This is a genomic window from Nitrospirillum guanabarense, assembly GCF_034653355.1.
GTDB lineage: Bacteria > Pseudomonadota > Alphaproteobacteria > Azospirillales > Azospirillaceae > Nitrospirillum.
In genome coordinates this window covers 228,898-285,742 of the sequence record NZ_JAYEER010000003.1, presented here as the reverse complement: position 1 = coordinate 285,742, position 56,845 = coordinate 228,898, and the positions used below count along the sequence as shown (strand labels likewise).

Annotated in this window: 50 protein-coding genes and 1 riboswitch (2 of these 51 running past the window's edge); of the genes, 23 read left to right on the top strand and 27 right to left on the bottom strand. The window is 68.5% G+C overall.

The window, feature by feature from the left end:
- Positions 1–428: the 5' end (the start) of a tetratricopeptide repeat protein gene (locus UAA55_RS10640; protein WP_322952666.1), read on the bottom strand. The gene continues 1,483 nt to the left of window position 1, outside the view; the window shows 428 of its 1,911 coding nt (coding positions 1–428); the start codon lies at positions 426–428; its stop codon lies off the left edge, out of view.
- Between the two features lie 191 nt (positions 429–619).
- Between UAA55_RS10640 and UAA55_RS10635 the strand changes: the two genes are divergently transcribed.
- The 3 genes from UAA55_RS10635 to UAA55_RS10625 are packed head-to-tail and all read left to right on the top strand — an operon-like array spanning position 620 to position 4,774.
- The gene (locus tag UAA55_RS10635; RefSeq protein ID WP_322952665.1) at positions 620–2,134 is read left to right on the top strand and encodes a glycosyltransferase family 9 protein; all 1,515 of its coding nucleotides are present in this window, start codon (positions 620–622) and stop codon (positions 2,132–2,134) included.
- Positions 2,135–2,144: 10 nt separating this feature from the next.
- Positions 2,145–3,626, top strand: coding sequence for a glycosyltransferase family 9 protein (locus UAA55_RS10630; RefSeq protein WP_322952664.1), 1,482 nt, complete (start codon positions 2,145–2,147; stop codon positions 3,624–3,626).
- Entirely contained in the window at positions 3,623–4,774 is a 1,152-nt protein-coding gene (locus tag UAA55_RS10625; RefSeq protein WP_322952663.1) for a glycoside hydrolase family 99-like domain-containing protein, read from the top strand. Before UAA55_RS10630 ends, UAA55_RS10625 begins: the two co-directional genes overlap by 4 nt.
- Here the strand turns inward: UAA55_RS10625 and UAA55_RS10620 are convergent.
- The gene (locus UAA55_RS10620) at positions 4,760–5,914 is read right to left on the bottom strand and encodes an FAD-dependent oxidoreductase (protein WP_322952662.1); all 1,155 of its coding nucleotides are present in this window, start codon (positions 5,912–5,914) and stop codon (positions 4,760–4,762) included. The genes UAA55_RS10625 and UAA55_RS10620 overlap by 15 nt on opposite strands.
- Before the next feature lie 78 nt (positions 5,915–5,992).
- Between UAA55_RS10620 and UAA55_RS10615 the strand changes: the two genes are divergently transcribed.
- Both UAA55_RS10615 and UAA55_RS10610 read left to right on the top strand, forming a co-directional pair.
- Positions 5,993–6,670, top strand: coding sequence for a TetR/AcrR family transcriptional regulator (locus tag UAA55_RS10615; protein WP_322952661.1), 678 nt, complete (start codon positions 5,993–5,995; stop codon positions 6,668–6,670).
- Between the two features lie 138 nt (positions 6,671–6,808).
- The gene (locus tag UAA55_RS10610; RefSeq protein ID WP_322952660.1) at positions 6,809–7,156 is read left to right on the top strand and encodes a hypothetical protein; all 348 of its coding nucleotides are present in this window, start codon (positions 6,809–6,811) and stop codon (positions 7,154–7,156) included.
- 61 nt (positions 7,157–7,217) lie between these two features.
- Here the strand turns inward: UAA55_RS10610 and thiC are convergent, their stop codons facing one another.
- From thiC to UAA55_RS10515, 19 genes are all read right to left on the bottom strand, one after another.
- Positions 7,218–9,071 (bottom strand): phosphomethylpyrimidine synthase ThiC, encoded by a 1,854-nt coding sequence (gene thiC / locus UAA55_RS10605; RefSeq protein WP_322952659.1) that lies wholly within the window; start codon positions 9,069–9,071, stop codon positions 7,218–7,220.
- A 170-nt stretch (positions 9,072–9,241) separates the two neighbouring features.
- A riboswitch (TPP riboswitch) is annotated at positions 9,242–9,352 on the bottom strand.
- Positions 9,353–9,451: 99 nt separating this feature from the next.
- Positions 9,452–10,813: a lysozyme inhibitor LprI family protein gene (locus UAA55_RS10600; protein WP_322952657.1), complete on the bottom strand. Its 1,362-nt coding sequence runs from the start codon at positions 10,811–10,813 to the stop codon at positions 9,452–9,454.
- A gap of 81 nt (positions 10,814–10,894) precedes the next feature.
- On the bottom strand, positions 10,895–12,223 hold the full coding sequence (locus UAA55_RS10595; protein ID WP_322952656.1) for a lysozyme inhibitor LprI family protein: 1,329 nt from the start codon (positions 12,221–12,223) through the stop codon (positions 10,895–10,897).
- Between the two features lie 116 nt (positions 12,224–12,339).
- Positions 12,340–12,675 carry a hypothetical protein gene (locus UAA55_RS10590; protein ID WP_322952654.1) on the bottom strand — a complete coding sequence of 112 codons (336 nt, stop codon included), beginning with the start codon at positions 12,673–12,675 and terminating at the stop codon, positions 12,340–12,342.
- 16 nt (positions 12,676–12,691) lie between these two features.
- Positions 12,692–13,906 carry a molybdopterin-dependent oxidoreductase gene (locus tag UAA55_RS10585; RefSeq protein ID WP_322952653.1) on the bottom strand — a complete coding sequence of 405 codons (1,215 nt, stop codon included), beginning with the start codon at positions 13,904–13,906 and terminating at the stop codon, positions 12,692–12,694.
- A gap of 167 nt (positions 13,907–14,073) precedes the next feature.
- Complete coding sequence (locus UAA55_RS10580) at positions 14,074–14,382, bottom strand: hypothetical protein (RefSeq protein ID WP_322952652.1); 309 nt, start codon at positions 14,380–14,382, stop codon at positions 14,074–14,076.
- Between the two features lie 49 nt (positions 14,383–14,431).
- Complete coding sequence (locus tag UAA55_RS10575; RefSeq protein WP_322952651.1) at positions 14,432–14,863, bottom strand: protein tyrosine phosphatase family protein; 432 nt, start codon at positions 14,861–14,863, stop codon at positions 14,432–14,434.
- Positions 14,864–15,049: 186 nt separating this feature from the next.
- On the bottom strand, positions 15,050–16,339 hold the full coding sequence (locus UAA55_RS10570; RefSeq protein ID WP_322952650.1) for a Xaa-Pro dipeptidase: 1,290 nt from the start codon (positions 16,337–16,339) through the stop codon (positions 15,050–15,052).
- Between the two features lie 415 nt (positions 16,340–16,754).
- Positions 16,755–17,177, bottom strand: a complete 423-nt coding sequence (locus UAA55_RS10565) for a hypothetical protein (RefSeq protein ID WP_322952649.1) — start codon at positions 17,175–17,177, stop codon at positions 16,755–16,757.
- On the bottom strand, positions 17,167–17,826 hold the full coding sequence (locus UAA55_RS10560) for a sigma-70 family RNA polymerase sigma factor (RefSeq protein ID WP_322952648.1): 660 nt from the start codon (positions 17,824–17,826) through the stop codon (positions 17,167–17,169). Before UAA55_RS10560 ends, UAA55_RS10565 begins: the two co-directional genes overlap by 11 nt.
- Before the next feature lie 294 nt (positions 17,827–18,120).
- The gene (locus UAA55_RS10555) at positions 18,121–18,501 is read right to left on the bottom strand and encodes a flagellar export chaperone FliS (protein WP_004273370.1); all 381 of its coding nucleotides are present in this window, start codon (positions 18,499–18,501) and stop codon (positions 18,121–18,123) included.
- Between the two features lie 78 nt (positions 18,502–18,579).
- On the bottom strand, positions 18,580–20,175 hold the full coding sequence (gene fliD, locus UAA55_RS10550; protein WP_322952647.1) for a flagellar filament capping protein FliD: 1,596 nt from the start codon (positions 20,173–20,175) through the stop codon (positions 18,580–18,582).
- Positions 20,176–20,362: 187 nt separating this feature from the next.
- Positions 20,363–21,190, bottom strand: coding sequence for a flagellin (locus UAA55_RS10545; RefSeq protein WP_322952646.1), 828 nt, complete (start codon positions 21,188–21,190; stop codon positions 20,363–20,365).
- 140 nt (positions 21,191–21,330) lie between these two features.
- Entirely contained in the window at positions 21,331–22,245 is a 915-nt protein-coding gene (locus UAA55_RS10540) for a flagellin (RefSeq protein WP_322952645.1), read from the bottom strand.
- A gap of 11 nt (positions 22,246–22,256) precedes the next feature.
- Complete coding sequence (gene flgK, locus UAA55_RS10535) at positions 22,257–23,993, bottom strand: flagellar hook-associated protein FlgK (protein ID WP_322952644.1); 1,737 nt, start codon at positions 23,991–23,993, stop codon at positions 22,257–22,259.
- Between the two features lie 14 nt (positions 23,994–24,007).
- Complete coding sequence (locus UAA55_RS10530) at positions 24,008–24,532, bottom strand: hypothetical protein (protein WP_322952643.1); 525 nt, start codon at positions 24,530–24,532, stop codon at positions 24,008–24,010.
- Complete coding sequence (locus UAA55_RS10525) at positions 24,529–24,891, bottom strand: hypothetical protein (RefSeq protein WP_322952642.1); 363 nt, start codon at positions 24,889–24,891, stop codon at positions 24,529–24,531. The genes UAA55_RS10530 and UAA55_RS10525 overlap by 4 nt, the downstream gene beginning before the upstream one ends.
- 13 nt (positions 24,892–24,904) lie before the next feature.
- A complete protein-coding gene (flgE, locus tag UAA55_RS10520; RefSeq protein WP_322952641.1) occupies positions 24,905–26,176 on the bottom strand; it encodes a flagellar hook protein FlgE in 1,272 nt (423 codons plus the stop codon).
- Positions 26,177–26,240: 64 nt separating this feature from the next.
- The gene (locus tag UAA55_RS10515) at positions 26,241–26,903 is read right to left on the bottom strand and encodes a flagellar hook assembly protein FlgD (protein ID WP_322952640.1); all 663 of its coding nucleotides are present in this window, start codon (positions 26,901–26,903) and stop codon (positions 26,241–26,243) included.
- 451 nt (positions 26,904–27,354) lie between these two features.
- Here UAA55_RS10515 and UAA55_RS10510 point away from each other — a divergent pair, with 451 nt between their 5' ends.
- Positions 27,355–29,019 carry a tetratricopeptide repeat protein gene (locus UAA55_RS10510; RefSeq protein ID WP_322952639.1) on the top strand — a complete coding sequence of 555 codons (1,665 nt, stop codon included), beginning with the start codon at positions 27,355–27,357 and terminating at the stop codon, positions 29,017–29,019.
- Positions 29,020–29,048: 29 nt separating this feature from the next.
- On the opposite strand, the gene UAA55_RS10505 is transcribed toward UAA55_RS10510, so the two are convergent.
- From UAA55_RS10505 to UAA55_RS10495, 3 genes are all read right to left on the bottom strand, one after another.
- Positions 29,049–29,627 carry a MarR family winged helix-turn-helix transcriptional regulator gene (locus tag UAA55_RS10505; protein WP_322952638.1) on the bottom strand — a complete coding sequence of 193 codons (579 nt, stop codon included), beginning with the start codon at positions 29,625–29,627 and terminating at the stop codon, positions 29,049–29,051.
- Between the two features lie 189 nt (positions 29,628–29,816).
- Complete coding sequence (locus tag UAA55_RS10500) at positions 29,817–30,026, bottom strand: cold-shock protein (RefSeq protein ID WP_040849967.1); 210 nt, start codon at positions 30,024–30,026, stop codon at positions 29,817–29,819.
- 285 nt (positions 30,027–30,311) lie between these two features.
- Positions 30,312–31,328 carry a patatin-like phospholipase family protein gene (locus UAA55_RS10495; protein ID WP_322952637.1) on the bottom strand — a complete coding sequence of 339 codons (1,017 nt, stop codon included), beginning with the start codon at positions 31,326–31,328 and terminating at the stop codon, positions 30,312–30,314.
- Between the two features lie 193 nt (positions 31,329–31,521).
- On the opposite strand from UAA55_RS10495, the gene UAA55_RS10490 reads away from it, so the two are divergent.
- The 4 genes from UAA55_RS10490 to UAA55_RS10475 all read left to right on the top strand — a co-directional run bounded on the left by UAA55_RS10490 (position 31,522) and on the right by UAA55_RS10475 (position 35,848).
- Positions 31,522–32,238, top strand: a complete 717-nt coding sequence (locus UAA55_RS10490; RefSeq protein ID WP_322952636.1) for a fumarylacetoacetate hydrolase family protein — start codon at positions 31,522–31,524, stop codon at positions 32,236–32,238.
- An 89-nt stretch (positions 32,239–32,327) separates the two neighbouring features.
- The gene (locus tag UAA55_RS10485) at positions 32,328–32,945 is read left to right on the top strand and encodes a hypothetical protein (protein ID WP_322952635.1); all 618 of its coding nucleotides are present in this window, start codon (positions 32,328–32,330) and stop codon (positions 32,943–32,945) included.
- Positions 32,946–33,100: 155 nt separating this feature from the next.
- Positions 33,101–34,936 (top strand): ABC transporter ATP-binding protein, encoded by a 1,836-nt coding sequence (locus tag UAA55_RS10480; RefSeq protein ID WP_322952634.1) that lies wholly within the window; start codon positions 33,101–33,103, stop codon positions 34,934–34,936.
- 27 nt (positions 34,937–34,963) lie between these two features.
- A complete protein-coding gene (locus UAA55_RS10475; protein WP_322952633.1) occupies positions 34,964–35,848 on the top strand; it encodes an alpha/beta hydrolase in 885 nt (294 codons plus the stop codon).
- On the opposite strand, the gene UAA55_RS10470 is transcribed toward UAA55_RS10475, so the two are convergent.
- The gene (locus UAA55_RS10470; RefSeq protein WP_322952632.1) at positions 35,800–36,312 is read right to left on the bottom strand and encodes a GNAT family N-acetyltransferase; all 513 of its coding nucleotides are present in this window, start codon (positions 36,310–36,312) and stop codon (positions 35,800–35,802) included. The genes UAA55_RS10475 and UAA55_RS10470 overlap by 49 nt on opposite strands.
- Before the next feature lie 160 nt (positions 36,313–36,472).
- Between UAA55_RS10470 and UAA55_RS10465 the strand changes: the two genes are divergently transcribed.
- From UAA55_RS10465 to UAA55_RS10450, 5 genes are all read left to right on the top strand, one after another.
- On the top strand, positions 36,473–36,694 hold the full coding sequence (locus UAA55_RS10465) for a hypothetical protein (protein WP_322952631.1): 222 nt from the start codon (positions 36,473–36,475) through the stop codon (positions 36,692–36,694).
- A gap of 10 nt (positions 36,695–36,704) precedes the next feature.
- Positions 36,705–38,330: a RimK family protein gene (locus UAA55_RS10460; RefSeq protein ID WP_322952630.1), complete on the top strand. Its 1,626-nt coding sequence runs from the start codon at positions 36,705–36,707 to the stop codon at positions 38,328–38,330.
- 212 nt (positions 38,331–38,542) lie between these two features.
- Positions 38,543–39,304 carry a protein translocase subunit SecD/SecF gene (locus UAA55_RS31285; RefSeq protein WP_416235179.1) on the top strand — a complete coding sequence of 254 codons (762 nt, stop codon included), beginning with the start codon at positions 38,543–38,545 and terminating at the stop codon, positions 39,302–39,304.
- Positions 39,235–41,067, top strand: a complete 1,833-nt coding sequence (gene secD / locus UAA55_RS10455; protein WP_416235178.1) for a protein translocase subunit SecD — start codon at positions 39,235–39,237, stop codon at positions 41,065–41,067. Before UAA55_RS31285 ends, secD begins: the two co-directional genes overlap by 70 nt.
- Positions 41,068–41,433: 366 nt before the next feature.
- The gene (locus tag UAA55_RS10450; protein ID WP_322952629.1) at positions 41,434–42,165 is read left to right on the top strand and encodes a hypothetical protein; all 732 of its coding nucleotides are present in this window, start codon (positions 41,434–41,436) and stop codon (positions 42,163–42,165) included.
- A 150-nt stretch (positions 42,166–42,315) separates the two neighbouring features.
- Here UAA55_RS10450 and rnd read toward each other — a convergent pair whose 3' ends face one another.
- Positions 42,316–43,467 (bottom strand): ribonuclease D, encoded by a 1,152-nt coding sequence (gene rnd, locus UAA55_RS10445; protein ID WP_322952628.1) that lies wholly within the window; start codon positions 43,465–43,467, stop codon positions 42,316–42,318.
- A 322-nt stretch (positions 43,468–43,789) separates the two neighbouring features.
- Here rnd and UAA55_RS10440 point away from each other — a divergent pair, with 322 nt between their 5' ends.
- The 7 genes from UAA55_RS10440 (at position 43,790) to UAA55_RS10410 (ending at position 51,838) form a co-directional block, all read left to right on the top strand.
- The gene (locus tag UAA55_RS10440) at positions 43,790–45,940 is read left to right on the top strand and encodes a TonB-dependent receptor (RefSeq protein WP_322952627.1); all 2,151 of its coding nucleotides are present in this window, start codon (positions 43,790–43,792) and stop codon (positions 45,938–45,940) included.
- A 152-nt stretch (positions 45,941–46,092) separates the two neighbouring features.
- Positions 46,093–47,913 (top strand): aspartate--tRNA ligase, encoded by a 1,821-nt coding sequence (gene aspS, locus UAA55_RS10435; RefSeq protein ID WP_322952626.1) that lies wholly within the window; start codon positions 46,093–46,095, stop codon positions 47,911–47,913.
- A 194-nt stretch (positions 47,914–48,107) separates the two neighbouring features.
- On the top strand, positions 48,108–48,704 hold the full coding sequence (locus UAA55_RS10430) for a peptidoglycan recognition protein family protein (RefSeq protein ID WP_322952625.1): 597 nt from the start codon (positions 48,108–48,110) through the stop codon (positions 48,702–48,704).
- A complete protein-coding gene (locus tag UAA55_RS10425; RefSeq protein WP_322952624.1) occupies positions 48,695–49,117 on the top strand; it encodes a hypothetical protein in 423 nt (140 codons plus the stop codon). Before UAA55_RS10430 ends, UAA55_RS10425 begins: the two co-directional genes overlap by 10 nt.
- A gap of 326 nt (positions 49,118–49,443) precedes the next feature.
- Positions 49,444–50,019 carry a cytochrome b gene (locus tag UAA55_RS10420; protein ID WP_322952623.1) on the top strand — a complete coding sequence of 192 codons (576 nt, stop codon included), beginning with the start codon at positions 49,444–49,446 and terminating at the stop codon, positions 50,017–50,019.
- 68 nt (positions 50,020–50,087) lie between these two features.
- Positions 50,088–51,437 (top strand): hypothetical protein, encoded by a 1,350-nt coding sequence (locus UAA55_RS10415; protein ID WP_322952622.1) that lies wholly within the window; start codon positions 50,088–50,090, stop codon positions 51,435–51,437.
- Positions 51,437–51,838, top strand: a complete 402-nt coding sequence (locus tag UAA55_RS10410; RefSeq protein WP_322952621.1) for a c-type cytochrome — start codon at positions 51,437–51,439, stop codon at positions 51,836–51,838. Before UAA55_RS10415 ends, UAA55_RS10410 begins: the two co-directional genes overlap by 1 nt.
- A gap of 106 nt (positions 51,839–51,944) precedes the next feature.
- Here UAA55_RS10410 and UAA55_RS10405 read toward each other — a convergent pair whose 3' ends face one another.
- Positions 51,945–54,101 (bottom strand): TonB-dependent siderophore receptor, encoded by a 2,157-nt coding sequence (locus UAA55_RS10405; protein WP_322952620.1) that lies wholly within the window; start codon positions 54,099–54,101, stop codon positions 51,945–51,947.
- 317 nt (positions 54,102–54,418) lie between these two features.
- Here UAA55_RS10405 and UAA55_RS10400 point away from each other — a divergent pair, with 317 nt between their 5' ends.
- Positions 54,419–56,845, top strand: partial view of a M16 family metallopeptidase gene (locus UAA55_RS10400; RefSeq protein ID WP_322952619.1) — the 5' portion only. It continues 504 nt past the right edge of the window; 2,427 of the gene's 2,931 nt are visible here — the first part of the coding sequence; it begins with the start codon at positions 54,419–54,421; its stop codon lies off the right edge, out of view.

Below are 56,845 nucleotides of genomic sequence, written 5' to 3'. Positions count from 1 at the left end.
GCCATGCGGAAGGCGGCGATGGCCCCTGGCAGTTGGCCCATGGCCTGGCGCGACAAGCCCAGGCGCAGATGCGCGTCGGCGTCGCCCGGCCGCAGGAACAGGATGCGCTGGTAGGCGATGACGCTGTCGGCCAGGTGGCCTAGGGCATGGAAGGCGTCGCCCAGGGCGCGCAGGGCCGGGATGTTGCCGGGCTGGGCCGCCACCACGCCGGCCAGCATCTCCGCCCCCTCCACCAGGCGCCGGGTGCGGCAGAGGATGACGCCCAGCAGGTGCAGCACGGCGGTCTCGTTGGGCAGGCGGCGCAGGATGACGCGGCACAGCCTTTCCGCCTCATCCAGGCGGCCGGCGCGGTCATGGTGCTGCGCCTGCCCGAACAGGGCCGCCAGCTCCGGCGACACCATCAACCGTTCCTTGGATACCGCCGTCATGTCGCCGCCCCCGCTTCCCCATCCTCCCACTGTGGCGGCAAGCCGGGCGGCCCACCACCGGCGGGGCGGCGGCCACGCTTTGCGCAAATAGCGCGCCTGCTTTGGCGGCGCCGTCCGTGTAGCTAAAATTGAATCTATTTTTGCCGGCGCCACCGGGGGGCGGGGGTGCTAGCTCATCCGTGGGGGCGGCGATGCTGAGCAGTCTGGCGATAACGGCCGGCGGGGTGGAGTCCTTCGACTTCCGCTTTTCCACCGGCGCGCTCACGCCCAATGACATCCTGGACTGCGCCACCACGCCCCCCGGCCGCTATGTGTGGGAGGTGGCGCGCCGCACCCTGGCCGCCTGTCCGGCCGCCGACGCCGTGGTGGTCAGCAACCCAATCCTGCCCATCCGCGCCAGCCGCTTGGCCAAGCTGGTGCTGGCCGGCGGGCCGTTGCCCAGCCCGGCGGTGGTGACGGACGAGGGCACCTTCCCCATCGCCTACATCCTGCCGCGCCGACTGCTGGACGAGGGACTGGGCCGCTTCCTCTGCCTGCTGTCGGTCAGCCGCTCCGCCGCCGACGCGCAGCTACTGTCACGCCTGGCGGGCGGCGGTTTCGTGCCTCGGCGGCCCACCACCCTGCGCGCCATCGGCGCCCTGCCGGAAAGCACGCCCCAGGGCTACGTCCTGGGCGACAACCTGGAGGCCTGGCTGGTCCAGTGCGTCAACGCCGTCAAGCTGATGCGGGCGCGGGACGACTGGCGCGACCTGCCCTTCGCCGCTCACCACCCCGGCCATGCCGGCGACGTGCTGTTCTTCAGCCTGGCCTCGCGCCTGGTGCCGGACGAACACCTGGTTTTCAGCGCCCAAGTCGTGTGCCGCGCCTACCTCGACATCTTCCGGGACTGCGGCAACCGGCTGGCGCCCATCGTGCTGGACATCCCGCCGGCGCCGCGCAACACCGACGTGGGCGACGGCCGCTATTTCATCGACAGCCTGGCCCATCTGCCGCCGGGCGTGGTGGAGGAGACCTTCATCGTCTTCTCCCGCTATTCCAAAGCCTACGCCAAGTCGCCCTTCAATCTGATCGACCATGCGCGCTTCAGCCTGGGCGATCCGGTGGCCACCTTCGCCGATACGATCTATGGCAGCCCGCCCCCCGTTCCGCATCACACCGCCGCAAGTCGGGCGGCCCCTTTGGCGTCAGGCACACCGCTGAAGGTGCTGATGCAGCTGACGGGCGGTTGGGATCTCAAGGCCTATCCGGCCAGGGAGCGCCGCGTGCTGATCCGCGCCCTGACCGATCTGGGGTGCGCCGTGACGGTCATCGACCTGCCCGACGCCGCCGCTGATGGCGCAACGGTCGTCACGGCCGGCAGCACGGCCGCGCTGAAGGCCTTGCTGGCCGAGCATCACGTCTTCCTCAGCGTCGACAGTTTCCCCCTGCATTTCGCCAGCCAGGTCCTGGGCCATCCCACCGTGGCCATCTTCGGCTGTACCGCCCCCGGCAATTCCGACGCACCCCGGCGCCCCGGCTATCGGCTTCCGGCGCCCGCCCTGCCCTGCGGCCCCTGCGGCTGCTTGGACTACTGTCCCCTGCTGATGACCCGGGAATGCACCAACCAGCCGCGCCCGGCGCAGCTGGTAGCCGCCATCCTTGAGGTGGCGGCGGAAGTCTACGGCGCCAGTCCGGCATCCGTGCTGGGCCTGGGCGACGCCGCGTAGGAGATTGACGATGCTGGGCGGGGTCGCGATCAGCCAGGGACGGATGGAAGCCTTCGATTTCCGCTTTTCCATGGGCAGCCTGTCCCCGGGGGAACTGCTGGACAGCGCCACCTCGCCCCCCGGGCGATATGTGTGGGAGGTGGCGCGCCGCACCCTGGCGCGGGTGCCCCAGGCCGACGCCGTGGTGGTCAGCAATCCGCTGCTGGCCTCTCGCGGCGCCCGCCTGGCGGATCTGCTGCGCGGCGGCGATACCCTGCGCTGTCCCGCCGTGTTGACGGACGCGGAGACCTTTCCCGTCGCCTACGTCCTGCCGCGCGCCCTGTTCGACCAGGGCCTGGGCCGCTTCCTGTGCCTGCTGTCCGCCAACCGCGCGGCGACGGACGCGCAGCTGCTGTCGCAACTGACCGGCCAGATCGTGCCCCGGCGCCAGACGCCGCTGAAGCCGCTGGCGCCCCTGCCCAAGATCACCGCCCAGGGCTATATCCTGGGCGACAATCTGGCCGCCTGGCAGGCGCAATGCGCCGACGCCGTGCGGCTGATGCGCGCGCGGGCGGACTGGCGCCGGCTGCCCTTCGCCGCCCACCACCCAGGCCATGCCGGCGACGTGCTGTTCTTCAGCCTGGCCTCCCGCCTGGTGCCAGCGGGGCGGCTGGCCTTCCAGCGCCAGGTGGTCTGCCGCGACTATCTCGACATCTTCCGGGATTGCGGCAACCGGCTGGAGCCTATCGTGCTGGACATGCCGCCCGTCAGCCGCACGGGCGAGGTTTCGGACGGCCGCTATTACCTGGACAGCCTGGCGCACATCAATCCTGAAGTGCGGGCCGGGACCTTCATGGTCTATTGCCGCTTTTCCAAATCCTATTCGCGCGCGCCCTTCAACCTGGTGGACCAGGCGCGCTTCGCGCTCGGCGATCCCGTGGCCACGATGGCCGATACGCTTTATCGCCGCGCTCCCATGGCCCACAGCCGCTGCGCCCGGCCGCTGGAACCCCTGCGCGTGCTGATGCAACTGTCGGGCGGCTGGCCCTTGAAGGCCTATCCCGGCTCCCAAGCCCAGGTGCTGGTCCGTGCCCTTGTGCGCCTGGGCTGCGCCGTCACGGTGCTGGACGCGCCGGGGCTGGCCGCCGACGGCGCCACCCCGGCCAGCGCTGGCAGCACCGGCCGGCTGGCGGCCCTGATCCTCGACCATCACGTCATGGTCAGCGTCGACAGCTTTCCCCTGCATTTCGCCAGCCAGATCCTGGGCCATCCCACCGTGGCGGTGTTCGGTCCCACCTTTCCCGGCAATTCCGATGCCCCCCGGCGCACCGGCTATCGCCTGCCCACGCCGGCGCTGCCCTGCGCCCCCTGCGGCGGCTACAGGGCCTGCCCGTTGGATAAGGGGCCCGACTGCCGCAACCACCCGGCGCCCGCCGACCTGGTGGCCGCCATCCTGGCCGTGGCGGCGGAGGCCTATGGCACCCCCGTCCGTGAAAGAGGAGACGCGGCATGATCCCGCCCCTGAACCTGCGCGTCCTGGCTTTCTTCGACGCGCGCTTCCAGTCATCCGGCCCGCTGTGGCAGGCGCTGGGCGGCGGCGATCCCTGGGCGCGGGCGCTGGACGCCTACCCCGCCCGGCGTCATCACAGCCCGCTGCTGCAGCCGGGCAAGGCGCTGGGGCGCTACGATCTGGCGGACGCGGCCGGCGCCGGTCGGGTGGTGGCGGTGGCGCGCGCCACCGGCATCGGCGGCTTCGTCCTGGATTGTCACCGGTTTGAGGGCGGCTACCTCACGGGGGCGGAGTGCCTGGACGCCTGGTGCGATGACGGTTTCGGCCTGGCCTTCCGCTGGACGCCGGCGCCGGTGGACGATCCGGCGGCGGATGCCGCGACCCTGATGGCCGCCATCGCCGGCTTCAGCCCACTGCTGGCCGACGGCCGCCAGGTGCTGGTGGTGAACGAGCCCTATACGCTGCCGGACCCGGCGGCCACCGTGGCCCTGCTGCGAAAGGCGGCCGACGCCACCGGCCTGGGCGGCCTCTACCTCGTCGCCACGGCGGCGGAGACGCGGGGCGGCCTGTTGGAGGCCGGCTTCGACGCCCTGCTGGACCCTGGCCCGGCGCAGTGGCGCTCCTGCAAACCGGCGGAGCTGCTGAACGGCTATACGTTTTTGCAGGCGGAGGCGGGGCAGGCTGACGGCGGCATGTTCGACGACACCATAATGAGTTATGCGCAGTTCGTGAACAGCCGCATGGTGGACCGCGCCAGCCGGGGCAAGGTCTTCCCCCGCGTGGTGCTGGACTACGCCGACTGGCCCGACCATCCGCAGGGCGGGGCGACGCTGCTGGCCAGCACCAGCTCCGTGCTCTACCGCCGCTTCCTGGCCGGGGCCATGGTCCATGTCGCCCAGCATTTCCCGGAAGCGGAGCGGCTGGTTTTCATCGACAGCTGGAACCATTGGCGCCAGCGCAGCCAGATCGAACCCACCACCCAATTCGGCAGCACCGTGCTGGACGAGACCGCCAACGGCATCCGCCAGGGCGGCTACGTCGCCCTGACCCGGGTGGGCGAACCCACCCCCGGCCGCACGTCCGGCGTGGATTACGACGCCATCGCCGCCCTGTGCCGCCAGATCGAGGACGAGCTGTCAGCCTTCCCCTGAGGCATCCCGGCGTGAGAAGGCGCCGGCGAAGAAGTCGAGCAAGCCGAAGGGCGCGCTGTCGCCCAGGCATAGGTTCAGGATGCGGTGTGCGCCGGCCGCCGCCGCCGCGCTGCGTGGGAACATCACGGATTCATAAGCGGCCAGCGCCGCCTCGATATCGCCGGGATGGGACGCGATAGCCTGCGCCAGCTCAGCACCATCCAGCATGGCCAGGTTGGCGCCTTCGCCGGCCGGTGGGGCCAAGTGGGCGGCGTCGCCCAGCAGCGTCACGCCGGGCACGCGGTCCCAGCGGTGGCCGGTGGGCAGGGTGTGCAGCAGGCGCGGCACTGGTGGCGTGTCGCTGTGCGTGATCAGTGCGGTCAGGGCCGGGGCCCAGCCGTCGAACTCCGCAGCGAGCCGGGCCTTGGCGGCGGCCACGTCGCCGAAGTCGATGGCGGCGATCCACTCGGCCGGCCGCCTCAGGCCGATATAGGCGTGCAGGGTGCCGCCGGGCTCACGGTGGGCGAAGATGCCCTGGCCGGGAGTCATGGCGAACATCCCACCGCCACCTACCGCCGCCTGGGCCGTCGCCGGATATCGCGCGTCGGCGTCGAACAGGTAGGTATCGATGAAGGTGGCGCCGGCATAGGCGGGCGTGGCGTCCGACAGCAGCGGCCGCACCTTGGACCAGGCGCCATCGGCCCCCACCAGCAGGCCGGTGGTCACGCTGGCCCCGTCCGTGAAGGTCAGTTCATGCCGCCCGTCGCCCAGCGCCGCCACGTGCGCTAGCTTCCGGCCCCACTGGACGGTTCCCGCCGGCAGGCTGTCCAGCAGCAGGCGCCGCAGCTCCCCCCGCAGCACCTCGGGCCGGCCGCCCCTGCCGTCGTCCGGCTGGTCCAGCAGCACGGCGCCCTGGGGGTCCAGCACCCGCGACGCCTCCCCACCGGGATGGATCAGAGCGCGGAACTGGTCGACCAGGCCGGCGGCCTTCAGCGCCACCTGCCCGTCCCGCTCATGGATGTCCAGCATGCCGCCCTGCGCGCGGGCGCCGGCCGAGGCCTCCGCCTCATAAATCGTCGTGGGGATGCCGTGGAGGTGCAGCACGCGGGCGAGGACCAGGCCGCCCAGGCCCGCGCCGATGATGGTGACGGGTGTCGTCATCTTGCTTCCTTTGGATGTTGGAACGGCGTTCCATAGATATTAATTGGAACGACGTTCCATGAATGTCAAGATGATCCCATGACGAAACGGACCGACCGGCGCGCGGACGCGCTTTCCAAAGAAAGGATCGTGGCGGCCGCGATCACCATCCTCGACGCGGGTGGCGAGGATGCGCTGACCTTCCGCGCGCTGGCCGCTCGCCTGGCGACGGGCAGCGGGGCGATCTACTGGCATGTCGCCGACAAGGGGGAACTGCTGGCGGCGGCCACCGACCATGTCGTCACGCGGGCCATGTCCGGGGCCATATCCGGGATGGGGGCCGGCGGGGTGGAACCGCGCGCGGCGATCCGGACCATCGCCCTGGGCATGTTCGGCGCCATCGACGCGCACCCCTGGGTCGGCGCCCAGTTCTCCCGCGCGCCGTGGCAGCCGGCGATGCTGCGTGTTTTCGAGGCCATCGGCGGCCGGCTGTGGGAACTGGGCGTGCCAGAGGGGGCCTGGTTCAACGCCTGGTCGGCGCTGGTGACCTACATTTTCGGCGCCGCCGGACAGAACGCGGCCAACGCCCGTCTGCAGGCGCCGGGAACGGATCGCTCGGCCGCGCTGGCGGACATCGCGGGGGGATGGGCGCGGCTGGATCCGGCCGAATATCCCTTCCTGCGTCAGGTGGCGCCGCAGCTGGCGGCGCACGATGACCGTGACCAGTTCCTGGCCGGCATCGACCTCATCCTGGCCGGCATCGGGACGGTGCGATAAAGGTCTACGCCGGCTTGACGTTGGCGAAGAAACAGGGCCGCTACCGTGCCGTCCAGTTGGGGGACGCCCTCCCACTCTCCTGCTTGAGATTGAGCCGACGCTATCAGAGACTGCTGGCGCTACTATTGGGAGATGGGAATGAAATCGACACGTGTAGCGCTTCTATGTTTCCTCGTAGCGCTCGTGCCCTTGAATGCCGCCGTGGCGGGCGGGCTCGCCCAGGGGTACATCACGCAAATCATACCGCTCAGCAACGGGCTTTTCACGTTTGTTTTCAGTGGGACCCCAGCCGGAGCACCAGCCTGCGCCACCTTCGCCAACCATTGGGCCGTCGATGTCTCGACGCCCTCCGGCCAGGCGATAGCCTCCAGTGCGATCACCGCCTTTTCCGCAGGCTATCCGATGTACGTCAGCGGGACCGGTACCTGCGCCGCAAACCAGTCCAACACCGAACTGGTGAATTATTTGGCTATCTCCAAGAACTGAGCGGCCATGGTTCGATAGAGATCATCCCCGCCGGCTCGGACCGGCGGGGACCGTAGTCACTTCAGGGCGTGTGATAAATTTCAGCACCCTGCGCCAGGAAGGCCTCCGACATCTCGGCCATGCCCTTCTCGGCTTCGACGAAGCTTCCCTCCACGCCGGCCAGGTCGCGCACCTCCTGGCTGATCTTCATGGAACAGAACTTCGGCCCGCACATGCTGCAGAAGTGCGCCAGCTTGGCGCCGTCGGCGGGCAGGGTCTGGTCGTGGAACTTCTCCGCCGTTTCCGGGTCCAGCGACAGGTTGAACTGGTCGCGCCAGCGAAACTCGAACCGGGCGCGGCTGAGGGCGTCGTCGCGCAGCCGTGCGGCGGGGTGGCCCTTGGCCAGGTCGGCCGCGTGCGCCGCGATCTTGTAGGTGACGACACCCACCTTCACGTCGTCGCGGTCGGGCAGGCCCAGATGCTCCTTGGGCGTGACGTAGCAGAGCATGGCGGTGCCGAACCAGCCGATCTGGGCGGCGCCGATGGCGCTGGTGATGTGGTCATAGCCCGGCGCGATGTCGGTGGTGAGCGGCCCCAGCGTGTAGAACGGCGCCTCGCCGCACCACTTCAGCTGCAGGTCCATGTTCTCCTTGATCTTGTGCATGGGCACATGGCCCGGGCCCTCGATCATCACCTGCACGTCGTGCTTCCAGGCGATCTGCGTCAGCTCGCCCAGGGTCTTCAGCTCGGCGAACTGGGCGGCGTCGTTGGCGTCGGCGATGCTGCCGGGGCGCAGGCCGTCACCCAGCGAGAAGGCCACGTCATAGGCCTTCATGATCTGGCAGATTTCCTCAAAGCGGGTGTAGAGGAAATTCTCCTTGTGATGCGCCAGGCACCACTTGGCCATGATGGACCCGCCGCGCGAGACGATGCCGGTGACGCGCTTGGCCGTCAGGGGGATGTGGGCCAGGCGCACGCCGGCGTGGATGGTGAAATAGTCCACGCCCTGCTCGCACTGCTCGATCAGGGTGTCGCGGAACACCTCCCACGTCAGGTCCTCGGCCTTGCCGTTCACCTTCTCCAGCGCCTGGTAGATGGGCACGGTGCCGATGGGCACGGGGCTGTTGCGGATGATCCATTCGCGGATGGTGTGGATGTTGCGGCCGGTGGACAGGTCCATGACCGTGTCCGCACCCCAGCGGATGGACCACACCAGCTTGTCCACCTCTTCCGCGACGGAGGAGGTGACGGCGGAATTGCCGATGTTGGCGTTGATCTTGACCAGGAAGTTGCGGCCGATGGCCATCGGCTCCGATTCCGGGTGGTTGATGTTGTTGGGGATGATGGCGCGGCCGCGCGCGATCTCATCCCGCACGAACTCCGGCGTCACGAAGTCCGGGATGGATGCCCCGAAGCTCTCGCCGTCGCGCTCCAGCTGTTCCTTCAGCGCTTGGCGCCCCAGGTTCTCGCGGATGGCGACGTATTCCATCTCCGGCGTCACGATGCCGGCGCGGGCGTAGGCCAGTTGGGTGACAGCCTTGCCGTCCTTGGCGCGCAGGGGCAGGCGGCCGGCGCGGTCGAACACCGGCACGGGGCTGCTCTCGCCCTCCCTCAACCCGTTGTCCACCGCCTTGATGGCGCGGCCGTCATAGCGCTCCACATCGCCCCGGCCTTCGACCCAGGGGCGGCGCAGCTCGGCCAGGCCCAGGCGGATGTCGGTGGTCACCGCCGGGTCGGTGTAGGGGCCGGACGGGTCATAGACGCGCACCGGCGGCTCATTGGCGCTGGGGCTCAGGTCGATCTCGCGCATGGCCACGCGCAGGTCGGGGTGCAGGGTGCCCGGGATGTGGACCTTGCGGGAGGCGGGCAGGGGCCCGGTGGTAACGGCGAAGCCGTCGCTTCCCGGAATCGCGGCCGGGGTCAGGGTATCGGGCATAGGGTCGTGCTCCTCCGTAGTCCGGCGCCCTTGGCTCTCTGGCCGCTGATGCGTCCGGCACGTCACATGTCGCCAACCCGGGGCAACGACGATGGGGAGGAAGGAAAACGGCCGCTGCGGTTACGGCCTACAGGGCGGATGCGCGTGTGATCCCATTGGCGGGTAGATACGCGAAGGCCCCTGTTCCCATCCCTACGCCGGTACGATCCGGATCAGGTTCAAAGGGTCCCCGCGTCTCTCCGCGGATCTCAGCGCCCTCCGGCGCACCCCTGGAACGAAGGCCGCACTGTGCGCGCCCCGGGGCACGGGTGTCAATGGGTGGGGAAATGGGGCGGTGGGGGAATGGTTGGGGGACGTTCAGTTCCGCCGACCGGTTCGCATCAGTCGATTTGGACGGCGGAGACGGTCTTGATGCTGGGCTGGCCGATGCGCACCCGGTCGATGACGTAGCCGGCCACGGGTATCAGTGAGTCGCCTTGCTGCCGCCAGACGCCCAAGATCATGGCGCCCACCCGCCAGCCCAAGGTGCCCGGCGCGACACGTACGGTCAGCGGCCCGTCCAGACTTTGCCAGGTCATCAATGGCGACGACATCTCGAACGCCGAGAAACCCCGATAATGCCAGCCGGGAAAGTCTGGCACATCGTAGGTCCCTTCCGGCCCTGCGCCATCCGTCTCCTGGGGTGTCAGATTGGACAGGGCGGGATAAGCGGGCCCGCCAGCCGGATGAAAGGGGCCCGCCTTCGCCCACGGGCTGGCGCCCACCGTGGCCGCCCACCCGGGCGCCGCTTCCCGCAGGGCTTGGCAGACGGGCGCGCTGGCAGTGCAGGTGCCCTCGCCCAGGCGGAAGGCGGCCTGATAGGTCACCTCGATGTTGCAGGAATCGCCCCAGCGGCTTTTTCCGGCCAGTCGGATGAACAGGGTTGAGCGTTCAGGGCCAGCCTCTGACCGGACGCTGTCCGCGTTTTGGGTGAAGAACAGGGGCCGTCCGCTGCCGTCCGTGCCGAAGCCGACGGTTTCCGTCCAGCAATACGGCTGGGCGCGGTTTTCCGGCCGCGGCAGGGCGGGGCCAGCTTTCCCGTTGGCGTCCAAGGGAAAGGCGGTGACGCGGACGCAATCGGCCGTGCCCCCCGTTGCTGTCACTGCCACATGCGATGACCCGAAGGGAATGATGGCTATGGCGTCGCCCCGGCGCCGGATCGCCGCTGCCGGCAGCCGATGGCGCCAAGCGGGGCTGAGCTTTTCCTCAGGCGCCGGAACCACGAGCCCGGCGGCGATCATCTGCCGATCCAGGGGAATTTGCAGCGGGGAGTCGTCAGCGGTGCGGGCCTGGGTCAGCGTCATCGATGCGCGAGGGCAAAACGACGGGTCACCTTCCCCTTTACTCAGGGCCGTCAGCGCCGCCTGGCGTAGGATCATCGTTTGGGACAGGCATTCCGCCTCTGTCGGCCACCCGACCGTCAGGGGCGACGTCGGCTTGGCGGGCCCTTGGCACAGGCGGTCCCGTGTGGCCAGCCATCGACGCTGTTCGCCGACCAGTGCCGCCACGTCCGTGCCGGCCTGGGTCAACACTTGCCTGTAAAGCCGCGCGACCTCCCTATCCTGGTCCGCCAGCTTCGGATCAGCGCAAATCGCCCGCTCGGTCGGCGTCTTGGCGGCTGCGCAGTCAAAGCTGGGGCCGGCGGCCAGGGCGGTGCCGGAAAGAAACAGCGCGGCGGTGATCAGGGCGGGAAGGCGGTTCACGGCGGTAGGCAACCGGTGGTGGAGGTTGCCGACAGAATTAAACATCTTTGCCAGGAACGCCATAGGTGCTGACGGCGGGCCTCAGGGCCGGGCCGCCATCGTCACCGCCGGCACGCCCACCCGCACCTGGTTGATGGTGTAGGCCGCCACCGGGGTCAGGGTGTCGCCCTCCCGCCGCCAGGCGCCCAGGATCATGGGGCCGGGGCGCCAGTTCAGCATGCCGGGGGACAGGCGCAGGATCAGCGGCCCGCCGGGGCTCTGCCAGTGCAGCAGGGGTGCCTCCTCCTCGAAATTGGGCAGGCCGGTGTAGGTCCAGCCCTTGACGCTGGGGATGGTCAGGAAGGCGGGGACGAAGGGGCCGGTGTAGGGCACGAGGTTGTCCAGGGCGGGATAGTCGGGGCGGCCCGGCGGGTGGTCGGCGCCGATGGACCAGGGGCTGGCGGCCAGGGCGGTGGCCCAGCGCGGGGTGGCCTCGGCCAGGGCCTTGCAGGTCGCGGCGTCGGCGGCGCAGCGGCCATCGCCCAGGCGGAATTCGGTCTGGTAGGTCGCCTCGATGCGACAGGCCGCCCCCCAACGGTCGCGATGCACGGGGTGGATGCGGATGTCGGTGCGGGTGGGACGGGCCATGGGGCGGCTGGGGCCGGAATCCTGGGCGAAGAAGACCGGGGCGCCGGTGGCGTCCAGGCCGAAGCCGGCGCTTTCCGACCAGCAATAGGCCGGCTTGTCCGCCGGGCGGGTCTCGGGCGGCGGCAGGGCGGGGCCGCCGTTGCCGGCCGTGTCCAGCCAATGGACGCTGAAGCTGGTGCACGACGCGGCGTCGTCCAGCGCCGTCACCGCCACATGGGCGCGGCCGAAGGGCACCACGGCCATCTGGTCGCCGGCGTCCTGCGTCGCCTCCGGCGGCAGCCGGTCGCGCCATGCCGGGGTCAGTTCCTGCTCCGGTGCCGGGGTCAGCAGGCCGGCACCGATCAACTGCTCATCCAGGTCGCCCACGGGCGGGCCGCCGTCCAGCCCGCGCGCGGCGGCCAGGGTGGCGGCGGCGCGCTCGCAGAAGGGCTGATCCGGCTTGGCCGCCTGCGCCGCCAGCGCGGCGCGGCGCAGGGGCAGCGCGCGGGCCAGGCAGGTGCGCGCCCGTTCATCATCCGCCGGCGCCAGGTCGCCACACAGCCGGTCGCGTGTCGCCAGCCAGCGCGCCTGCTCGGCGATCACGGCCGCCGCGTGCGCGCCCGCCTTGGCCTTCGCCAGCCGGTACAGGCGCGCGATCTCCGCATCCTCGGCCCGCAGCGCCGGGCTGGCGCAGATCATCCGTTCCGTGCGCTTGCCCGCCGTGGCGCAGGGGGCGGCCGCCAGGCCCGGGGATGCCAGCAGGAGGGCGGTGGCGATGGCGGGCAGAACACGGTGTCGAATCACGGGGAATCTGATCACGGGGCGTCTGATCACGGGACTGGGCAACCTGGGTCGGCGGCGGGGCCGACAAGATCAGGCATCACGCCCGCGATTGCCACAGGATCGTGGCCCCCGGCGTCCTACCGCTTCGCCAGATAGTCGACGATGGCAGGGACGTCGCCGGCGTCGATGGGCGCCTTGTAGGTCTGGATCATCTTGTTCACGATCTCCGCCCACTTCTCCCGGGGGAAGGGGGGCTGCCTCAACACCATGCCGGCGGAATGGCAGGTCAGACAGTTGTTGTTGATGGCCGCCGCGTCGGTGCCGGGGAACTCCCGATCCGATTGGGGCAGATCCACCGTCACGGACGGCAGAGTGACGCCGCCGGGCCCCGTGACCGTGGTGGCGTCGGATGCGGCGAAGGCGGGCGTGGCAAGGCCGGCGGCGGCGATGGCCAGAATCCAGGTGCGATTCATCGTGCGACCTCCTCCGTCAGGTGGCCGTCAGCGTGGTCGTCTCGACCACGTTGCGCATGAAGCCGTTGGGGTTCCAGTTGGCCTCCAGGGGCTGGGTCTCCCCGGCGGTGTTGGTGCAGCGGGCCATCAACCGCACTGGGCCTGCGGCTGGGCCGGTCGTGGTGAGGTGCCATTGGCGGAAGCTGTAGCGCCCCTCGTCCCGGCCCAGCTGCGCCCGGCGCCAGGTGGCGCCGCCATCGGCGGACACCTCCACCGCCGCCACGCCCTGGTCGCCGCCGAGGGCCAGGCCGCGCAGGGCCAGGGGCTTGCCCGCCGCCACTTGCGCGCCGTCCACCAGGTTGGTGATGAAGGACCGGGGGACCATGCGGTTGATGGGAACCTGGGCGTAGCCGGCTTGCCCCGGCGCCACCGACGCGTGCGGCGTGTCGGGGATGCGGTAGGCGACCTTGGTCCAGTACTCGTCATCGGCCGCCGCCAGCACCTCGATATCGCTCAGCATCTTGACCCAGTAGGTGGAATACCAGCCCGGCACCACCAGCCGCAGGGGGAAGCCGTTCAGCAGGGGCAATTGCTCCCCGTTCATCTGGAAGGCGATCATGACCTCGCCGTCCCGGGCATGGTCGATGGCCAGGGACTTGGCGAAGGCGGGGGCGTCGGGCACGACGGGCTCATCCAGGCCCCGGGCGCGGATGGCCACGGCGCCGGCCTTGACCCCGGCCCGGTCCAGCACGGCCTTCAGCGGCACGCCTACCCAGCGGGCGTTGCCCATGGCCCCGTGCCGCCACTGGGCCCCGCCGACGCGGGGGCTGAACAGGCTGCGGGAGTTGCCGGAGCATTGGTTGACCGCCGCGTACTCGATGCGCGGCATGGCCAGCAGATCACCCAGGCCCAGGGTCAGGGGCCGGTCCACATGGCCGTGCACCTTCAGCGTGAAGGTGGCCACATCCACCTGTTCGGGAATGTCCGCCCAGTGCCACCGCACAAAGAACCGGTCGTTGGGGGTGAAGACGCCTTGGTCGAACACCTCGAACGGCGTTTCCAGCAGGGGCGGGCGGGTCCGCTGCAGGATCATCCGCCCCTTTTGCGGGAAGGCGGAGGTGAACACGGCCTCATCCGCGTCGCGCGCCAGGGCGCCCAGCGCCCCGGTGGGGCGTTGCAGCGCGCCCAGGGCGGCGGCACCCGCGATGAACCCCCGCCTGCCGATCATGGGAACCCGATGGCCTTGGTCCATGGTCCCGACCCTCCTCGATGGATGGCGCCATGGCCGGGACCGTTTGTCCCGGCATGGTTGTCCGGCCTATTGAGAAGCAGGATGACCGATCTATCCAACGCTTTGTTGGCATTGTACCGTTCGGTCTAAGGGAACGGTCGTGGCCTGGCTGGCGGCGGGCCCGACTCTCAGCCGGGGTTCTTCTTGTAGGCGTCGATGACGCCGTTCCATTCCTCGATCACGCCCTTGTGCTCGGTCATGGCGTCGGTCTTGGCCTTGTCCAGGCACTTCAGGTAGGCGGTCATCTTGGTGGTGTAGTCGCCCACCTTCTTCTCCGCCGCCTCCATCTCCGGGCCCTTGGACTTCTTGCCGGGGGGCAGCTTGGGGCGGTCGGGGCGGGTGCAGGCGGGGCCTTGCGCCGCCGCCGGCAGGGCGGTGACGATGATCGGGGCGGCGGCCAGCAGGGCGGCCAGCGCCAGGGGGATGCGGCGGGTCATGTGTATATGTTGATCAATGTTGACGATTGGTCGGCGGATGGAATCAAGCTCAGCCGCGCGCCAGGTTTTCCAGGGCGTGGGCATAGGGGCTCAGGTCATAGCCCTGGCGGCCGGCGGCCTCGATGATCTCGTTCACCGGGGTGCCGTTGGACGCCGCACCCAGCGACCACAGGATGGTGCTGCGCGTGCCGGACCGGCAGTGGGCCAGCACCGGGCCCGGCAGCTTGGCCAGGGCCTCGGCAAAGGCGGCCGCCGTCTGCGGGCCCAGGTTCGACTGGTTGACCGGCAGGTACACGTAGTCCAGGCCGGCCTCCTTGGCCAGCTCGGCCCCCCGGGCGGAGGTCAGTTGCCCCGGCTCTTCCCCGTCGGGGCGGTTGTTGATGATGGTGCGGAAGCCCAGCGCCTTGGCCTGGGCGAAGTCCGCCTCCTCGATCTGCGGGGCGACGCTGAGGCTGTCGGTCAGGGGACGGGGGGTCAGCATGGGCTTGGGGCTCCGGATAAGCGGGCGGGGTCGGGGGAGAAGCTACCCCCATTCGCCCGCCCGGTTCCAGTGTCGGCTTATATCCCTTATGCGCATCTCAGGCTGGCGACTGCCGGCCCGGGCCGGCCAGGCCCGTGAGGCAAGCGGGCGGATGCCCGCGCCCGCCGCCTGAGGGAGCTGAAAAACTCAGCGCTGATCCTTCACGACCTCGCCGCCCTTGATCACCACGGGGATGTGCTCCAGCAGGGTGACGTCGGCCAGCGGGTCGCCCTTCACCGCCACCAGATCGCCGTAGCGGCCCACGGCCACGGCGCCGATGTCCTGGGCGGTACCCATGGCCTCGGCGGCGTTGCGGGTGGCGGCGCGGATGGCCTCCAGCGGGGTCATGCCCCACTGCACCATCTTGGCGAACTGCTTGCCGTTGTCGCCGTGGGGATAGACGCCGGCGTCAGTGCTGTAGATCATCTTGGCGCCGGCCTTGACCGCCTTGGCGAAGTTCTCGCGCTGGACGCGGCCGATCTTGCGCTCCTTCTCCAGGCTTTCCGGCAGCATGCCGACCTTGGCGCCTTCCGCCAGGATGTAGTCGTCGTTGTAGATGTCCATGCCCAGCCAGGTGCCGCGCTTCTTGGCCATCTCGATGCCCTCGTCGTCGATCAGGCTGGCATGCTCGATGGTGTCGATGCCGGCGCGGATGGCGGCCTTGATGCCGTCGGTGCCGTGGGCGTGGGCGGCCACCTTCATGCCCAGGGCGTGGGCCTCCTTGGCGATGGCGTCCAGCTCCTCCTGCGACAGCTGCTGCGCGCCCGGGCTGTCGCCCTTGGACAGCACGCCGCCGGTGGCGCAGACCTTCACCAGGTCGGCGCCGAACTTCTTCACCCAGCGCACCTTCTGCACCATGCCCCAGGGGCTGTCGGCCACACCCTCACCCACGCGGCCATAGTCGGCGGGCAGCAGGTTCTCATCGCAATGGCCGCCGGTGGCGCCCAGCAGGGGGCCGGACACTTTCATGCGGGGGCCGGGCACCAGGCCGCTGTCGATGGCGTTGCGCAGGGCCACGTCGGTGAAGGCGTCGGCGCCCACGTTGCGCACGGCGGTGAAGCCGGCCATCAGCGTGACCTTGGCGTTGGCGACACCGGCGATGGCCTTGTCGGCGGTGGTGACGCCCAGCGACTCATAGCCGTTCCAGGTGGGCTGGCTGGTCATATGGGTGTGCATGTCGATCAGGCCGGGCAGCAGGGTCAGGCCGGGCAGGGCCACCGTGCGGGCGTCGGCCGGCGCCGTCACCGTCCCCTGCGCGCCCACCGCCGCGATGCGGCCGTCGACGATCAGCACCGCCGGCCGGTCCACCACCTTGCCGGCCAGCACGTCGACCAGATGGTCGGCCGTCACCAGCACGGTGTCGGCCTGGGCGGCACCCGCCGCCATCAGGGCGCTCAGGCTGAGGCTGGCCAGCAGGCGCCGGGCCAGATGGCCCATAGGGCGGCCAATTGGTCGGATGCGTCGCGTGGCGCGATGGGTCATGATGTGGAGCCCCCGTTCTTTGGATTTTGGATACAGCGTTGGCCGGAAAGTGCCGATGGTACCCGGCCGCGTCAACGTGACAATCAAATGTCAGGCTCTTGAAACCGGGACGGCTGCGACGAAAACGCTTTCCTTAAAAAATGAAGGGAATGAGCGACAGGTCGCCCGCGTCCGCGCGTGAAAGGGTCGTGTCGTTCAAAACGGCCACCGGCAAAGCCCGGCGCCAAAGGCGCGGGCTCACCTTCCTCCTCCCAAATTGGGGTTCCATATCCGTCCGGATGCCGTCACGGCCCCCCGGACGCGGCGGGGCATTCCACCGACCGGCCAGTGGCGAGAGGGCCGGGCGGAGGGGCACCCCGGGCGTCGGGGATCAGTCGCGATGGGGTTCGGGGGCCTGCCGCCGCCCTCGGGCGGATGGTGCCTGCTCCGTGTCGCTGTTGGCGGCGGCGGACGATGGCGGCTGGGCGGATGACGCCCCGGGCGACCCAAAAAAAACGGACGCGGGCGCGCCCCGGGCCGATGCCCGCAATGGCTGGGGCGCGGGTGGCTTCCAGTCCTGGAGCGCGGCGCCGACCAAGGTCCGCTCCACCCGCTCCAGCATGCCGGGCGGCGGCACCATCTCCGGCGCGTCCTCGGCGATCAGGCGTTCCAGGCGGCGCATCTCGCGCACGCGGGCCCTGGCTTCGCGGGAGGAGAGCAGCAATGCCGCGACCGCCTGCCGGTGCCCGGTCGGCCAAGCGCGAAGCTGGGCCCCGTACTGGCACAGCAGGTCGTCGAGTTCCTCAGGCGTCATCAAAAGCATCCCGGGGCCGTATGGCGGTCTTGCGGAAGGCGGTACGAAGGCGCTGGCGCGCGCGTTTCAGCAGGGCTTCCGCCGCCACGACGGTGGTGTTCATGGCCGCCGCCACTTCGGCGGCGGACATCGATTGGTCGTAATATAGGGCCAGCGCCACCTGCTGACTAGCCGGAAGTCGTTGCCGTGCTGTATGCAGAACTGTCGCCAATTCCTTTTCAAGGACGATTTCATCAAAGCTTTGACTGTCGTCCATGATGTCTTCGGTCAACTCCAGCGCGTTTTCCGCTGGCCGCCGCCGGTAATCGATACAGCGGTTGATGACGATGCGGTGGATCCAGGTGGTGAATTTGGCGCTGACGGGCTGCCAGGTCTCGCGGTGGTTCCACACCTGGAGGAAAGCGTCCTGCACCACATCCTCGGCATCGCTGTCGTTGGGCAGGATGCGGCGGGCCACGGCGTAGAGGCGGCGGAAGTAGCGTCGGATCAGCAGGCGGTAGGCGTCGACGTTCCCCGTCTTCAACAGGGCCATCAGCGTCTCGTCCGTGGCGTTGGCCAGGTCGCCGCCGTCAAGGACGGGCGTCAGCACCATCACGTTGTTCGCGGCGTTCGTGGCCAAGGCGCCCGCGTCCCGGGCCTTCGTATCCAAGGTCCCTGGGGCCCCTGGAGCCCCTGGGTCCAGGACCGCGCCGGCGGGACCGCCGCGTGAGTAAGGGGAACTCGTCATCGTCACCGCCATCTCTTCTTCTTGGCCCCCGGGGCCGCTGCCGCCGCCCCCGGGTTTTCATGGGATCAGCACGCTTCGCCCGAGGATGGTCCCCAGTCCCCTCCAGGCCCCGTCCGATGCCCCCCGCCCCCGCGCGGACCTTCGGATGGTGTACGTTAAACGGGGCCGAAGCCCGTCGGTTGTTCTCCAAAACGGCTTAACCTGGCCGCGTATCCCTCAATTTTTGGGCGGCTTAGCCCACAGCCGCCGGTGCAGCGCCAGGCGTTCCTGAATGCGGCGCACGCGGCCGGGCACGTCGCGGCCGCCGGCCGCCCGGCCCAGCGCCAGGATGAAGGCCCCGTACAACTGGCTCAGCGCCTTGCCGCTGGGACCGCCCACCTGGTTGGTCATGACCACCTGCAGGCCGGTGTAGATGCGGATCGCATGCACGATATCGGCGTGGAAACGGTCGAACTGGCCGGCGGTGGCGTGGCGTTCGGCGGAGGTGCACAGCTGCAACGCCCGGTCCTGCAGCGCCTCCACCAGCTTGTGGGGGGGCAGGGTCTGCTTGGCCGATCCGTAGGCGCTGGAGGCACGCTGGAACGCGGTATGGTTCATGGCCGCTCTTTTCCATTCTCTGGAGGGGAAGGGGATGCCCGGATGCCCCTCCGGCTGGCGCCGGCGGGGCCGCCGGTGTCAACTGCTGCTGTTGCTGGCGTTGGAATACGCCTTCAGGGTCTTCAGCAGGTTGGCCGCCGTCTGCGCCTGGGCTTCCAGCTTGGCGTAATAGGTCGTGAGCTGGGTGCCGTAGGCTTCCGCCTGGCTGCGGATGTCGTCGGCCTTGCTGGTCAGATCCGTGTCGTAGTCCGTCAGGGTGTCGATCTGGTTCTGTAGGGTGCCGCTGTCCGTGTCCCCCGCGTTGTCCGAGGTATTGTAGATGAGGTCGGCCAGCCCGCTGCTGGTGCTGACGCTGACCGTCTGGCTCTGGGAGCCCAAATAGACCAGCGTCATCCCTGCATATGCCGTGCCATCCTTGCCGATGATGCGGGTGCCGCTGATGGTGAACAGGGACGTGTCGCCGCCGACGCCGGCGGACGCGATGCTGCCGTCATCGTTCATGGTGATGTCCAGGTCGAAGTTCAGGCTATCGGTGCTGTCGGGGGAACGCAGCATCGACAGTTCGGTGGAAGAGGTCGAATAGTTGAAGCCCAGGAGGGTCTCAAGATCGTCGAGATTGTCGCTGAGCGCGCTGTCCAGCGTGGTGCTGTCGATGGCCAAGGTGTTGTCGCTATTGAAGGAAAGGCCCAGGGACGAGATGGAATAGGTGCCGTCGGTCAGGTTCAGGGCGTTCTGTAGCGCGGTGGAGATGGACCGCACCTGGCTGTCGGCGAACAGCACGGCGGAACTGGCCGGGCTGCCGTCGGTGGCTGTGGCCTGCTGGGTGGAGATGAAGTTGCGCACGGCGTTGTAGGCCGTGACGAAGGTGGAAATGCCGCTCTTGATGGCGCTCAGGTTGGCCGTCAGCTCCATGGTGATGGTGGAGCCGGTGCCGGTGCTGCTGTCGTAGTCGCTGGAATAGAGGTCCAGCGTCACGCCGGAGAGCACGTCGCTGATGACGTTGCTGGTGCGCTCGATGTCGATGCCGTCCACCTCCAGCTCCGACCCCTGCGCCGCCGTCAGCTCGTCGGCGTAGCTGCCGTCGCTGTTGGTGACACCCAGCGAGGTCATGATGCCGCTGCTGTCGTTGGTGAACTCTATGGCCTTGCCGGTGTCGTTGGCCGTCAGCACCAGTTCGTAGGCGCTGTCCGACACCTGGATGATGCTGGCGGAGACATTGGTGGTGTCGGTCTGCTTGTTGATGGCGGCGGCGACGTCCTTCAGGCTGTCGGTGCTGGCGACGCTGATGGTGGCGGTGGATCCATCGGCCAGGCCCAGGGTGAAGGTGCCGGACAGGTTCAGGGCGCCCGTCTGGCTGGTCTGTGTGCCGCTGCCCAGCTTCTCCGCCGTCGCCAATTGTTTGATGACGATGGTGTGGGTGCCGGTGGCGGTGCCGTCGTCCACCGACACGCCCAGCATGTCGCTGGCGGAAACGGAGGAGCTGCCGCCTGACAGATAGGCCGTGCGCTCGGAAAACAGGTTGGTGCTGGAGCTGTCGACCGGGTTGGACAGGGCCTCCGCCGCCGTCGCCAGCGTGTTCAGCAGTGTCTGGAATTCCTCGTACGCCGAGATCTTGGACTCGTTGTCCGAGATTTCGCTGTCGATGGTGTCGGCCCTGGTTTCCTTCGCGGCCACCGCCGCGGCAACCAGGGCGGAATAATCCAGCCCCGTGACGGATGACGCCGAGGAGGATGTGCTGGTCGTCGATGTGCTCGACGTGCTGCTGGAAATGGTGGACACCGCCATGATCGATCCCCTGGCCTAACCTTCGCCTTTCCCGCGAACCGGGGGCGCCTGTTTCCAGGCGCCCCCGTCGCTCGCCTTACTGCAGCAGCTTCAGCAGTTCGGACGGCAGCTGGTTGGCCTTGGCCAGCGCGTTGATGCCGGCCTGGACCAGGGTGTCCTCGTTGGACAGCTTGGTCTGTTCCGACGCCACGTCGACATCCATGATGGCGGACTGGGCCGCTTCTTGGTTCTCGATCGAGGTGGAGATCATCTCGCCCTGGTACTCGAAGCGGGAGATCTGGGCGCCCACCTTGGCGCGGGCGGTCGACAGCGCGCTGATGGCCGACTTGATGGTGGTGATGGCCGAGGTGGCCCCATCGGACGTCGACACGCTGGACCCGGTCAGGCCCAGGGCGCTGCTGTCCACCGTGGTCAGGGTGATGGTGATCGTGTCCGTCGTCGCCGTCCCCACCAGGAAGGTGACGCCGGAGGACCAGGAACCGGTGCCGTCCAGCAGGCTCTGGCTGTTGAAGCGGGTGCCCGTGGAGATGCTGTCCACTTCGTCCGTCAACTGCTGGTATTCGGCGTCGATGTAGCCGCGCTCCGTATCCGTCACGGTGCCCGAGACGGATTCGGTGGCCAGCGATTCCATACGTTGCAGGATGTCGGAGATGCGGGCCATGCCGCCGTCCGCCGCTTGCAGGATGGATTCGCCGTTCGAGGCGTTGGTCGACGCCTGGTTCAGCATGGTGACGTCGGACTGGATCTTGGTGCCGACCGCCAGGCCGGCGGCGTCGTCCGACGCCTTGGTGATGCGGGAACCGGACGCGATCTTGGAAACCGAGGACAATTCCGCCTCGGAATTGGTGTTCAGGTAGCGCAGGGCGGAATTCGCCGCTGTGTTGGTGGTGACGACAGGCATCATGGACCTCCATGTGGTTGGCGAGAGGTTCGTGGGGCGGTCGCCTTTTGCGGCCGGGCCGTACTCCCCCTCACACGGTTCAACGGCAGGTCAGATGAAAGCGGGCGCACTTTTTTCGCTATTTTGCGAAAAGTTTTGAGTCGTCACAGGTAGTTCGCGAGACTCATTTTCTGTGAAGCGGCAATAGCCTGCATCGTCGCCTCTAATGACGTCTGTAGTGTCGTCACCGTTGTTGACACCTCCGCAAGGTCGACACTTTTCAGGTCACTGCTTTGTGTGGTGGCGAAGGAATTAATATCGGACAGATGGCTGGATGCTGCCTGTATTCTGGCCGATGTATCGGACAATGTTTGTCCGATGTCGCTCAAGCCGTCGGACGCGTCGTTCACCAGATCCAGCGCGGCGGTCAGGGTGGTGTCGTCCAGCGGGTTGGTGTTGCTGATCATGCTCATGGCCCGCATCAGCTTTTCGATGGACGGGTCGTCGGCGGTGACGCCGTAGCTGACACTCTGGGTGGAGGACAGGCGCACCGTGGCCAGGGTGTCGTTGCCGCTGTAATAGCTGGTGTCGGCGCCGCTGGATGAGGTCTGGGCGGGATAGGTGGAACTGTCCACCGCCACCGGCGCGTGGTTGGTGTCGCTGCCGCCGAACAGGTATTGGCCGCCATAGGTGTCGTTCAGGATGGACGCCACATCCTTCAGCCAGCCCGACGCCTCTTCCTGATAGGTGCCGCGACTGGTCTGGTCGGTGGACATCGCCTCGCTGATGGCCGTCTTCAGGCTGGTGGCGATGCTGGAGATGCTGGTGATGTCGGACGCGATGGCGTCGATCTTGGTGACGGCGTTGTCGGCGTTGGTGATCAGGGTGCTGGAATAGCTGACCTCGCTTTCCAGATTCACCAGCAGCTTGACGTTGCCCCCGGCGGTGGACAGGCCGGCGTACGTGGTGGACTTGGCGCTGGTCAATTCCTGCACCTCCGCGCTGTTCAGCGCGGATTTGTTCTTCAGCATGTACTGCACAAGGGCGTTGTGGGCGCCGGCGGTCGATATCCGGTTCATCGGTGGGGCCCTCAGTTGACCATCTCGATGGTGGCGGTGAACATTTCCTGCAGCGTCGACATGATCTTGGCCGCGGCCTGATAGGCTTGCTCCAGGGTCGAGACCATGGCCGTCTCCTCATCCAGGCTGACCCCGGACTGGGAGCTGAGCGCCGTGGTGGCGTCATCCAGGGTGGAACTGGCGGTGTCGGCCTTGGTGCTGGCAATGGACGCGGCGGTGGCCGCACTGCTGATGATGGTGGAGGCGTAGCCCGACAGGGTGGTCGTGGCCTTGGCCAGGCCGCCGGCGCTGCTGAAGCTCTGCGTGCCGGTGAAGGCATCCTCAAGCGCCGTGATGGTGCTGACGTCGCCCGAGGTGATGGCGCTGTCGCCCACGGCCAGTGTGCCGCTGTCCGACAGGGTGCCGGTGGGCAGCAGCGAACTGTCGGTGGCCAAGCTCTTGTTCACGGCGATGTCGCTGGCGCCGGTGCCGGTCAGCACGTCGTTCAGCCCGAAATAGAGCGAGGCGCCCTCTTTGCCCGCGCCCAGGCTGCTGTCCATCTCGTTCACCGCGATGCCGTCGCTGCTGTCGGCGGCGGCGATGGTCAGGTGACCGTCGCTGGTGATGCTGGCGGTGAAGGTGCCGCTGGCGTTGATGGTGTCCAGAAGGTCCTGCACCGTGGACACCCCGCTGAGGTTGACGTCCAGCACAGCGGCCGCGTCGTCGCTGCTATCCACCGCCACCAGGCGCAGAGTACCGGTACCCGACAGGCTGTCGCTGGCGCTGACCGTCGCCGTGCCGGTCAGCGAGGTCGCCGCCGGATAGCTGGTGCCCTGGTTGGACACGGTGTTGACCGTGGTGATGAGGGTGCTGGCCAGGTTGTCCAGGCGGGCCTGCTGGTCCACCAGCGTGTCGTCGCGCAGGGTGATCAGTCCGCCGATGGCGCCGGACTTGACGCTGCCGGTGATGTCGGTGCCGTCCACGCTCAGCGCGCTGAAGCCCGTGGGATAGGTGGTGCCGGCGTCGACGCTGGCGGCGGCGGTGTAGCTCAGGGTGTGGGCGGTGCTGCCCACCAGCACCTGGCCGGAGGATGTCGACACCTGCATGGCGCCGGTGTCGTCCACCGTGTAGCTGACGCCCAGATAGCTGGACAGGGTCTTCAACTGGGTGTCGCGCTGGTCCTCCAAATCGGCGGTGGATTGGCCGGCGGCCTTGGCGGCGACGATCTGCTTGTTCAGGCTGGCGATGGTGGTGATGGCGGTGTTGGCCGAATCCACGTCGCTGGCGATGTCGCTGTCCGCCTGGGACCGCAGGCCCTGTACCGTGCTCGATGCCTCGGCAATGGTGCTGGCCATGGTTTCCAGCGCGGTAACGGTGGACGCCTTGTCCGTGTCGGTGCCGTTGCCCGAGGCCAGGGTGGACAGGTCGCTGGTCACCGTGTCGATGACGTCGGCGATGGAGGTGCTGCCCGATACCGTGCCGTAGGCGGTATCCACATCGCTCATGTAGCTGCTGATCACGCTGGCCTGGCTGTTGGCCGAGGTGGAGGATACCACTTGGCGCAGCAGGTACTGGTCCACATCGCGCGTGACGCTGCTGACGCTGACCCCGGACGCCTGGCCGTTGACGGTGACGGCGGTCTGGTTGGCCGTCTTCTTGGTGTATCCGTCGGTGCTGGAATTGGCCGTGTTGGCGCTGGTGACGGTGATGGCCGTCTGCGTCGCGGTCAGGGCGGATTGGGCGATGGATCCAGCGGTGCGGAGCGACATGGGATGGCGTCCTCTCAGGCGGTGAACTGCACGCAGTGGCGCGCCTGGTAGGCGTCGACGCGCACCTGGCGGCCGCGCCCCGGGTAATAGCCGCGCACGTCCTGCGTCCGTTCGCGGGTCACGTGCAACAGGCCCTGCAGGCGCGAGCGCCGGCCCTTCAGCTCCGCCGCCATGCCGGCCTGCAGCGCCGCCATCTCCGCCATCAGGCCCTGCAGCTGCGGCGCCCAGTGCTGGCCGGTGGCGGCGCGACCCTGCGCGCTGGCCTGGGCGGCACGGGATAGGGTCACACGGGCCACGGCCTCCGCCTCGCGCAGGTGCTTCAGGGCGTCGTACATGGCACGCCGCCGCTGCAGGCTGGCCTCCGGCTGGCTGGCTGCGGCCTGGAAGGCGGTGAAGGCCTCGATCAACGCCACGGGGAACTGCGTGCCGCCGGGGGACGGGGCCGGCAGGACGGGGATCGTCTCCGGCACCGGCCCCGCCACGGTGATGGCGGGCTCAGGCGCTGGCGTGGCGAACAGGCGGGACAGGAAGCTGGTCATCGCGCACCCCGGCGGTGGGAGGGCAGGTAGGCGTTGTTGAGAGCCCGCGAATAAAGCGTCAGTGCCCGGGCCCGCTGCCGCTGCGCCTCGATCAGGGGTCGCAGCTCGGCCAGGGCCCGCTCCAGCCGTTCCTGGTAGCGGGTCAGGTCGTCGATCAGGGCCAGCTGGGCGGCGCGGCGGATGTCGCCGCCCACCCGCACGCCGGGCGTGAGGGCGGAGCGCACGGCGGCGTTCAGACGTTTGCCCTCGCGCAGCAGGCGGTCCAGGCGCGTGGGGTCGAAGACGGAAGAGCCGGGGGCGGGGCTGTCCGCCGCCGGCTGGTGGATCGACTGGGCGAGAAGGGGGGCGTACGGGTTCATGGCCGGCTCCCCCTCACCGCTTGGCCTGCAACAGGGTGTCCATCATGTCCTGTGCGGTGGACACCACCTTGGCCGCCGCGGAATAGGCCTGCTGCGCGTAGATCATGCGGCTCAGCTCGTCCGATGTGTCGACGTTGGAACTTTCCAGCGACTTGGACTCGATGGTGCCGGCCCCGTCGCTGCCCGCCTCCTTCAGGGAGTAGGCGCCCGATGCCGTTGACTGGGCATAGGTCTGGCCGGACACGGCGGTCAGGCCATCGGCGTTGGCGAAGGTCGCCACCGGGATCTTGTAGACCGTCTTGGACTGGCCGTTGTCGAAGTTGGCGACGACGCTGCCGTCGGTGTTGATGTCGACGCTGGTCAGCGTGCCCTTGGCGTAGCCGTCCTGCTTGGGCGTGCCGGTGGTGGTGACGCTGGGGGTGGTAGACCCACTGGCGTACTGGGTGATGGAGCCGCTGCCGCCGTTCTCGCCGTAATCCAGGGTGATGGTGCTGTCGGTGGCGCCGCTGCTCCAGCCCGTGATGCTCAGCTGGATGTCGGTGGTGGGCGACGCCAGCGAGCCGTCGCTGTTGAACACCAGGCTGACGGGCGTGCCGCTGCTGGTGCCGGTGACGGTGGACCCGTCGGTGGCCGACACGGGATTGGAGGCGTCCAGCTCCCAGGTGTTGGTGCCGGTCTTGGTCCAGGTCATGGTGACCGTGCTGCTGTTGCCCAGGCTGTCGTACACCTCCGTGTCGGTGGTGTAGCTGCTGCCCACCGTGGCGTCGGACGGCAGATTCAGGCTGCTGGTCACCTTGGTCGTCGCCTTGGGCGAGCCGGAGATGTTGTCGAGGTTGATCTTCTCCAGGCTGGCGGTGTCGCTGCGGTTGGTGGCCAGGATGTTGCCACTGTCGTCGGTCGCCCAGCCTTCCAGGTAATAGCCCTCGGTGTTCACCAGGTTGCCGCTGTTGTCTTCGCTGAAGCTGCCGTCGCGGGTGTAATAGGACTGGCTGCTGCTGCCGTCGTTCACCACGAACATGCCGTTGCCATCCAACGCCAGGTTGGTGGTGGTGTCGGTGGAGGTGATGTCGCCCTGACTGCTGACCGACTGGGTCGTGCTGGCGGTGACGCCGCCATAGTCGGCCGAACTGGTCTGGCTGTCCGTCAGCAGGGCGGTGAACGACGTGTCGGTCGCCTTGTAGCCCGTGCTGGACGAGTTGGAGATGTTGCTGGAGATGGAGGTGAACGCCTTGGATTGGGCGTACAGGGCCGAGGTGGCGGTGTTCAGGGCGCTGAAGATGCTCATTGCCGTGTTTCCTTGCGGGTCAGAAACGGCGGTACGGCCGCCAGCTCGAAAAACGCGTTTCGCGTCAAATGATTGATGTCACTTCGTCCATGTCGATCTCATAGCTCCCCAGCGTCAGCTTGGCCGTACCTGTGGAGGTGTCGACGCCCGTGACCTTGCCGACGCCGTAGGCGCTGACGTTGCTGGCGGCGCTGTCGGTGGTCGCGGTGATGGACAGGGTGTAGGTGCCCGAGGTGGCGGTGCCGCCATCCGTCTCGGTGCCCTTCCAGGTGATGTAGTTGGTGCCGGCGCTGGTGCTGCCGGTGCCGGAGTAGACGACGTTGCCGCTGCTGTCGCTGACCGTGTAGCTGACGCTGTCGGCGTCGGACGGCAGGGTGTAGCTCCAGATGGCGGAACCGTCCTGCAGGGGGGCCTCGTCGCTGTCGGTCGACACCGTCTGGCCCAGGTAGCTGTAGGCCGGATAGCTGCCGGTGAAGCTGCTGAGCGTGCTGCTGATGCCGTCGAGATAGGTGTTGGTCGCCTGTTGCGCCTCCAGGCTGGACATCTGCACCAGCTGGGTGGTGAAGGTGCTGGTGTCCATGGGGCTGGTCGGATCCTGGGTCTCCAGTTCCTTCAGCAGCAACGTCAGCATGGTCGTGAAGTCGCCCAAGGTGCTGGAGGACGACGAGGACGAGGTGGTGCTCGTGCTCGTGGTGCTGCTGGAACTGGTGCTGCCGACTGTCGTCATGATCCGACCTCTCCATCCGCCGCCGATGCGCCGGGTCCTGGAATGGGGCCTCGGGCCGGAATTGGCTTTCGATCGGTTCAACGCCGGCCTTCACAGAAGCGGGCGCACTTTTTTTGGCGGTTTCAAAAAAAAGTTTCAAGGCAGGAAGTCATCATCCGGCTTATATGCTTTGCGGGTGTCTGATTGATCTCAGATGTAAAGATGATGAGTATTTAACTAGGCATAATTTTACTGGTCACGTATTGCCGATCGGCAGATTTTTCCTAGTTATCTGGTAATTTTGGTGACAACGTTCGCAAAAATGGCAGAAATCCTGGGGTTTCCGGTGGGCCGTCGCTCCGGGCCTCTCGGCAGTTTTTGCCCACCCGTGGACGGGCGCCTCCACGCGCGACGGCTTGTCCGCCGCCGCGCGTGAGGGGAGGGGTCATCGATGACGAGGGGCGGCATACCCATGAGCCAGACGCGACCGGGCCCCGATGGGCGGAATGACGACGGACACGATCCGTCCCTGGCCGCGGCGGCGTCCCTGCTGGCCGCGGAACGGGCGGATGCGGCCTGGGTGCTGTGCCGCCCGGCGCTGGCCGCGGGGGTGCGGGCGCCCGGCTGGCTGGCGCTGGCCGGCCGCGTGCTGCTGGCGCTGGACCGGCCGGCGGAGGCGGAGCCCATCCTGGCGCTGGCCGCCGGCACCGTCGGCCCGGCGGAGGCGGCGGACCTGGGCCTGTTCACCCTATGGGGCGTGGCGCTGCGCCGCCTGGGCCGCGTGTCCCAGGCGGAACCGGTGCTGCGCATGGCCATGCGCCTGTCACCCCGGGACGCCGTCTGTCACAGCAACCTGGCGGCGGTGCTGCGGGTGCTGGACCGCCTGGCGGAAGCGGAGGACGCCGCCCGCGCCGCCCTGGCCCTGAACCCCGGCCTGATCAACGGCCATGTCAACCTGGCCTCCATCCTCATGGCCCAAGGCCGTCCCAGCCTGGCGCTGGCCGCCAGCCGCCGAGCCCTGGCCGATGAGCCGGCGCAGGCGGAGGCGCTCTATACCCACGCCGCGGCCTTGCAGGCGCTGGGCGACCTGGCGGCGGCGGCCCAGGCCTGGGATGCCGGCGTGCGGGCCCATCCCGGTGATGCCCGCCTGGCCTTCGGCCGGGCCAACCTGGATCTGGCGCGTGGTGATCTGGCCGCCGGCTGGGCGGGCTACGGCGCCCGTCTGGCCGCGGACCCGCAGCGCTTCCGGGGCACATCCGACCTGCCGCCCTGGCGGGGCCAACGCCTGGACGGCCCCCTGTTGATCTGGCGGGAACAGGGCCTGGGCGATGAGCTGATGTTCGCCACCTGCTATACCGCCGCCATCGCCGCCGCCGGATCGGCGGTGGTGCGCTGCGACCCCCGCCTGGTGGGCCTGTTCAGCCGTGCCTTTCCCGGGACGGGCGTGGTGGCGGAGGCGCGGGGGAAGGGGATGGCGCCCGACCCGGCGGCGGGCGGGGTCGTGGCCCAGGCGGCGGCGGGCTCGTTGCCGGGCCTGCTGCGCGGGCACTTGGCCGATTTCATGGCGGGGGCGGGCTATCTGCGGGCGCGGGAGGATCAGGTCGCCCACTGGCGGCGGCGCCTGGCCGATCTGGACGATGACGGCCCTCCCACCCTGAAGGTGGGCCTGTGCTGGCGCAGCGGCCTGGCCGTCGAAAGCCGCGTCGGCCGCCAGTCCGAGCTGGTGGACTGGGCTCCCCTGCTGGCCCTGCCGGGCGTCACCGCCATCACGCTGATGTATGGGGACACGGGGGCCGAGCGCGCGGCCCTGGGCCCCCTGGCCCCGCACCACTTTGCCGACCTGGACCAGCGCGATGACCTGGAAGGGCTGGCGGCTCTGCTGTCGGCCCTGGATTTGGTGGTCTCGGCGCCCACCGCCACGGGTGAGCTGGCCGGCGCCCTGGGCGTGCCGGTCTGGCGTCTGGCGGGGGAACTGGACGTGACGTGCCTGGGGACGGGCGCGCGCCCCTGGTTCCCGTCCATGCGCGTCTTCCGCGCCGGCCCCCGCGACCGCCAGGATGTGATCCGGGACATGGTCCGGCAGATTGCCGGTGCCCTCCAACCTTCTCCGGGCACAACAAAGCACGCCCCGGCCTGATGGCGGAGCGTGCTCTGGCGTCAAGCCGCTCAGGACGCGTGGCGCAGGGCGTGCGGACGGTCGGCGTAGGGACGCACATGCTCCGCCCGGCGGGACCGGTCGCGGATGATGCGCAGGGCCTCCAGCAGGGTGCGGCGCTGGTGGCTGTCCAGGTCGGCCAGCAGCAGATCGTTCACGGCCTGGCGCAGCGGCTGCAGCCGACGCAGCACGGCCAGGCCTTCCGGCGTGGCGGATAGCAGCTTGCGGCGGCGATCGCTGGGGTCGTCCTCTTGCCGGATCAGGCCCTTGCGCAGCAGCTCCGTCACCGTGGCACTGATGTGCGGGCGGGATAGGCCGCGGGCGGCGGCGATCTCGGACGAGAAGATGCAGCTCTGGCGGCCCAGGTCGGCGCCGGCGTAGGCGTCGACATGCGGGTCGTTGGCCGGCTGGGTGGGGCCGTCGTTGAAATTGCGGTCACCCGCCACGTTCATCAGCACGGTCCACTGCGGCGCCGTCAGTCCGGCCTCTTCCAGCAGGGGCTCGCTGTGGCGCACCAGGGCGTTGGCCACGTCGATGACGCACAGCGCGATGGCGTCTTCGGCGCGGAAATGGGCAAGGGCGTCGGGCATGGAATGGAACCCCCACGTAACTGTTTTCACGCCCCCACCATGATCCCTCCGATCCACCCCGGCATTGACCAGGATCAATAGCGCCGCGCCATACCCAAAGGGATGGGCGGAAAACGAAACGGGCGGCCGGTTGTGGCCGGCCGCCCGTCGTTCATCAGGCACTAGGAAGGCCCAGGGGGCCCCAAAGGATCACAGCGTCCGCAGGTTGCCGGCGGCCGACTTGCCCTTGCGGGGATCGTGCTGCAGGTCGAAGCTGACCTTCTGGCCTTCGTTCAGCGAGCGCAGGCCCGCCTGTTCGACGGCGCTGATGTGCACGAACACGTCGGCGGTGCCATCCTCCGGCTGGATAAAGCCGTAGCCCTTGGTGCTGTTGAACCACTTAACGGTGCCGATAGACATGGTGTCTCCTTAGACGGGTAGTTCCCGGTCCAATGTCGCCCGGCCGCGGGTATGCGGCGGCGGGCATCAAATCGTGACGGGAGCGAACCGGTGGACCGGGCAGGGCTCCGCGACAAATTCGATGCCATAGTCATGGAATCCAACTGGCCCGAGGACAAGCAAGAAAATCTGAACAATACTTAAAGTGGTTGATCGGCTGTACTGATGGATGAGGAAAACCATGTCCCGTATATGACCTTTGGCCTTTTGGCTGAGGGGGATAGGTCGGCATTCACCCGGTGGATATTAAGATGCCATTCGCATCGGGATGCCGAAGACGCGCAGCGCCTCCCGCAGTTCGGGCAGGGCCCGTTCCACCACGGCCTTGCCCTCGGCGATGGCCTCCTCCGCCCGGTCGAATTCCAGGAGGCCGATATGGCCCAGGCGCGGCTTCAGGTGGATGTCCGGCGGCTCGCCCGCCAGGCGGGACCGGGTGATGCGGTCCAGCGCGATGCCCAGCGAGGTGGCCATGACGCCGAACATGCTGGGCCCCTCGTACTTGGGCGGCTGCGGCCGGGCGCGGCGGGATTGCAGGAAAGACGACAGGAATTCGAAGTTATGCTTCTGCGGCGCTTCGCCCCCCGGGTCGGCCGGCGCCTCCATGTCCTCGGTCGCGGGGGCGGCGTCGGGCGGAGCGGCGGCCCCGGCCTCCCCGTCATGGCGGCCCCGGGTGCGGCCGATGATGTCGGCGTTCAGATCGACGGCCACCACCATGGCGGCGCCCATGGCGCGGCAGGCGGCCACGGGCACGGGGTCGACCAGGGCGCCGTCCACCAGCCAGCGGCCGTCGACATGGGACGGCGGGAAGATGCCCGGCATGGCGTAGGAGGCGCGCATGGCCTCCACCACCGACCCGCGGCGCAGCCACACCTCCTTGCCGGTGGCCAGGTCCGTGGCCACGGTGATGAAGGGGCTGGCCAAGTCATCGAAGGTGGCGTCGCCGATGTGCTGGTTCAGTTCGGCCAGCAGCTTTTCGCCGCCGATCAGGCCGCCGCCGCTGCGCAGCCGCAGGTCCAGCAGGCCCAGGATGCGCATCTTGGTCAGGTTGCGCGCCCAGTGTTCCAGGGTCTCCAGATGGTTGCCCAGGTAGACGCCGCCCACCAGCGCGCCGATGGAACAGCCCGCCACCACGTCGGGATGAATGCCGTGGTGGGCCAGCGCCTGCAGCACGCCGATATGGGCCCACCCCCGGGCGACGCCGCCGCCCAGCGCCAGGCCTAAGGTGGGACGGGGGGCGTGGCGCTCAGGATGGCGGTCGGGCATGACGGTCTACTTTCTGCAGGCGGGGACGACACTGATCTAGGGGGCGGATGCGGCGGGAACAGCGTACCGGCTTCTGTTAGACGGTGAAAGTGGCACGGGCGGGGCCGACCCGGGGCGAAATGGGGCCGGGCTGGCGCCGGCGGCCCGGTCTGCTATGGTGGCGGCCCCTCGCCACCGCCCGGATGACCAGGCCATGACCAGCGCGCCCCGGCTTCTGTTCCCCGTTCCGCAGCCCACCGTGCCGGTGACCGGTCATGATGCCGTCTTCCCCATGCACCGCATCTATTGCATTGGGCGCAACTACGCGGCGCACGCGCGCGAAATGGGCTCCGACCCCTCGCGGGAGCCGCCGTTCTTCTTCCAGAAGCCGGCCGACGCCGTGCAGGTGGTGATGCCGGGCACGATCGCCGACCACCCTTATCCCACGCTCACCAGCAACTATCATTATGAGGTGGAGCTGGTGGCCGCCATCGGCGTGGGCGGGCGAAACATCCCGGTCGACCAGGCGCTCACCCACGTCTTCGGTTACGCCGTGGGCCTGGACATGACCCGGCGCGACCTTCAGCGCGCCATGGGCGACATCAAGAAGCCGTGGGAGATCGGCAAGGCCTTTGACCACAGCGCCCCCATCGGCCCGCTGCACCCCGTGTCCCAGGTGGGGCACTTGGCCGCCGGCGCCATCACCCTGGCGGTGAATGGCGAGGTCAAGCAGTCCTCCACCCTGGACCAGATGACCTGGAAGCTGGCGGAGCAGATCGCCAACCTGTCCCGGGCCTTCGCCCTGCTGCCCGGCGACCTGATCTTCACCGGCACGCCGGAGAATGTGGGCCCGGTGGTGCCGGGCGACGTCATCACCGCCCACATCGACGGTTTGCCCGACCTGTCGCTGCGCATCACCGACCGGGAGTAAGCGCCGGCGGTGAGTGGTGTACCGTTACCCTGTGGTTCGCCGAGGGGGGCATATCGACCCTCGGCGATTTCAATTCTGGCGAGGTGGCCATGACTTCCCGGTTGTGGGTATCGGCATCGGCTTTTCTGCTGGTATTTGGGCTTTCCGGCTGGGCGTCTGCCGGACCTCTCCAACCTGATAAGGAGTCGTGTCGCAGGCAGTTTGATGTGGCATATGCCGCGCTCTATGGAACGGCCCAGTTGACCGACGTTCTTGCCAACGATGCCCCAGATTTTCCCTATGTTTTGGAAAAGGTTGGCCCCGAAAACTACAAGACGCTTCCTCTTAGGGAGAAGAGCGACTTCTGGAAACTGGGTTGGAAAGGGGAAGCTCCAACCCCGGAAATAATTCATGTGTCGTACGCTTCAAAACACAGGGCATTGGCGGAGCGCTGCATAAAAGATCGCACGAAGCCACACTCGATCGGCAGCCTTCGAAATGAACGTTATGCTTTATATAAGCCAACGGTCGCGCCCTATGTTTCAAATTATGGGCCATTGGAAGTGAGAATTGCCGCGCCAATTATAAATGAAAAAGGGACGCAGGCTCTTGTGTTTTATGATGTCGGAGAGATAAAGGGTTTGGGTGGCAGCAACGGCATCGTCTTCCTCAGAATGAGGGACGGCACATGGGATGTGGTTGGGCGACGTATATTGTCTGATTCCTGAGATGTAGCCCTCCCATTGGGGACTGGCGCCGAAACGGGGATCTGGATGGCGCCGCGCCGGCCGGTTCTGGCTGGCGGGGCCGCCTTCGTGCTAAGCATGGCCCCGTCATTTCCGTGCCGGGCGCCCGTGCCCGCAGTCCGAGGTTCGCCGGTCCCTTGTCCAAGAAGCCTAAGCCCCAGCCGCGACACACCGCCACCCTGCCCCTCGTGAAACGGCTGGCCGGCAATTACCTGCGGCCCTACATCGGCATGGTGCTGCTGGCCAGCGTCCTCATCGCCATCAACGCCGGCAGCTCCGCCGTGCTGGCGCAGAAGCTGGTGCCCCTGATCGATGAGGTGCTGAGCGGCAAGAACCCCGGCTATCTGCGCACCTTCGCCGTCATCGTCTTCGCCACCTTCGTGGTGCGCGGCTTCTCGGGCTATTTCTCGGCCGTGCTGATGAACAATGTGGGCCAGCGGCTGGTGGCGGCGTTGCAGAAGCAGCTCTACAACCACCTGATCAAGGCGGATCTGGCCTACCTGCACTCCCTGCCGTCGGGCCAGCTGGTCTCCAGCCTGGTGAACGACGTGAACCAGGTGCGCCAGGGCACGGCGGAGGTGCTGACCAACTACGGCCAGAGCGTGCTGACCCTCATCTTCCTGGTGGGCGTGATGTTCCAGCAGGATTGGCTGCTGGCCACCATCTCGCTGACCGTTGTGCCCTTCACCACCCTCATGCTCAGCCGCATGACCGGGCGCCTGCGCCGGGTGGCAGGGCGCACGCAGGCGGCCCTGGGCACCTTCGCCAGCATCCTGACCCAGACCTTCCAGGGCGCCCGCCATGTGAAGGCCTATGGCATGGAAGAGTATGAGATGCAGCGCGTGGCCGGCATCGCCGACGATTTGCGCAAGCTGACCAACAAGTCCTTCCGCGTCTCCTCCTCCCTCATCCCCATCAATGAGGTGCTGAGCGGCGTCATCTTCGTCGGTGTCATCATCTATGGCGGGCTGGAGGCGGCGGCGGGGCACAGCACGGCCGGCACCCTGACCAGCTTCACCGGCGCCTTTCTGCTGGCGTTCGAGCCGCTGAAGCGCCTGTCCAAGCTGCAGACCCAGCTGCAGGTCAGCCTGGCCTCGGCGGAGCGGGTGTTCGCACTGCTGGATACGCCGCCGCGCATCGTCGACCGGCCGGGCGCCGCCGAGCTGGCGGTCGCCTCCCATGCCATCAGGTTCAACGACGTGCGCTTCGCCTACCAGGACGGCACGGTGGCCCTGGATGGCGTGTCGCTGGAGGTGCCGGCGGGCAAGACGGTGGCGCTGGTGGGGTCCAGCGGGTCGGGCAAGACCACCATCCTGAACCTGATCCCCCGCTTCTACGACGTCACCGGCGGGTCCGTGACCCTGGGCGGCCAGGACATCCGCGACGTCACTTTGGCCTCGCTGCGCAGCGCCATCGGGCTGGTCAGCCAGGAGACGGGGCTGTTCGACGACACCGTGCGCGGCAACATCGCCTATGGCCGCGTGGGCGCCACGCAGGAAGAGATCGAGGCGGCGGCCAAGGCGGCGGCGGCGCACGACTTCATCCTGGGCCTGCCTCAGGGCTATGACACGCAGGTGGGCGAGAACGGCGTGAAGCTGTCCGGCGGCCAGCGCCAGCGCATCGCCATCGCCCGCGCCATGCTGAAGAACGCCCCCGTGCTGCTGCTGGACGAGGCGACCTCGGCGCTGGACAGCGAGTCCGAGCGCCTGGTGCAGGATGCCCTGCGCCGCTTGCAGCAGGGCCGCACCACCCTGGTCATCGCCCACCGCCTGTCCACCATCATCGATGCCGACCGCATCTATGTCATCGATGGCGGCCGGGTGGTGGAATCCGGCACGCACGACGAATTGCTGGCGCTCGACGGCGCCTACGCCCGCTTCCACGCCCTGCAGGCCGGCGGTGGCCCCGGGGCGGTGGCGGAGCTGGGCGCGGCCCCGGTGACGGCGGCCGGCGCCCTGTCGGCGGCGGGCTGAGCCAATGGGCGCGGGGTGATCACGACCATGGTTGCCCTGTTTCTCCTGATCATCGTCGGCACGCTGGGCGCCGTGTTCGGCGGCTTGGTGCTGATGCTGGCGCGCCAGGGAGGTGCCGCCCTTTTTGTTCATCCGCGCCTGCCCGACCCAGGGGCTCCGCCCGATGGATCGGGTCTCCGGGCGATCGCCTATCCCACCGCGGATGGTGTCACGCTAACGGCCTGGCTGGCCCAGCCGGCGGGTGTCACCAAACCGGTGGTCCTGATCCTGGCGGGACCGGGGCAGCGCCGGGCGGACCTGTCAGGACTGGCATCGACCTTGGTGGCCGCCGGCTATGGCGTCATGGTGACCTGTCGCCGTCCTCTGTCCCTGACGATGGGGGACTGGGGGGAAACGGCATTGCTGGCCGATGTCCGCGCCGCCTTGGATCATCTGACGGCGCAGGGCGTCTCCGGTTCCCGCCTGGTCATCCTGGGCGTGTCGGCGGCGGCGGCCTTGGCCCTGCAGATGGCCTGGGAACGGCGACCGGCCGCCGTGGTGCTGGCGGCCCCGCCAACCTCGGGCGCCGATCTGCTGGTCGGCCGTTGGCATCTTTCGGCGCTGGCGGGCATGGCCAGCAACCCGCTGGCCGTGGTGGGCCGCTTGAAGGTCGCCCCTCCCGCCTGCCCGCTGCTGGTACTGCATGGCCAGGCCGACCGCGTGGTACCGCCGGCCATGGGCCAGGCGGTGTTCAATGCGGCGCCGGAGCCCAAGCAGGCCGCCTGGATCAAGGGCGCCGGCCACGCCGACCTGTGGGACAAGGGCGGCACCGACGCCCTGCTGGACTTCCTGGCCGGCCGCAAGGGCCCCGCACCGACCCTGGATCAGGAGGCGCCGTGGCGGGCGCCGGGCTTGCCCGCCGTTAGATCCTGATCCACATACCGCCGCAGCCGGAAGGCGTGGGAGCCGTCGGCGTAATAATCCTCCTCCACCGAGGTCTGGTGGAAACCCAGGCGGTGGTACAGCGCGCGGGCGGCGTCGTTCTGCGGATGCACCTCCAACGACAGCCATTGGTGGCCGGTGGCGCGGGCGTGGTCCAGGGCGGCCCGCATCATGGCCTTGGCCAGGCCTTGGCCGCGCCGGTCGGGGTGGGTCGCCAGGGAATAGACGCGCACGCCCCGGGTGCCCCGGCGGGACAGCAGCACGGCGCTGGCCGCCAGGCCACCGTCGGGGCCATCGATCACCAGGATGTGGGCGGACGGCCGCTCCAGCAGGCGGCGGAAGCTGCGCCGGCCCATGCGGTTGAACTCGAAACAAATCTTCTCCAGCGCCAGCAGGGCCTCCAGGTCGGCCGGGGTGGCGGGGCGGGGCGGGGCGGCGGCGGGGGGCGTCGTCATGATGCCGTGAAGGTACGGGGCCGCGCGTCGGGGCGCCAAATCAAAAACCCTTTATCTTCAGGCCCCGGCATTGGCATGGAGATTTAATGCGTGCCGCCCGGACACTGGGGCACCACGGCGGACTTGGGTGCCGTGGGATCTCGTCCCGGAGGATAGCACCATGGCACGCATCATCGTCATCGAACGCGGCCCCGGCGGCCTGTGGGCCGCCCGCGACAGCGCCGGCCTCATCGGTGGCGTCTTCACCGAGCGCCGCGCCGCCGTGACCTTCGCCACCTTCCAGCCCGACCACCCCACCGTGCTGCTGCGCGCCGGTGGGGCGGGCCCAGCAGGCGCGGAGGGCCGCGCGGCGGCCGCGCCCTTTCCCAGTACGCGCCTTTGAGGGGGCCGCCATGCCGGACTGCGCCACAGCCGTCCCTTCCCCTTCGGTTCCCGTGCGCCCCTTGGCGCGGGCGGCTTCCGACCTCATCGTGGTGGTGGAACGCCGGGGGGACTTCCGCTGGCCCGACCCGGACGGCCGGGTCATGACCGCCGGGGCCTATGTCGCCGCCCGACCGGGCCGCCCGCGCCGCGTCATCAACCTGTGCCGCCACGCCGACTATCTCTCCGCCGGCTACTACGCCTCCCTGCTGGCGGAGGCGCGCGGCGACCGGGTGACGCCCGCCCTGCGCACCCTGGCCGACCTGACGGGCAAGGCCGACCTGGCCGACAGCCTCGCGGATCTGAACGCCGGCCTGGTGCACCTGCCACCCCCGCCGGCCGGCGTCACGCGGCACGCCGCCAACATTTATTTCGGCCGCACACCGGACACGGGCCTGACGGAGGTCGCCGCCCGTCTGTTCCAGCGGCTGGATTGCCCGTTGATGCGCCTGACACTGGCGTATGAGGACGAGGCGTGGCGCATTGCAGGCGTGGCGGCCTTGGGCCCCGACGCCGTGCCCCGCATGCACGACGTCCTTTTCCTGAACGCGCTGGAGACGTATGCCCGTCGGCGCTGGCAGCGGCCCCGGGGGGCGGTGGCGCCATCCTTCACCCTGGCGGTGCTGCACGACCCGGCCGATCCCCTGCCGCCCAGCAACGCCGGCACGCTGGCCCACCTGTGCCGGGTGGGCGCCGACCTGGGCGTGCGGGTGGAGGTCATCGGCCGCCGCGACTACCGCCACCTGGCGCAATTCGATGGCCTGTTCATGCGGGAGACGACGGCCGTGCCCCACCACACCTTCCGCTTCGCCCGCAAGGCCGAGGCGCTGGGCATTCCGGTGGTGGACGACGCAACCAGCATCCTGCGCTGCACCAACAAGGTCTTCCTGGCGGAAACGCTGGCCGGCCACGGCGTGGCCACCCCGCGCACCCGCCTGGTGACCCGCGCCACCGTGGCGGAGGTCGGGGCCGCGCTGACCTTCCCCGCCGTGCTGAAGGTGCCGGACGGCGCCTTCAGCCGGGGGGTGGAGCGCGTGATGGACATCGACGCCTTCCACCGTGTGGCGGTGGCCCTGCTGGCGCGGTCACAGATCATCCTGGCGCAGGACTACCTGCCCACCGCCTTCGACTGGCGGGTGGGCGTGCTGGGGGGTGAGGTGTTGTTCGTGGCGCAATATTACATGTGCCCCCGGCATTGGCAGATCGTGCGCCACGCCGCCGACGGCAGCCATGACGAGGGTGCCACCCGCGCGGTGGCGGTGGCCGACACCCCATCCGCCGTCCTGGCCGCGGCGATGGCCGCCGCCCGCCTGATGGGCAACGGCCTTTACGGCGTGGATCTGAAGCAACTGCCCTCGGGCGAGGTCGTGGTGATCGAGGTGAACGACAATCCCAACCTGGATGTGGGGGCGGAGGACCGCGCCGCCGGTCCCCTGGTGTGGCGCCGCGTCATCGGCCACTTCCTGACGGCCGCCGGCCGCGCGCCCATGCCCGGCAGCACCGCCGTGTCCGCCGCTGATTTGCCGGCCGGCAGCCTGCCCGCCGCTGAACACGCGGCCCTGGCCCGCGCTGCGGCCGTGCGGGCGGCGGTGGCGTGACCCGCCGGGCGTGAGGATGCCAGGGACGGAATGGCTCCATCCGCCGATGGGGCCATTTCGCTTTTTTGGTTGGAAGCGTGCGGGGGTGCGGGTATTCAAGGCGCTTGGTTTAACCGGCCCGTGGTGGGTGTTCCGCCGGGCCGCCTGTTCCCTGCGGCGGACGTCCCCACATGAGGGGGGCCCCGCGCCAGGTTCCAAGGACGTCGTACCCCATGCTGCGCTTTTCACCGCTCAAGTCCGCGTTGATCGCCCTGGTCTGTTTCCTGGGCGTGGTCTTCTCCCTGCCCAGCCTGATATCCAAGGATTACCTGCCCGGCTGGATGGCCGACCGGCACGTCAACCTGGGCCTGGACCTGAAGGGTGGCTCCTACCTGCTGCTGCAGGTGGACAGCGACGCGGTGGCGAAGGAACGGGTGGAGAGTCTGGTCGATGAGGCGCGCACCGCCCTGCGGACCGCCAAAATCCAGACCAGCAGCGTCACCCCCGCCGGCCGGTCCGTGACCATCACCGTCGCCGACGGCGGCGACGTGGACGCGGCGCGCAAGGCCCTGGGCCCCATCGCCACGGCCACGACCGGTGGCGGCGTGCCCGAGGTGGACGTGCGCACCGACGGCCAGGCCATCGTGCTGACCCTGACCGACGCCGGCTTCAAGGACCGCATCGACAAGGCGATGGCGCAGTCCCAGGAGATCGTCCGCCGCCGCATCGACGAGACGGGCGTGAACGAGCCGGTGGTGGCCCGCCAGGGCGGCGACCGCATCCTGGTGCAGCTGCCCGGCGTGGAAGATCCCGGCCGCATCAAGCGCCTGATCGGCCAGACCGCCAAGATGACCTTCCGCCTGGTGGTGACGGACGAGGCGCCGCGCGCCGACGGCGCCGCCCCCCCGGCACGCAGGTCCTGCCCGTGGCCGACGGCCGGGGTGAGCGCAAGATCCTGGTGCGCAAGAAGGTTGAGGTCGACGGCGCCAACCTGACCGACGCCAGCCCCACCACCGACCAGAACGGCCGCTGGGTCGTGGCCTTCCGCTTCGACAGCATCGGCGCCCGCCGCTTCGCCGAGACGACCACGAACAACGTGGGCAAGCCCTTCGCCATCGTGCTGGACGACAAGGTCATCAGCGACCCCGTCATCCAGGAGCCCATCACCGGCGGCCGTGGCCAGATCAGCGGCAGCTACACCGCCCAGACGGCCAACGACCTGGCCGTGCTGCTGCGCGCCGGCGCCCTGCCGGTGCCGCTGACGGTGGTGGAAGAACGGACCATCGGGCCGGAGCTGGGCGCCGACAGCATCCATGCCGGCCTGACCGCCGTGGCCGTGGGCTTCGTCCTGGTCGTGGCCTACATGCTGATCAGCTACGGCATCTTCGGCGTGTTCGCCAACATCGCCCTGCTGTGCAACCTGTTCCTGACCCTGGCCCTGCTGGGCATCCTGCAGGCCACGCTGACCCTGCCCGGCATCGCCGGCGCCCTGCTGACCCTGGGCATGGCCGTCGACGCCAACATCCTGATCAACGAGCGCATCCGCGAGGAACTGAGGAAGGGCGCCACGCCCTTGGCGGCGCTGGAGGCCGGCTTCTCCAAGGCCTACGCCACCATCACCGACAGCAACCTGACCACGCTGATCAAGATGGCCATCCTGTTCTCGGTCGGCACCGGGACCATCAAGGGCTTCGCCGTCACCATCAGCCTGGGCATCCTGACCTCGATGTTCACGGCCACCGTGGTGGCGCGCGCCATCACCGCCAGCTGGTTCCGCCGCTTCCGGCCCAAGGCGCTGGTGGTGGGCACCCGCCTGCGCCCAGCGCCGGACCACACGAACTTCCAGTTCATGCGCGGCCGTTACATGGGCATCGGCCTGTCGGTGTTCCTGTCGCTGGCCTCCGTCGTGCTGTTCTTCAAGCCCGGCCTGAACTACGGCGTGGACTTCGCCGGCGGTGTCGTCATCGAGATCCGCACCGACGGCCCGGCGGATTTCGCCAAGCTGCGGTCCAAGATGGAAAGCCTGCACCTGGGCCCCGTCCAGCTGCAGCAGTTCGGCTCCCCCTCCGACGTGCTGATGCGGTTGGAGCAGCAGGCCGGCGGCGACGCCGCCCAGCAGGGTGCCGTCAAGGCGGTGCAGGAGGAATTGAACAAGGACTTCCCCGGCGCCGTCATCCGCCGCCAGGAAGCCGTGGGTGCCTCGGTCAGCGCCGAGCTGTTCCACGACGGCATGCTGGCCCTGGGCCTGGCGTCCATAGCCATGCTGGTCTACATCACCTTCCGCTTCGAATGGCAGTTCGGCATCGGCGCCGTGGTCACCATGCTGCTGGACGTGACGAAGACCGTGGGCTTCTTCGCCATCACCGGCATGCAGTTCAACCTGACCTCCATCGCCGCCATCCTCACCATCATGGGCTATTCGATCAACGACAAGGTCGTGGTCTATGACCGTGTGCGTGAGAACCTGCGCCTCTACCGCAAGATGCCCCTGCGCGAGCTGATCGACCGCAGCATCAATGAGACGCTGAGCCGGACCATCGGCACGTCGCTGGCCATCTTCCTGGTGACAGTGCCCCTGGCCCTGCTGGCGGGCGAGCAACTGCGCGAGTTCGCCTGGGTGCTGCTGTTCGGCGTGGTGCTGGCGACCTCGTCGTCCATCTTCATCGCCGCCCCCATCCTGCTGTTCCTGGGCGAGAAGAGCCTGCGCCGGCCCGTGCCGGCCGACGGCTCCGCCGCCCCGCCGGCCCCGGCGGAATAAGCGCCTGTCCCGCACGCCGGTTGCTCAGGGCGACGCGCCTTGGCAACCGGTGTGCCAGAATAAAAAGATAATAAAAACAGATATTTGCAAAACCGCACCGAACTAATTTGCAACTAATCGGGAATAAAATTCCTGGTGGCCGGCAGAAAATGCCGGTGCATTTCTGCCGATTTAATCGCAGGTTTGTTGGCCTGTTCTGGCCGCTTCATTAAAAATCAAGGCTTCTCAAGTGTTTGCCGGCTGGTCCCGGGCTTGCGACAGGCCGCCGGTGCGCGCGCCATTGCGCCACCCGTGGGCGCGGCTGGCCGGGGGGCAGCCCAAGGCCGGCCCCTCCCAGGGTTCATGGCCACCGGGGAGAACCCTTCCATGAGTTCCATATCCTCCGTGGGCTCGTCCCAGGCGTCTTACGGCGCCTGGAAGGCCCAGCAGGCGTCATCGGCCTCAAGCACCGATGACACCTCATCCGCCGACTCCACCTCATCCGCCGCCTCGCTGCTTGGCGGTGACGGCACCACCACCAACGGCACCAGCAATCCCTTCAGCTTCCAGCTGAGCGGCGACCTGCTGTCGGCCCTTCAGGGCGTCACGCCCGCGCAGGGGACGACGACGGCCGCCGCCGACAGCAGCACGACCGCTGATGCCAGCAGCACCGACCCGACCATCGATCCGGTCACGGGCCAGCCCATCGACCCGGCCACCGGCCTGCCGATCACGACGGCGTCGGCGGATGGTACTGGGACGGATGGTACGGGGGCCACGGATGGCACCGACGCGTCCCAGGGGGCATCCCAGGGCGCGCCCAAGGCCCATCACGGCGGCCACCATGGCCACCACGGCGGTGGCGGCGGCATGAAGGCTGACGACAGCCTGTTCGGCGATCCGGCGACGTCCAGCACCACGGCCACCAGCACCACCACTGCCAGCGCCGATGGCAGCGGCACGTCCACCGGCACCACGGCCAGCGCCGATGGCAGCGGCACGTCCACCGGCACCACGGCCAGCGACGATTTCATGAGCCTGCTGAACAGCACGACGCCGGTTGCCGGCTCGTCCACCGCCTTCATGGCCCAGTTGCAGGGTTCCCTGATGGCCGCCTGAGGCGGGCATGGGGCAACGCCGCCGCCCAAAGGGGTGGGCGTTCCAGTTTGACGATATCGCGCGGCGGCGCATGAAACCATGCGCGCCGGCGTGTCCCTTTCTCAAGATATGTCCTGGCCGGCCGACGCCGCCCAAACCCGGCCCGTAACCTCAGTCCAGGTTCACCAGCTTGACCTTGCGGTTCTCCATGGCCAGGGCCAGCTTGCCGTGCTTCAGGGCCAGGGCCTGGCGGCCGAACAGGTCGAAGCGCCAGCCGGACATGGCCTGCACCTTGGCATTGTCGTCGGCGGCGATGGCCTCCAGGTCGGCGGCGTTGGCCACCAGGCGGCTGGCCACGTCCTCGTCATCACACACCAGTTTCAGCAGCACGCGCAGCAGTTCCACCGTGGGGGCGATGCCGGCCGGCAGTTCGGCGCGCGGCTCCGGCCGGGGCAGGGCGCTGTCGGGCAGGCCTCGCGCCTTTTCGATCGCGGCGAGGATTTCGGTGCCGTAACGACCCGCCGCCATGCTGGGCCCCAGGCCGCGCGTGCGGCCCAGGTCATCCACCGTGCTGGGGGTGTGGGCGGCGATTTCCATCAGGGTCTCGTCGCGCACCACGCGGTTGCGCGGGATGTCCTTGCGCTGCGCCTCGCGCTCGCGCCAGGCGCACAGCTCCTTCAGCACGGCGATGAAGCGCGGCTTGTCGGTGCGGGGCTTCAGCCGGCGCCAGGACTCGTCCGGGTCCTGGCGGTAGGTGTCCGGGCTGGTCAGGATGGCCATCTCATCGGCCAGCCATTGCTCGCGCCCCGTCTTATCCAGGCGGCGGCGGATCTTCTCATATGCCGGGCGCAGGTGGGTCACATCCGACAGGGCGTAGGTCAGCTGCCGGTCGGTCAGCGGCCGGTTGGACCAGTCGGTGAAGCGGCTGGACTTGTCGATGCGGGCGTTGGTCAGTTTGGTGATCAGCGTCTCATAGCCCACGCTGTCGCCGAAGCCGCAGACCATGGCCGCGACCTGGGTGTCGAACAGGGGGGTGGGGACGGCGCCGGTCAGGTTGAAGAAAATCTCCAGATCCTGGCGGGCGGCGTGGAAGACCTTCAGTACCGCGGGATTGGCCAGCAGCGCGAACAGCGGCGACAGGTCGATGCCGTCGGCCAGCGGGTCGATGGCGGCGGCCTCGTCGGGGCCAGCCACCTGCACCAGGCAAAGCTGCGGGTAGTATGTCTTCTCCCGCATGAATTCGGTATCGACGGTGACGTACGCGGCGGAGGCCAGGCGGTCACAGAAGGCGGAGAGGTCGGCGGTATTGGTGATCAGCGTCATGGGGTTCTTCACATACTATAGCTAAGCGCGCGTGCATAGGGCCTGCTGTCCCGCCGCCCGGGAATAGGGCCGCCGGGCACCGAGTCGGGTAGGGCGGCAGGCGGCCCGGCCGGCGTCGCCCGCGCCCGCTCCGGCGGGCAGCCGGCATGCCGGGGCATGGCAGCCATTCGCATCCTAAAAATCGCAGTTTTGCCATCGATACGGCGTTACCTGCGGGCGAGGGCGGCCGGGGGCCGGGAGGGTCCGCTTGACAGAATGTCGCAGGCTTAATATGCGAGTGATTATCAAAAACATTCGCATAAGAACAAAGGGGACCTCTGTGATGCGCGCCCGCCTGCTGCTTTCCGCCTGCCTGTTCACCGTCCTGCTGCCCCCGGCCCTGCCGGCCTTCGCCGGGGTTCCCGATGGGGCCGATGCCGCCGAGGGGGCCAAGTCCGGCGGCGCCCTGCCCGAGGTGGTGGTCAGTGCCGACCGCCAGGCGGCCATGGGCTACAACCCCAAGGACGCGGTCAGCGCCACCCGTATGGACATGGCGCTGCGCGACGTGCCGCAGACGGTGAACGTGGTGCCCCTGGCGGTGATGCGGGACCAGGGTGCCCTGTCGCTGCAGGACGTCATGCGCAACATCCCCGGCATCGGCCTGTCCACCGGCGACGGCCAGCGCGACCAGGTTTCCATCCGCGGCTTCTCCGCCATCGCCGACCAATATGTCGACGGCCTGCGTGACGACGCCCTCTATTTCCGCGACCTGTCCAACCTGCAATCGGTGGAGGTGGTGAAGGGGCCGGCCTCCGTCCTCTACGGGCGGGGCTCCTCCGGCGGCTTGATCAACCGCATCACCAAGAAGCCGGGCATCGACCTGGCGGAAGCGAGCTTCCGCTACGGCGGTTGGGATGACCGGCGGGGGGAAGTGGACCTGGCCCATGTGCTGCCCGACACCGGCATCGCCCTGCGCCTGACCGGCGCCGTCGAGGCGGCCGACAGCTATCGCCAGCAGCAGTTCCTGGACCGCAAGGCCGTGGCGCCCTCGGTGGAATTCAACCTGGATGAAAAGACCAAGCTGCTGGTCCAGGCCGATTACCTGGAGGACAAGCGCGTCACCGATTTCGGCATCCCCGCCTATCACGGCCTGCCGGTGGACGTGGCGCCCGGCACCTATTACGGCGCCGCCAACGCCCGGGACGCGGATTACAGCCAGTCCCGCGTCCGCTCCACCACCGAAACGCTGACGCATGAGGTGAACGACAGCCTGTCGCTGCGCAACGCCTTCCGCTACTACCGCTACAACCTGGACCGCCGCAACACGCTGGTCGGCTCGGTCAACGAGGCGGCGCGGACGGCGGCCCTCACCCGCTCCATCGTCGGCCGGTATGAGCACGGCTGGTTCAACCAGAGCGAGGCGGTGCAGAAGTTCAGCCTGGCGGGCATCGACAACCAACTGCTGCTGGGGCTGGAGGTCGGGCACCAGACCAAGGACGCCATCACCTATTCCCAGGGCACGGTGGCCACCGTCGCGCTGTTCAACCCGGTGCTGCCGACCCTGAACCCCGGCACCTTCGGCACCATCACCGCCAACAACCGCGGCCTGTTCGACACCACCGGCGTCTATGCCCAGGACATGGTGACCCTGCTGCCGGAGCTGAAGGCCCTGGTCGGCATGCAATTCGACCGGTTCGAGCAGCGCACGCTGCAGCATCTCGCCAACTTGGCCAACCTCAGCCGCACGGATCGGAACTGGAGCCCGCGCGCCGGCCTGGTGTGGCAGCCGACGGACGAGAAGGCAGAGGTCGCCCAATCCTACTACGTGTCGTGGAGCCGCTCGTTCCAGCCCTCGGGCGAGGCCTTCTCCGTTGCCGCCAACAACGCCGACATCGCGCCGGAAAGCACCCGCAATGTCGAGGTGGGCGCCAAGCTGGACTTCTGGCAGGGCCGGCTCAGCACCACGGCCTCGCTGTTCCGCCTGGAACGCAGCGGCATCAAGACCACCGACCCGGTGACGCAGAAGCTGCTGCCCATCGGCGTGCAGCGCACCGATGGTGTGGAGCTGACCGGCGCGCTGGACCTGTCGGACGGGTGGAAGGCCATCGCCGGCTACGCCTACCTGGACGCCCGCGTCACGGAATCCGTGGCCAAGGACGCCGGCCAGAATGTGCAGGGCAAGCGCGCCACCATCACGCCGCGCCACAGCACCAACCTGTGGCTGACCAAGGCCTTCGGCGACCGTTTCGGCCTGGGTGGCGGCATGAACTATGTCGGCGATCGCTACGCCAACCCGGGCAACACCGTGACCCTGCCGTCCTATGTCACGGTGGACGCCATGGCCTGGTACCGCCAGGGGCCGGTGACCCTGCAGGTCAACGTCTACAACATCGCGGATGAGCGCTACATCGTCTCGGCCCACGGCTCCAACGCCAACCTGAACCTGCCGGGCAGCCCCCGGTCGGTCATGGGCAGCGTCAAGATCAGTTATTAAGGGGGACCAAGGCGGCCGGGCGCCGGGCAAATCGGCCCGGCCGTCTTGACAATCCGCCCCCGTCCGGCCCTAGTGTCCGCCGGTCCGTCAGTCCGCGTTTTCGCGGATCGGCGGCGCTATTGCCCAACCCGCACTCGTCAAGGCCCGGCCCCATGCATCCCTATCGTACCCACACCTGCGGCGCCCTGCGTCAGGAAGACGCCGGCCAGACCGTCCGCCTCTCCGGCTGGATCCACCGCAAGCGTGACCACGGCCAACTGCTGTTCGTCGACCTGCGCGACAATTACGGCCTGACCCAGTGCGTGATCGATATCGACAATCCCGGCTTCAAGGTGCTGGAATCCGCCCGCCTGGAATCGGTCATCACCGTGACCGGCCGCGTGGTGGCGCGCACCAATGACACCATCAACGACAAGCTGCCCACCGGCCATATCGAGGTGAAGGCGGATGAGGTGGTGGTGCAGAGCCTGGCCGACCAGCTGCCCCTGCAGGTGAACTCCGACCAGGACGCGGGCGAGGACATCCGCCTGCGCTACCGCTTCCTGGACCTGCGGCGCACCAAGATGCACCGCAACATCCACCTGCGGTCCAACGTCATCGCCTCGGCCCGCCGCCGCATGATCGAGGCCGGGTTCACCGAGTTCCAGACCCCCATCCTGACCTCGTCCTCGCCCGAGGGCGCGCGTGACTTCCTGGTCCCGGCGCGCAACCACCCGGGCAAGTTCTACGCCCTGCCGCAGGCGCCGCAGCAGTTCAAGCAGCTGCTGATGGTGGCGGGCTTCGACCGTTATTTCCAGATCGCCCCCTGCTTCCGTGACGAGGACAGCCGCGCCGACCGTAGCCCGGGCGAGTTCTACCAGCTCGACTTCGAGATGAGCTACGTCACCCAGGACGACGTGTTCGCGGCCATCGAGCCCGTCATCCACGGCATCTTCACCGAGTTCCGCGACTTCACCGGTGTGGCTAAGACCGTCAGCCCCTATCCGTTCCCGCGCATCCCCTATGCCGAGAGCATGCTGAAGTACGGCAACGACAAGCCGGACCTGCGCAACCCGCTGGTGATCACCGACGTGTCGGCCGTGTTCCGCCGCGATGACGTGGAGTTCAAGGCCTTCCGCGGCGTGCTGGACAAGGGCGGCGTGGTCCGCTGCGTCAAGGCGCCGGCCGTGGGCGACAAGCCCCGCAGCTTCTTCGACAAGCTGAACGACTGGGCCCGTGGTCTGGGCGCGCCCGGCCTGGGCTACATCCTGTTCGAGAACGGCGCCGGCAAGGGCCCCATCGCCAAGTTCGTGCCCGAGGCGGCGCAGGTGAGCTTGCGTGAGCTGACCGGTGCCGTGGACGGCGACGCCGTGTTCTTCGTCTGCGACCTGGAAGGCCCCGCCGCCAAGCTGGCCGGCCAAGCCCGCACCCGCATCGGTGAGGAGCTGGACCTGATCGAGAAGGACGCCTTCCGCTTCTGCTGGATCGTCGACTTCCCGATGTACGAGAAGGATGAGGAGACGGGGAAGATCGACTTCTCCCACAACCCCTTCTCCATGCCCCAGGGCGGCCTGGAGGCCCTGACCAGCATGAACCCGCTGGACATCAAGGCCTTCCAGTACGACATCGTCTGCAATGGCATCGAACTGTCCTCGGGCGCCATCCGCAACCACAAGCCCGAGATCATGTACAAGGCGTTCGAGATCGCCGGCTATTCGGCCGAGGACCTCGAGACCCGCTTCGGCGGCATGCTCTCGGCCTTCAAGCTGGGCGCCCCGCCGCACGGCGGTTCCGCCCCGGGCATCGACCGCATCGTCATGCTGCTGGCCGACGAGCCCAACATCCGCGAGGTCATCGTCTTCCCGCTGAACCAGCGCGCCGAAGACCTACTGATGCAGGCCCCCAACGCCGTCGACACCGCGCGGCTGAAGGAACTGCACATCAAGCTCGACCTGCCCAAGCCCAAGATCACCACCGAGGCCAAGGAAGGCTGAGGCGGGGATCGTCGCTGAGGCGGAGTGTTAAGGCGGGCGGCGTCTGGAAGGGCGCCGCCCGTTTTGGTTTGGGGAGGGCCGCTGAGCAATCTGCCATCGTGGGCGCCGAGCTTAGCCTGGACTTACCCCTTCGGCTGTACACCATTGCCGCATCTCACTGCCAACCGATATCCCTGGAATGAGGGGAGCGGAGGATGCCCATGCAGCTGGATGCGGAAGGCTGGGTCGTGGACCCCAAGGTGACCAAGTCACCATTCCCCAACCTCAAGCACGGCACGATGGCCGCGATCCACGGCATCATCGTCCACCAGACCGGATCGCCCAGCCGCGACGCCACCTTCAACAGCTATCGGGAAGCGTCGCCCAACGGGGCGCACTTCCTGATCGACAAGAACGGGGACGTCTACCAGACCGCGTCCGTGACCTGGAAGCTGTGGCACGTCGGCAAGCTGCGGCCGCGCTGCCTGGTGCAGCACAGTTGCCCGGCGACGGAGATGACGTTGATCACCGGCTGGCGCGTCGCGCAAGTGCATGAGATCGAGCGGCAGAAGGCCTTCCCCGACCGGTTTCCCATGAATGGCGACTCCATCGGGATCGAGATTGTCTCGGACATCATCATCGGGCCCAAGGGCACCACGTTCGAGCCGGTGACCCAGGCGCAGAACGCCGCCCTGGACTGGATGATCACCGGCCTGAAGGCCCTGCTGCGCTTTCCGGCCATCGAGATCTATCGGCACCCCGACGTATCGTTCAAGAACATCCATGAGGCGGAGACCGCGACGTGGCACTGAAAGACGTGGCACTGAAACCGGCCGCCGCCCTGGCCATGGCCGCCGTCCTGGGCGGCGTGGCCGGCGCCCAGGCCAAGGTGACCAGCATCGCCATAGAGTTGGTGACGGTCGAAACGCCGGCCACCTTCGAGGGCAAGGACCAGGATAAAGTCTACAGCGATGCCTGCGCCCACCAGAAGCTGACCGACGCCCAGGCGCTCAAGTGGTTCCGCAAGGCGCACGAGGAACCGCGCCAAGGCTTCAATGAAAAGGCCACGGAGACCGGCTGCGTGTTCCGGGGCAGCCTCACGGCCAAGGACGGGAAGGCGTATCGCTGGACGCTGGATGTGGGCGGGACTGGGTACATTTTTCGGTCGGATGAGAGGAATGATGCGATTTTATTGACCGGGGCTGAGGTCTCTTTTGGGCGGTAATGAATTCAAGCGGGCTGCGTCGACAAGGGCGCCGCCCGTTTTGTTGGCTCCGGCACATCGGAGGGGGCGGCGTCGCTAGTGGCCGCCGATTACCAGCGCCATGGGCGGCAGGTCACAAGAACGTGACGGGTATACGGATGGCTTGTGCCGCCCGCACTGTGGACGCCTGTGCCATGGGGTCGGATTCCTGCAAAACACTCAACGCGGCAGGGGCGTAACTCCAAACAACTCCACACATCGGCCCTTTAGGGTGGCGCGTCTTTAGGTGCGGTGCGGTAGGAATTCCGCGCCGCACCATCGCGACCAGGACGATGGCGGGGATGGTGATGGTGGTTCATAGGCGCGCGTACAGCGTGGCGCAAATTTACGTCCATTGGGCTGGTGCCGCGCTGGTGGCGGCGCTGTTCGCCACCGCGTGGGTGCGCGAGGGTGTCGAGGATACCGCCGTGCGCCGCCTGCTGCTGGATTGGCACCGACTGGTCGGCCTCGTCCTCATGGCGTTGTCCCTGGTCCGGCTGGGCCTGCGCTTGGCCCGGCCTATCCCGCCGCCGCTGCCGGGAATGCCGGTCTGGCAGCATCGCCTGGCGGGCTTGGTCCATGGGGGTCTCTACAGCCTGCTGTTCCTTCAGCCCGCCAGCGGCTGGCTGCTGGCGTCCGCCCGGGGGCGGGCGCTGGATCTGTTCGGCTGGCTGCCGCTGCCCGTCCTCGTGGCCAAGGATGCCGAACGGGCGGAATGGCTGGGCCTCGCGCATGCCTCCCTCTCCTGGGCCTTGCTGGTGTTGGTCGCCCTGCACGCCAGCGCAGCGCTGGCCCATGCCTTGGTCCTGAAGGACGGCACCCTGGATCGCATGCGTCCACCCGGGCGTGGCTTTTCCCGCCCGTCCACCGTTCCCGAATCCTGACCAGCCGAGGTTGCCCCATGGTCTCCCTACCCAAAACGCGCGGGCACGGTGGGCGCGGCGCCCCCACCTTGTTCACCTGCAAGGCCACATCGCTGGTCGTCACCATTTTTCTGGGGGTCCTGGCCGCCGTGCCCGCCCGCGCCGTCCCGTCCTTCTCCGATCAGACGGGCGAGGCGTGCAGCGCCTGCCACGTCGGCGCCTTCGGTCCGCAACTGACGGCGCACGGCCGCGCGTTCAAGCTGACCGGCTACGCCGACGGCCAGGCGTCCCGCCAATTCCCCATGGTGTCCGGCATGGCGGAGCTGTCGCTCACCCACACGGCGCAGGGCCAGGACGGCGGGGCCGCCCCCGGCTTTGGGGCCAACAACAATGGGGCCGTGGATCAGGTCAGCGTCTTCGTCGCCGGTCGCCTCTATGATCATCTGGGCGTCTTCTCGCAGACCACCTGGGATGGCGTTGGCCATCACATCGCCTGGGACAACACCGACCTGCGCTATGGGCGCGAGGCCACCCTGGCGGGGCTGGAGAGCATCCTGGGCCTGTCGGTGAATAACGCTCCGACCGTCTCGGACCCGTACAACACCACCCCGGCCTGGGGCTTTCCCTACGCTGCGGCCAAGTTGGCGCCCCATCCGGCGGCGGCCAGCCTGATCGAGGGCGGGCTGGCGCAGCGGGTGGTGGGAATGACCGCCTACGGCCTGTTCGCGGACCTGCTCTATGTCGAGGCGGGCGGCTACCGCGCCCTGGGCGGCGGTCCGCTGAACACCCTGGGCGTGGCGATCGCTGACGGCCCGGTGGTGGACGGCACCGCCCCCTATGGCCGGGTGGCGCTGCAACACGAGGATCTGCAGCAGTCGGCGGCCCTGGGCGTGTTCGGGCTCTCGGCCCATGTCTTCCCCAACAACGACCGCAGCGCCGGCACCGACCGGTACACGGACGTGGGGCTGGACGCCAGTTATCAATGGCATCCCAACCGCAATCACACCCTGGGTGCCAACGCCACCGCCATCCTGGAGACACACAGCCTGCCGGCCAGCGTGGCCCTGGGCTTGGCCGACAGCGCGCCCGGGCATCTCAACAGCTATCGCCTGAACGCCTACTACACCTTTCAGCAGACCTACGGCCTGACCGCCGGCGTGTTCCGCAGCACAGGCTCGGGCGATGCCGCCCTCTACGGATCGGATCCCCTGACGGGCAGCGCCAACGGCAAGCCGAACTCCAGTGGCTATATCCTGCAGGCCGACTGGACGCCGTTCGGCAAGACGGACTCCTGGGCGGCACCCTGGGCCAACCTGCGCCTGGCGTTGCAATACACCGGCTATACCCAGTTCAACGGCGCCAGCCGCAATTACGATGGGACCGGCCGCGACGCGTCCGACAACAACACCCTGTGGCTGCTGACATGGCTGGCTTTCTGATGGTCCATTTCACTATGCCCATGCGGCGGGGCCGCATCCTGGCCATGTTGGCGCTGCTGACGGCCGCGCTGCCGGCGGCGGGTCGGGCGGCCGACGCCACGCGTGGCGCCGACCTGTTCGACAATTACTGTGGCGAATGCCACACCACCCGGGCCGGCGGCGGTTCGCGCAGCGCGCCCAACCTGTTCGGGCTGATGGGCCGCCGCACCGGCACGGTCGAGGGTTTCGCCTATTCCGATGCCAATCGCGCCGCCGGTTGGGTCTGGACGCCGGAGACGCTGGACACGTACTTGGCCGCGCCCAAGACCGCCATGCCGGGCACGGTGATGAAGTTCCAGGGCGTGAAGGACGCGGCCGAGCGGGCGGACATCATCGCCTTCCTGGCCACGCTGCACGGCTGACGGGCCGGCGAGCTGTGCGCCATAGAGGGGTTGACGGTCATGCCCGCCTCCCGGTGCGCGCCTTCGCCCAAAACCTCCCCGGCCGGTGGCCGGGGAGGGGCACTTCCTACCACCGATAGCTCACATTCGCCTTCACATCCCGCCCCGGGCCGTACCAGCACCAGATGCTGCTGTAGCAGGAGGAGATGTACCGGCGGTCCAGCAGGTTGGTGGCGTCGATGTTCAGGGTCAGGCCCTCCAGCTGCGGGGCCAGGTGCTTGAAGTCGTAGCTGCCCATCAGGTCGAACAGGGTGGCGCCGGGGATGGTCAGGCTGCCGCTGCCGGCCACGCCGTTGTAGCCGCGGCCGATGTAGCGCACGCCGCCGCCGAAGCCCAGGCCGGCCAGGGGGCCGTCCTGCAGGACGTAGTTGGCGTAGCCGTTGGCCGTGGTCTGCGGCACGGCGTAGGGGCGGGTGCCTTCCAGGCCTGAATTGTCCTTGGTCACCTGGTTGTCGATGTAGGTGTAGCTGGCGTGCACGGTCAGCCCGGTGATGGGGTGGGCGGAGCCCTCAAGCTCCACGCCGCGCGACCGCACCTCCCCCGCCGCGATGGAGGCGGTGGGGAAGCTGGGGTCGGTGGTGGCGACGTTGGTCTCGCGCAGCTCATACAGGCTGGCGGTCAGCAGGGCGTTCCACACCTTGGGCTGGTACTTCACGCCCACCTCGACCTGCTTGCCCTCCGTCGGGGCCAGCACGTTGCCGTTCCGGTCCACCGTGGTCTGCGGCAGGAAGGAGGTGGCGTAGGAGACGTAGGGCGCCACCCCGTTGTCGAACAGGTAGAGCAGGCCGGCGCGGCCGGTGAACTTGCTCTCATCCTTCGACGTCGTGCCGTTGCTGAGATGGTCCAGCTGGCTGATGTCCAGCCAGTCGTTGCGGCCGCTCAGCACCAGGCGGAAGCCGCCATACGAGATCTGGTCCTGGGCATAGACGCCGGTCTGGCTCATGTGCAGGCGCACGTCGAAGCTGGTGGCCGGCAGGGTGAAGGCCGAACCATAGACGGGGTTGAAGACGTCGATGTCGGCGACACTGCCGCCGAAGCCCGAGGCCTCCGTCTGCACCGTGTTCTGGAAATCGACGCCGAAGATCAGGTTGTGGGTCAGGGCGCCGGTGCGCACCACGCCGGTCACATTGTTGTCCAGCGTGACGTTGTTCAGCTCCTCCCGCGCCACGGCCAGGGCGCGGGCCAGCTTGGTCTCATTGGCGTCGGTGAAGTAGCCGGCGTTGTAGACGCTGTTGTACAGCGTCGTCAGGTGCATGTAGCGGGTGTTCTGGTGCACCGCCCAGTCATCGTCGAACTTGTGGGTGAACAGCGAGGTGACCATGTTTTCGGTGCGGTTGAACCGCTCGAAATCCGGCTCGCCGTCATAGAAGTCCCGCGGGATCTGGCCGTTGGGGTTGGACAGCAGCGAGCCCTGGACGGGCACGGAACCATAGGCGCCGCTCCGGGGGTCCTGCTGGTGCACGTACAGCACGGTCCAGCTGGTCTTGTCGTCCGGGCGGTAGGTGAGGCTGGGGCTGACGCCGAAGCGTTCGGACTCGGTGTGGCTGATCTGGGTGTCGGAGCGGTCGTTGACCCCTACCAGGCGATAGCTCAGCACGCCGTTGGGGTCGAGCGTGCCGCCGATGTCCGCCGTCTCACGCACGGTGCCATAGCTGCCGGCGGTCACGCTGACCTCACCAAAGGTCTGGCCGGTGGGCAGCTTGCTGCTCAGGGCGGCGATGCCACCGGGGTTGGCGTTGCCGTAGAGCACGGAGGCCGGGCCCTTCACCACCTCGATCCGCTCCAGGAAGGACAGGTCGATCTGCGGCGTGGCGTAGCCGTTGACGGAGCTGATGAGGTGCAGGCCGTCCAGGTACTGGTCGGCGTTGAAGCCGCGCACGGTCATCAGGTCATAGCGGCCGGCGGTGTTGCCGCGCGTGTCGGTGGCGACACCGGCCGTGTAGTTCAGCGCGTCGTTCAGGTTTTCCGCCACGCGCAGGTTCAGCTCATCCCGGCTGATGACGCTGACCGACTGCGGCGTTTCCACCAGCGGGGCCGCGGTCTTCAGGGCGCTGGCGGCATCGGTGGGGGAACGCTGGCCGAGGATCACCACCTCGCTGGAGGGACTGGCGTCAGCCGCCGCGTCGTCCGCCGCCCAGGCGCCACCGGCGCTCAGGGCGACCATGGAGGCGGCCGAGGCCAAGGCCAGGGGATACACAGAGAGGAACTGCCGCAGGTTGGACATGGAAAGGCTCCAGCAACTAATAATTATTATCATTTCTAACGGGATGGTTATGCGGCGGGAGTTGTGAATGCAAGTGACTTTCATTCTTGCATGGCAGCCTTCCGCCGCGTGCCGGGCCCGTCCATTGCCCGCATGGGCGTGACAGTGGGCGGGGCCAGGGCTTGGGCGGGGGCGCGAACGCGGTGGGGATCGTTTTGTTACAACGAATTAACCAAATGCCCCGCCTCAGCCGGGCGGTTTTGGGCTATGTAGGAACAAGGCCCATTCCCGGACGCCGCAGTCGCGCGGCCGGCAGCCCAAGAAGGAAGACGGCACCCATGATGCGCTTCACCCGCACGCTCACGGCCCTGGCCCTGACCACGGCCCTCTGTTCCAGCCTGCCCGCGCTGGCGGCCGGAACAGGGGCTGCCGACACGCCCATCGTGCCGGGGGCGGAGGTGCCGGGGGGCAAGGTGTCGGTGCCGCCGCTGGCCATCACCGAGCGCACGCTGGCCAACGGCCTGAAGGTCATCGCCCTGCCGGACACCACCACGCCCACCGTATCGGTGCAGGTGTGGTACAGCGTGGGCTCCAAGGACGACCCCAAGGGGCGCAGCGGCTTCGCCCATCTCTTCGAACACATGATGTTCAAGAGCACGCGCGACATGGCGGCGGAGCAGTTCGACCGCCTGACGGAGGATGTGGGCGGCTACAACAACGCCTCCACCAACGCCGACTACACCGACTACTTCGAGACCGTGCCCGCCAACCACCTGGAGCGCATCCTGTGGGCGGAGGCGGAGCGCATGGGTTCCCTCGTCGTGGATGAGGAGAACTTCAAGTCCGAGCGCGACGTGGTGAAGGAGGAGCTGCGGCAGCGGGTGCTGGCCCAACCCTACGGCAAGCTGTTCTACCTCATGTTCCCGCAGGTCAGCTTCAAGGTGCACCCCTACGGCCGCCCCGGCATCGGCAGCATCGAGGATCTGGACGCCGCCACCCTGCAGGACGTGCAGGCCTTCCACGCCACCTATTACCGGCCGGACAACGCCACCCTGGTGGTGGTGGGCAACTTCAAGCCCGAGGAGCTGAACGCCTGGGTGGACAAGTATTTCGGCCCCCTGACCCATCCGGCGACGCCCATCCCGCGCGTGACGGCGGTGGAGCCGACGCGAACCGCCCCACAGACCCTGACGGTGACCGAGGCCAACGCCCCCCTGCCGGCCGTGCTGCTGAGCTATCCCTTCCCCAAGGCGACGGACAAGGACCTGCCGGCCCTGCTGGTGCTGGACAGCATCCTGGGCCATGGCGACAGCAGCCGCCTGAACCAGTCCCTGGTCTATGAGAAGCAGGTGGCCAGCCAGGTCTTCACCTTCCAGGAGGTGAACCAGCAGCCGGGCGCCTACGCCATCGGCGCCATCCTGGCCGGCGGCGCCACGGCCGAGGCGGGGGAGAAGGCCCTGTTGGAGGAACTGGACAAGGTGTCCAAGGACGGCGTGACGGAGGCCGAGCTGGCCGCCGCCCGCAACCAGCTGGTGACCGATGAGCTGGAGGAGCGGGAGACGGCCAACGGCCGCGCCAGCCTGTTGGCCCGCGCCGCCGTCATCTTCGGCGATCCCAAGCGCGCCGACACCCTGCTGGCCGACGTGCAGGCGGTGACGGCCGACGACGTGAAGCGGGTGGCGGCCACCTGGCTGAAGCCCGAGACCAAGATTTCCGTGCGCTACGTCCCGGCGGATGGCCCCGAGAAAGGCACCGACACGGTGGCGACCTCCACCGCCATTGACGCCGCCCCGCTGGTGGTGCCGGCGGATCTGAAAGTGGTGGAGCCGGCCCCCGCCGACCAGCGCCAGGCCCCGCCCACCGCCGGCCCCGCCGTGGACGCGGCCCTGCCGCAGCCGGTGGAAAAGCGCCTGGCCAACGGCCTGCGCGTCATCGTGGCGCCCACCCACGGCGTGCCGCTTATCCAGGCCAGCCTGCGCATCGGCGGCGGCGGGGCGGTGGACCCGGCGCGCCTGCCCGGCACGGCGGCCATGACGGCCAACGTGCTGACCAAGGGCACGGCCAAGCGCTCCGCCCCTGAGATCGCGCGCGATGTCGAGGCGCTGGGCGGCACCCTGAACGCCGCCGCCGGCTGGGACGGGTCGGAGCTGTCGCTGCTGGTGAAGGGCGACGTGTTGGCCCCGGCCATGGAGATCTTCGCCGACGTGGCCCGCAACCCGGCCTTCCAGAAGGAAGAGCTGGAGCGGGAGCGGCACCAGGCGCTGGACGGCCTGTCCGTCACCCTGAAGGACCCGGCCGGCCTGGCCAAGCTGGTGGGCCCGCGCGTGCTCTACGCCGATGCCGCCTACGGCCACCCGCTGACCGGCACGCCCCGGTCGCTGGCGGCGCTGAAGCCCGCCGACCTCTCCACCTATCACCACACCTGGTGGCGGCCGGACAACGCCACCCTGGTGCTGGCCGGCTCGCTGACGGCGGAGCAGGGCTTCGGCATCGCGGAAAAGCTGTTCGGTGACTGGGCCAAGCCGGCGGCGGCCCTGCCGGCGCTGCCCGCCTCGCCCGCGCAACCCGCCGGGCGCGCCGTGGTGGTTGACCTGCCCAAGGCGGGCCAGGCGGCGGTGCTGGTGGTGCGGCCGGGCCTGGCGCGGTCGGACAAGGACTACTACCCGGCCAGCGTGGCCAACGCCGTGCTGGGCGTGGGCTATTCCTCGCGCCTGAACGAGGAAATCCGCATCAAGCGGGGCCTGAGCTATGGCGCCGGCTCGGCC

Excerpts from the sequence above, each read along its gene's own strand:
- UAA55_RS10485 (WP_322952635.1), top strand. The coding sequence starts at position 32,328 with ATGACTTCCCGGTTGTGGGTATCGGCATCGGCTTTTCTGCTGGTATTT.
- UAA55_RS10590 (WP_322952654.1), bottom strand. The coding sequence starts at position 12,675 with ATGAATCGCACCTGGATTCTGGCCATCGCCGCCGCCGGCCTTGCCACG.
- UAA55_RS10545 (WP_322952646.1), bottom strand. The coding sequence starts at position 21,190 with ATGATGCCTGTCGTCACCACCAACACAGCGGCGAATTCCGCCCTGCGC.
- UAA55_RS10450 (WP_322952629.1), top strand. The coding sequence starts at position 41,434 with ATGAGTTCCATATCCTCCGTGGGCTCGTCCCAGGCGTCTTACGGCGCC.
- UAA55_RS10525 (WP_322952642.1), bottom strand. The coding sequence starts at position 24,891 with ATGAACCCGTACGCCCCCCTTCTCGCCCAGTCGATCCACCAGCCGGCG.
- flgE (WP_322952641.1), bottom strand. The coding sequence starts at position 26,176 with ATGAGCATCTTCAGCGCCCTGAACACCGCCACCTCGGCCCTGTACGCC.
- UAA55_RS10465 (WP_322952631.1), top strand. The coding sequence starts at position 36,473 with ATGGCACGCATCATCGTCATCGAACGCGGCCCCGGCGGCCTGTGGGCC.
- UAA55_RS10585 (WP_322952653.1), bottom strand. The coding sequence starts at position 13,906 with ATGGACCAAGGCCATCGGGTTCCCATGATCGGCAGGCGGGGGTTCATC.
- UAA55_RS10495 (WP_322952637.1), bottom strand. The coding sequence starts at position 31,328 with ATGCCCGACCGCCATCCTGAGCGCCACGCCCCCCGTCCCACCTTAGGC.
- UAA55_RS10610 (WP_322952660.1), top strand. The coding sequence starts at position 6,809 with ATGAAATCGACACGTGTAGCGCTTCTATGTTTCCTCGTAGCGCTCGTG.
- UAA55_RS10635 (WP_322952665.1), top strand. The coding sequence starts at position 620 with ATGCTGAGCAGTCTGGCGATAACGGCCGGCGGGGTGGAGTCCTTCGAC.
- UAA55_RS10565 (WP_322952649.1), bottom strand. The coding sequence starts at position 17,177 with ATGACGCCTGAGGAACTCGACGACCTGCTGTGCCAGTACGGGGCCCAG.
- UAA55_RS10540 (WP_322952645.1), bottom strand. The coding sequence starts at position 22,245 with ATGAACCGGATATCGACCGCCGGCGCCCACAACGCCCTTGTGCAGTAC.
- UAA55_RS10460 (WP_322952630.1), top strand. The coding sequence starts at position 36,705 with ATGCCGGACTGCGCCACAGCCGTCCCTTCCCCTTCGGTTCCCGTGCGC.
- UAA55_RS10410 (WP_322952621.1), top strand. The coding sequence starts at position 51,437 with ATGGTCCATTTCACTATGCCCATGCGGCGGGGCCGCATCCTGGCCATG.
- UAA55_RS10615 (WP_322952661.1), top strand. The coding sequence starts at position 5,993 with ATGACGAAACGGACCGACCGGCGCGCGGACGCGCTTTCCAAAGAAAGG.
- UAA55_RS10630 (WP_322952664.1), top strand. The coding sequence starts at position 2,145 with ATGCTGGGCGGGGTCGCGATCAGCCAGGGACGGATGGAAGCCTTCGAT.
- UAA55_RS10515 (WP_322952640.1), bottom strand. The coding sequence starts at position 26,903 with ATGACGACAGTCGGCAGCACCAGTTCCAGCAGCACCACGAGCACGAGC.
- UAA55_RS10405 (WP_322952620.1), bottom strand. The coding sequence starts at position 54,101 with ATGTCCAACCTGCGGCAGTTCCTCTCTGTGTATCCCCTGGCCTTGGCC.
- UAA55_RS10430 (WP_322952625.1), top strand. The coding sequence starts at position 48,108 with ATGCCCATGCAGCTGGATGCGGAAGGCTGGGTCGTGGACCCCAAGGTG.
- flgK (WP_322952644.1), bottom strand. The coding sequence starts at position 23,993 with ATGTCGCTCCGCACCGCTGGATCCATCGCCCAATCCGCCCTGACCGCG.
- UAA55_RS10475 (WP_322952633.1), top strand. The coding sequence starts at position 34,964 with ATGGTTGCCCTGTTTCTCCTGATCATCGTCGGCACGCTGGGCGCCGTG.
- UAA55_RS10580 (WP_322952652.1), bottom strand. The coding sequence starts at position 14,382 with ATGACCCGCCGCATCCCCCTGGCGCTGGCCGCCCTGCTGGCCGCCGCC.
- UAA55_RS31285 (WP_416235179.1), top strand. The coding sequence starts at position 38,543 with ATGCTGCGCTTTTCACCGCTCAAGTCCGCGTTGATCGCCCTGGTCTGT.
- UAA55_RS10620 (WP_322952662.1), bottom strand. The coding sequence starts at position 5,914 with ATGACGACACCCGTCACCATCATCGGCGCGGGCCTGGGCGGCCTGGTC.
- UAA55_RS10575 (WP_322952651.1), bottom strand. The coding sequence starts at position 14,863 with ATGCTGACCCCCCGTCCCCTGACCGACAGCCTCAGCGTCGCCCCGCAG.
- UAA55_RS10420 (WP_322952623.1), top strand. The coding sequence starts at position 49,444 with ATGGTGGTTCATAGGCGCGCGTACAGCGTGGCGCAAATTTACGTCCAT.
- UAA55_RS10440 (WP_322952627.1), top strand. The coding sequence starts at position 43,790 with ATGCGCGCCCGCCTGCTGCTTTCCGCCTGCCTGTTCACCGTCCTGCTG.
- UAA55_RS10490 (WP_322952636.1), top strand. The coding sequence starts at position 31,522 with ATGACCAGCGCGCCCCGGCTTCTGTTCCCCGTTCCGCAGCCCACCGTG.
- UAA55_RS10510 (WP_322952639.1), top strand. The coding sequence starts at position 27,355 with ATGAGCCAGACGCGACCGGGCCCCGATGGGCGGAATGACGACGGACAC.
- UAA55_RS10570 (WP_322952650.1), bottom strand. The coding sequence starts at position 16,339 with ATGGGCCATCTGGCCCGGCGCCTGCTGGCCAGCCTCAGCCTGAGCGCC.
- UAA55_RS10555 (WP_004273370.1), bottom strand. The coding sequence starts at position 18,501 with ATGAACCATACCGCGTTCCAGCGTGCCTCCAGCGCCTACGGATCGGCC.
- UAA55_RS10470 (WP_322952632.1), bottom strand. The coding sequence starts at position 36,312 with ATGACGACGCCCCCCGCCGCCGCCCCGCCCCGCCCCGCCACCCCGGCC.
- rnd (WP_322952628.1), bottom strand. The coding sequence starts at position 43,467 with ATGACGCTGATCACCAATACCGCCGACCTCTCCGCCTTCTGTGACCGC.
- UAA55_RS10625 (WP_322952663.1), top strand. The coding sequence starts at position 3,623 with ATGATCCCGCCCCTGAACCTGCGCGTCCTGGCTTTCTTCGACGCGCGC.
- UAA55_RS10500 (WP_040849967.1), bottom strand. The coding sequence starts at position 30,026 with ATGTCTATCGGCACCGTTAAGTGGTTCAACAGCACCAAGGGCTACGGC.
- thiC (WP_322952659.1), bottom strand. The coding sequence starts at position 9,071 with ATGCCCGATACCCTGACCCCGGCCGCGATTCCGGGAAGCGACGGCTTC.
- UAA55_RS10530 (WP_322952643.1), bottom strand. The coding sequence starts at position 24,532 with ATGACCAGCTTCCTGTCCCGCCTGTTCGCCACGCCAGCGCCTGAGCCC.
- aspS (WP_322952626.1), top strand. The coding sequence starts at position 46,093 with ATGCATCCCTATCGTACCCACACCTGCGGCGCCCTGCGTCAGGAAGAC.
- UAA55_RS10505 (WP_322952638.1), bottom strand. The coding sequence starts at position 29,627 with ATGCCCGACGCCCTTGCCCATTTCCGCGCCGAAGACGCCATCGCGCTG.